The 41,011-nt window shown below is 55.8% G+C and carries 39 protein-coding genes, 1 rRNA gene, 1 pseudogene and 1 riboswitch; of the genes and pseudogenes, 7 read left to right on the forward strand and 34 right to left on the reverse strand.

Translation table 11 applies throughout. The annotated features are described in order from the left end of the window. Positions 1 to 174: 174 nt before the first annotated feature. The 3 genes from FHS19_RS29970 to FHS19_RS29980 form a co-directional block, all read right to left on the reverse strand. Positions 175 to 1,164, reverse strand: coding sequence for an inorganic phosphate transporter (locus FHS19_RS29970; RefSeq protein WP_183586176.1), 990 nt, complete (start codon positions 1,162 to 1,164; stop codon positions 175 to 177). Between the two features lie 16 nt (positions 1,165 to 1,180). After that, complete coding sequence (locus FHS19_RS29975) at positions 1,181 to 1,795, reverse strand: DUF47 domain-containing protein (protein ID WP_183586179.1); 615 nt, start codon at positions 1,793 to 1,795, stop codon at positions 1,181 to 1,183. 229 nt (positions 1,796 to 2,024) lie between these two features. Then, a complete protein-coding gene (locus tag FHS19_RS29980; RefSeq protein WP_246426890.1) occupies positions 2,025 to 3,137 on the reverse strand; it encodes a DUF3048 domain-containing protein in 1,113 nt (370 codons plus the stop codon). Between the two features lie 439 nt (positions 3,138 to 3,576). On the opposite strand from FHS19_RS29980, the gene FHS19_RS29985 reads away from it, so the two are divergent. Then, on the forward strand, positions 3,577 to 4,122 hold the full coding sequence (locus FHS19_RS29985) for a DoxX family protein (protein ID WP_183586181.1): 546 nt from the start codon (positions 3,577 to 3,579) through the stop codon (positions 4,120 to 4,122). Between the two features lie 232 nt (positions 4,123 to 4,354). On the opposite strand, the gene FHS19_RS29990 is transcribed toward FHS19_RS29985, so the two are convergent. The 3 genes from FHS19_RS29990 to FHS19_RS30000 form a co-directional block, all read right to left on the reverse strand. Next, a complete protein-coding gene (locus tag FHS19_RS29990; protein ID WP_183586182.1) occupies positions 4,355 to 5,137 on the reverse strand; it encodes a DODA-type extradiol aromatic ring-opening family dioxygenase in 783 nt (260 codons plus the stop codon). Between the two features lie 187 nt (positions 5,138 to 5,324). Then, positions 5,325 to 6,155: an alpha/beta hydrolase gene (locus tag FHS19_RS29995; protein WP_105442485.1), complete on the reverse strand. Its 831-nt coding sequence runs from the start codon at positions 6,153 to 6,155 to the stop codon at positions 5,325 to 5,327. 121 nt (positions 6,156 to 6,276) lie between these two features. Beyond that, complete coding sequence (locus FHS19_RS30000; protein ID WP_183586184.1) at positions 6,277 to 6,753, reverse strand: hypothetical protein; 477 nt, start codon at positions 6,751 to 6,753, stop codon at positions 6,277 to 6,279. 245 nt (positions 6,754 to 6,998) lie between these two features. On the opposite strand from FHS19_RS30000, the gene FHS19_RS35415 reads away from it, so the two are divergent. Together FHS19_RS35415 and FHS19_RS30005 are read left to right on the forward strand one after the other, a co-directional pair. Next, complete coding sequence (locus tag FHS19_RS35415) at positions 6,999 to 7,121, forward strand: hypothetical protein (protein ID WP_256992987.1); 123 nt, start codon at positions 6,999 to 7,001, stop codon at positions 7,119 to 7,121. An 80-nt stretch (positions 7,122 to 7,201) separates the two neighbouring features. Continuing rightward, complete coding sequence (locus tag FHS19_RS30005) at positions 7,202 to 7,867, forward strand: DUF1129 family protein (protein ID WP_183586186.1); 666 nt, start codon at positions 7,202 to 7,204, stop codon at positions 7,865 to 7,867. Positions 7,868 to 8,031: 164 nt separating this feature from the next. On the opposite strand, the gene FHS19_RS30010 is transcribed toward FHS19_RS30005, so the two are convergent. Then, positions 8,032 to 9,243 carry a chromate transporter gene (locus FHS19_RS30010; RefSeq protein ID WP_183586188.1) on the reverse strand — a complete coding sequence of 404 codons (1,212 nt, stop codon included), beginning with the start codon at positions 9,241 to 9,243 and terminating at the stop codon, positions 8,032 to 8,034. Positions 9,244 to 9,455: 212 nt separating this feature from the next. Here FHS19_RS30010 and FHS19_RS30015 point away from each other — a divergent pair, with 212 nt between their 5' ends. Then, a complete protein-coding gene (locus tag FHS19_RS30015) occupies positions 9,456 to 10,397 on the forward strand; it encodes a hypothetical protein (RefSeq protein ID WP_183586190.1) in 942 nt (313 codons plus the stop codon). Between the two features lie 274 nt (positions 10,398 to 10,671). Here the strand turns inward: FHS19_RS30015 and ilvA are convergent, their stop codons facing one another. The 4 genes from ilvA to FHS19_RS30035 form a co-directional block, all read right to left on the reverse strand. Beyond that, a complete protein-coding gene (gene ilvA / locus FHS19_RS30020) occupies positions 10,672 to 11,952 on the reverse strand; it encodes a threonine ammonia-lyase IlvA (protein ID WP_183586344.1) in 1,281 nt (426 codons plus the stop codon). A gap of 427 nt (positions 11,953 to 12,379) precedes the next feature. Beyond that, positions 12,380 to 13,873, reverse strand: coding sequence for a PH domain-containing protein (locus tag FHS19_RS30025; RefSeq protein ID WP_183586198.1), 1,494 nt, complete (start codon positions 13,871 to 13,873; stop codon positions 12,380 to 12,382). Beyond that, positions 13,863 to 14,327 (reverse strand): PH domain-containing protein, encoded by a 465-nt coding sequence (locus FHS19_RS30030; RefSeq protein WP_183586206.1) that lies wholly within the window; start codon positions 14,325 to 14,327, stop codon positions 13,863 to 13,865. Before FHS19_RS30030 ends, FHS19_RS30025 begins: the two co-directional genes overlap by 11 nt. Then, the gene (locus FHS19_RS30035) at positions 14,324 to 14,956 is read right to left on the reverse strand and encodes a TetR/AcrR family transcriptional regulator (protein WP_183586208.1); all 633 of its coding nucleotides are present in this window, start codon (positions 14,954 to 14,956) and stop codon (positions 14,324 to 14,326) included. The genes FHS19_RS30030 and FHS19_RS30035 overlap by 4 nt, the downstream gene beginning before the upstream one ends. Before the next feature lie 345 nt (positions 14,957 to 15,301). Here FHS19_RS30035 and FHS19_RS30040 point away from each other — a divergent pair, with 345 nt between their 5' ends. After that, positions 15,302 to 15,727 (forward strand): VOC family protein, encoded by a 426-nt coding sequence (locus tag FHS19_RS30040; protein WP_183586210.1) that lies wholly within the window; start codon positions 15,302 to 15,304, stop codon positions 15,725 to 15,727. A gap of 76 nt (positions 15,728 to 15,803) precedes the next feature. On the opposite strand, the gene FHS19_RS30045 is transcribed toward FHS19_RS30040, so the two are convergent. The 20 genes from FHS19_RS30045 to FHS19_RS30140 all read right to left on the reverse strand — a co-directional run bounded on the left by FHS19_RS30045 (position 15,804) and on the right by FHS19_RS30140 (position 36,574). Continuing rightward, positions 15,804 to 16,430 carry an alpha/beta hydrolase gene (locus FHS19_RS30045; protein ID WP_183586346.1) on the reverse strand — a complete coding sequence of 209 codons (627 nt, stop codon included), beginning with the start codon at positions 16,428 to 16,430 and terminating at the stop codon, positions 15,804 to 15,806. Continuing rightward, entirely contained in the window at positions 16,430 to 17,374 is a 945-nt protein-coding gene (locus FHS19_RS30050) for a ring-cleaving dioxygenase (protein WP_183586212.1), read from the reverse strand. Before FHS19_RS30050 ends, FHS19_RS30045 begins: the two co-directional genes overlap by 1 nt. Positions 17,375 to 17,634: 260 nt before the next feature. Then, positions 17,635 to 18,918 (reverse strand): phosphoribosylamine--glycine ligase, encoded by a 1,284-nt coding sequence (gene purD / locus FHS19_RS30055; protein ID WP_183586214.1) that lies wholly within the window; start codon positions 18,916 to 18,918, stop codon positions 17,635 to 17,637. A 263-nt stretch (positions 18,919 to 19,181) separates the two neighbouring features. After that, complete coding sequence (purH, locus tag FHS19_RS30060; RefSeq protein ID WP_183586216.1) at positions 19,182 to 20,729, reverse strand: bifunctional phosphoribosylaminoimidazolecarboxamide formyltransferase/IMP cyclohydrolase; 1,548 nt, start codon at positions 20,727 to 20,729, stop codon at positions 19,182 to 19,184. A 320-nt stretch (positions 20,730 to 21,049) separates the two neighbouring features. Beyond that, entirely contained in the window at positions 21,050 to 21,667 is a 618-nt protein-coding gene (gene purN / locus FHS19_RS30065; protein WP_183586218.1) for a phosphoribosylglycinamide formyltransferase, read from the reverse strand. Continuing rightward, a complete protein-coding gene (gene purM / locus FHS19_RS30070) occupies positions 21,667 to 22,707 on the reverse strand; it encodes a phosphoribosylformylglycinamidine cyclo-ligase (protein ID WP_183586220.1) in 1,041 nt (346 codons plus the stop codon). The genes purN and purM overlap by 1 nt, the downstream gene beginning before the upstream one ends. A 143-nt stretch (positions 22,708 to 22,850) precedes the next feature. Continuing rightward, on the reverse strand, positions 22,851 to 24,332 hold the full coding sequence (purF, locus tag FHS19_RS30075; RefSeq protein ID WP_183586222.1) for an amidophosphoribosyltransferase: 1,482 nt from the start codon (positions 24,330 to 24,332) through the stop codon (positions 22,851 to 22,853). Continuing rightward, positions 24,317 to 26,560 (reverse strand): phosphoribosylformylglycinamidine synthase subunit PurL, encoded by a 2,244-nt coding sequence (gene purL, locus FHS19_RS30080; protein WP_183586224.1) that lies wholly within the window; start codon positions 26,558 to 26,560, stop codon positions 24,317 to 24,319. Before purL ends, purF begins: the two co-directional genes overlap by 16 nt. Then, complete coding sequence (gene purQ, locus FHS19_RS30085; RefSeq protein WP_183586226.1) at positions 26,538 to 27,227, reverse strand: phosphoribosylformylglycinamidine synthase subunit PurQ; 690 nt, start codon at positions 27,225 to 27,227, stop codon at positions 26,538 to 26,540. Before purQ ends, purL begins: the two co-directional genes overlap by 23 nt. Before the next feature lie 5 nt (positions 27,228 to 27,232). Further along, a complete protein-coding gene (gene purS / locus FHS19_RS30090) occupies positions 27,233 to 27,478 on the reverse strand; it encodes a phosphoribosylformylglycinamidine synthase subunit PurS (RefSeq protein ID WP_076176812.1) in 246 nt (81 codons plus the stop codon). Positions 27,479 to 27,592: 114 nt separating this feature from the next. Further along, positions 27,593 to 28,480 (reverse strand): phosphoribosylaminoimidazolesuccinocarboxamide synthase, encoded by an 888-nt coding sequence (locus FHS19_RS30095; protein WP_183586228.1) that lies wholly within the window; start codon positions 28,478 to 28,480, stop codon positions 27,593 to 27,595. Between the two features lie 95 nt (positions 28,481 to 28,575). Then, the gene (locus FHS19_RS30100; RefSeq protein ID WP_183586230.1) at positions 28,576 to 28,716 is read right to left on the reverse strand and encodes a hypothetical protein; all 141 of its coding nucleotides are present in this window, start codon (positions 28,714 to 28,716) and stop codon (positions 28,576 to 28,578) included. 53 nt (positions 28,717 to 28,769) lie between these two features. Further along, complete coding sequence (gene purB, locus FHS19_RS30105) at positions 28,770 to 30,065, reverse strand: adenylosuccinate lyase (RefSeq protein WP_145028302.1); 1,296 nt, start codon at positions 30,063 to 30,065, stop codon at positions 28,770 to 28,772. Positions 30,066 to 30,068: 3 nt separating this feature from the next. Continuing rightward, the gene (gene purK, locus FHS19_RS30110) at positions 30,069 to 31,241 is read right to left on the reverse strand and encodes a 5-(carboxyamino)imidazole ribonucleotide synthase (protein ID WP_183586232.1); all 1,173 of its coding nucleotides are present in this window, start codon (positions 31,239 to 31,241) and stop codon (positions 30,069 to 30,071) included. Then, on the reverse strand, positions 31,238 to 31,723 hold the full coding sequence (gene purE / locus FHS19_RS30115; RefSeq protein WP_183586234.1) for a 5-(carboxyamino)imidazole ribonucleotide mutase: 486 nt from the start codon (positions 31,721 to 31,723) through the stop codon (positions 31,238 to 31,240). The genes purK and purE overlap by 4 nt, the downstream gene beginning before the upstream one ends. Positions 31,724 to 31,888: 165 nt before the next feature. Beyond that, positions 31,889 to 31,990, reverse strand: a riboswitch (purine riboswitch). Between the two features lie 219 nt (positions 31,991 to 32,209). Beyond that, positions 32,210 to 32,644 (reverse strand): universal stress protein, encoded by a 435-nt coding sequence (locus tag FHS19_RS30120; protein ID WP_183586236.1) that lies wholly within the window; start codon positions 32,642 to 32,644, stop codon positions 32,210 to 32,212. A gap of 107 nt (positions 32,645 to 32,751) precedes the next feature. Then, positions 32,752 to 33,015, reverse strand: a complete 264-nt coding sequence (locus FHS19_RS30125; RefSeq protein ID WP_076176818.1) for a DUF1294 domain-containing protein — start codon at positions 33,013 to 33,015, stop codon at positions 32,752 to 32,754. 290 nt (positions 33,016 to 33,305) lie between these two features. Then, positions 33,306 to 35,444 (reverse strand): DNA topoisomerase III, encoded by a 2,139-nt coding sequence (locus FHS19_RS30130; RefSeq protein ID WP_183586238.1) that lies wholly within the window; start codon positions 35,442 to 35,444, stop codon positions 33,306 to 33,308. 169 nt (positions 35,445 to 35,613) lie between these two features. Beyond that, positions 35,614 to 35,754 (reverse strand): hypothetical protein, encoded by a 141-nt coding sequence (locus FHS19_RS30135; protein WP_183586240.1) that lies wholly within the window; start codon positions 35,752 to 35,754, stop codon positions 35,614 to 35,616. Positions 35,755 to 35,830: 76 nt separating this feature from the next. Continuing rightward, positions 35,831 to 36,574 (reverse strand): acyl-[acyl-carrier-protein] thioesterase, encoded by a 744-nt coding sequence (locus tag FHS19_RS30140; RefSeq protein ID WP_183586242.1) that lies wholly within the window; start codon positions 36,572 to 36,574, stop codon positions 35,831 to 35,833. A 265-nt stretch (positions 36,575 to 36,839) separates the two neighbouring features. On the opposite strand from FHS19_RS30140, the pseudogene FHS19_RS30145 reads away from it, so the two are divergent. Beyond that, positions 36,840 to 37,361, forward strand: a pseudogene (locus FHS19_RS30145) (response regulator transcription factor); the annotation flags it as partial. Positions 37,362 to 37,711: 350 nt separating this feature from the next. After that, entirely contained in the window at positions 37,712 to 37,879 is a 168-nt protein-coding gene (locus tag FHS19_RS30150; RefSeq protein ID WP_183586244.1) for a hypothetical protein, read from the forward strand. Between the two features lie 73 nt (positions 37,880 to 37,952). Here FHS19_RS30150 and FHS19_RS30155 read toward each other — a convergent pair whose 3' ends face one another. The 3 genes from FHS19_RS30155 to rrf all read right to left on the reverse strand — a co-directional run. Next, positions 37,953 to 39,149, reverse strand: a complete 1,197-nt coding sequence (locus FHS19_RS30155; protein WP_312887372.1) for an MFS transporter — start codon at positions 39,147 to 39,149, stop codon at positions 37,953 to 37,955. A gap of 309 nt (positions 39,150 to 39,458) precedes the next feature. After that, a complete protein-coding gene (locus tag FHS19_RS30160; protein WP_221224146.1) occupies positions 39,459 to 40,556 on the reverse strand; it encodes a DUF3626 domain-containing protein in 1,098 nt (365 codons plus the stop codon). Positions 40,557 to 40,918: 362 nt separating this feature from the next. After that, positions 40,919 to 41,011: ribosomal RNA gene (rrf, locus tag FHS19_RS30165) — 5S ribosomal RNA — on the reverse strand; the annotation flags it as partial.

Here is a 41,011-nt window from a genome sequence, read left to right on the forward strand (position 1 = left end):
CGGCAGAAGCGGAGCACCTCATATGTATGTTCTGATCTATCTTCGTATTGTACAGCATCCGTTCGAATGAAGTCACGCCGGCCTATTTTAACGTAACAAAAAAGCCAACCCTTTGACGATTGGCCCCCACTCTACTCCAAATGTGTACATCTATATATTGATATTTAAACAAGATTAGAAAAGGATTTTAAAGATAATACCCGCCAGCACCGCTGAAATCGGAATGGTAATGAACCAGGTGATGACGATTCTTCCGGCCAGCGACCATTTCACTTCGGAAAAGCGCTTCGCGCTGCCTACGCCTAAGATCGCGGACGTAATTGCGTGCGTCGTACTGACTGGCAGGTGCAGGAGCGTTGCCGTGAAGATGACGGAAGCGGACGAGAAGTCTGCCGCAAAGCCGTTGATCGGCTCGATTTTAAAAATTTTCGTGCCCATCGTCTTGATGATTTTCCAGCCGCCGATGGACGTGCCGAGCGCCATGGAGGTCGCCGCAGCGATTTTAACCCAGAGCGGAACTTCGAGCGTCTCCAGCCGGCCCGATGTCACCAGTGCAAGAGTGATGATCCCCATTGCCTTCTGCGCATCGTTGGTGCCGTGCGTGAACGACTGCAGCGCCGCCGTAATGATCTGCATGAACCGGAAGCCTTTATTAACCGTATGCGGGCTGCGTTTGGCAAAGATCCACTTCAGAATCGTCATGACAATATATCCGATCACAAATGCGATGAGTGGCGATAACAGCAAGCCTTCCACAATTTCCGTAAAACCGCTCCACTTGATATGGCTTGCGCCTGCTCCGACATAAACCGCTCCGGCCAGCGCACCGATGAGTGCGTGCGACGAGGAGGACGGAATGCCGAGCCACCAGGTGACGAGGTTCCAAATGATCGCCGCCAGCAGCGTGGCTATGACAACTTCGAGCCCGTTGTCCAGCGTGGAGGGGTCGGTGACACTGCCGCCGATCTTCTTCGCAACGCCCGTGAACATAATTGCGCCGACAAAGTTCATAACCGCCGCCAGAAGGATTGCTGTCCGCGGCTTCAGCGCCCGTGTCGATACGGACGTGGCGATCGCGTTCGCCGTGTCGTGGAAACCGTTGATAAAGTCAAACGCCAGCGCCAGAATGATGACTATGGTAAGTACAAATAATGATGTCTCCATGTGTCTCCAAAACCCCTTACGAGTTGCTCATAATGATCGATTCCAGCATGTTGGCCACGTCTTCGCAAGCGTCGGTGGTCGTCTCAAGGCGTTCGTAAATTTCCTTGCGCTTGATCAGCTCGATCGGATCGGTCACTTTCGCAAACAGCTCTTTAATACAGATGCGCAGCAGCTCGTCGCCCTGGTTCTCCAGGTCGTTCAGGCGGATCGTATATTCACGCATGGCCAGCAGCTTCTTCTGGGACAGCAGGTGGATCGCCTTCTGAATCTCGTATGCCGACTGGCGCAGAATTTCCGCGAATTGCACGATATACTCATCCGGATCCGGGAGATGGTACATGTCGAAACGGGAAGCGCAGGCTTCCAGCCCGTCCATCACATCATCCATGGTGGTTGTCAGGTCCATGATGTCGTCACGTTCGATGGGCGTAATGAATGTCTTGTTGAGTTCTGTAATAATCGTGTGCGTGTAATCGTCACATTGCGACTCGAATCTCTTCATTTCGTTGGCAAAAACAAGCACATCTTGCAGATTGGCCACATGCTGGGTGAAATAATCGGCAGCCTGAACAATCGTATCGGCCATATTCTCCAGGGTTTGGAAAAATATGTCCTTTTTCTTCAATCTCATACGATAACCCCTTTACATAAGTTTGCATAAACACCGCAAAAACATGAGAATGACAACCCTTGTTATCTTATCAATCCGTCCTACGGTTTGTAAAGATAAGCGGCTTTCAATTTTAATGCAATGTAAACTCGCTGCCGAATTTATATATTAAACTTACCCATTCCCTACCAAAATATCCGGAAGGTTGACAATTCCCGCAAGGATTCGCCATCCTTTTCCTCTTTTACCCTCATTTGAGAAGCTGCAGATGGCTGTCGAAAGATGGCGCATTCGGCACAATGTTAAAATACGTAGTCCCCGGGTACAGCGGCACCTCTTGGCCGTCTTTTACAAAGCGGATGACATCCCCTTTGGCGCGCACCCACTCGCCCTCCAGCACCTTGCCCCGCTGCAGCAGCACGGCCTTGCCGCCGGAAGATACGTCGATGTCGAGCCGGCCCACATCGTCCAGCACCTTCTGGTCGGCGCCCAGCACGATGACGTTCGCCGCGGTCAGCTGCTCGTTGTTGTTGAGGTCGATATGCGGCTTGCCGTTAATGAAGCGCTGATAGAGCTTGGTGGCAGTATCATATTTATAGGAAACTTTATAGCTCTGGAGCAAAAAGGTAACGTCGACGCCCGCAGCGTCCTCGCCCCCGGGAATGCTGTCGTCCGCCGGATCGTGATAAGGATAGGATTTCAGCTCCACATGCTCCGCGTATCCGCGCTTGTCCGCTCCCTCGCGCAGCTTGTCCGCACTCGAATACAGATTATGCGGCGCTTTGCGGCTCTTGTCGCGCCAGAAGTACGGACCGGCGTTGCTGATCTCATCCAGGTCCTCCTTGTGCTGGCGCTGGATGATCGCGTAGGCGTCGTTGCTGCCTCCGGCGTGCACCAGTACGCCGCCGTAGCTCTCGCCCAGATCGATCAAATACGGACGGATGCTGCGGATCGGCCCGATCGTCTCTTCGGCGCCCCGGCTCTGGAAGATGCCGATCAGCCGCGTGATGCCGCCCTCCGCCAGCACCTCATACACGATGTCGGCCTGGGTCAGGCCCGACTGCGGCCGCGCGGCCGGCGCGTTGTTGATCATCACCGCCAGCGGCCTCATGTCTGCCGGCTGCTCCACCGGCAGCCCCGTCAGCGGCGCCGTATAGGCGGCCGGCTCCTGCTCCGCCGCTTCCGGCGGCGCGGTCTCCTCCGGCGCCGGCTCGTCCTGCGCCGGCTGCTGTTCGCCGGCGGCGGGCGGCTGCGGCGCCTCCGCCGCTTTCTCGGTGCAGGCGGCCAAGAGCGCGCCGCTCAGCGTCAGGCACAGCAGCGTGCCTGCCATCCTCCTCCAGCCCGTATTCCACGTATCGTTCATTCGCCTTAAGCTCATCCCTTCCTCGTAAACTCCCGGTCATCCCCTGCTGTCTTGGTGCGGCTCTTCCGCACTTGCCTGTCCTTTCCATTTAATCACAAAAGGGCGGTATCTGTCTGTGTTTTCAGGCAGATTGACGCACGCATTGCAAGGGAGCATAGGCACAGCCAGAAGAGATCCCGTTACAGAGGAGGCATTTACACCGGACAACGTTACACTGAAGGTTATTCGGTTTTTCGTTCTCCCGGAACATCCCATATTTCGGAGAGTTCCAGCTTAGTGTTCGAAGCTTAAACATAACTGAAATCTTTTTTGTGATTTTGTTGGATCTGTGATGTATATCACAGTTATTGTGAAATTTTTCACTTATAATAAAGACATCAAAGATGATCATCTTCCAAAAGCAACATAACCTAAAGAAAATAAAGGAGTGGAGCAAATCATGTTCAACCATTGGCTTAGAAATCACAAAGTAGCAAGCTGGCTGCTGACCGTCGTCCGGATCTACCTGGGGTACAGCTGGATCAAGGGCGGTATCGAGAAACTGACCGGAGGCTTCGATGCAGGCGGATTCCTGCAGGGGGCCATTGCCAAGAGCACCGGTGATCACCCGGCCGTTCAAGGCTGGTGGGCCGCCTTCCTGGAGCACGCTGCCCTGCCGGGCGTCAAATTCTTCAACGTCCTGATCCCGCTCGGCGAAACGTTGGTTGGCCTGGGACTGATCCTTGGCACCTTCACCACCTTCGCCGCTCTGATGGGCATGGTGATGAATGCGGCGTTCCTCTTCTCGGGCACCGTAAGCACCAACGCGCAAATGCTGCTGCTTGAAATGTTCATCGTCGTCGCTGCCGCCAACGCCGGCCGTATCGGTCTCGACCGCTGGGTACTGCCTTACCTCCGCGGCCTGTTCCACCGGCATCATGACGGTATGGATCCCACTCCGGCACCCGCCCCAGGCATAAATGGCAAGAGCAAGGGCGCCGCTTAACTTCAGGAGCAAGCGGGCGGCCTGCAACCAGCACCGTCCACTCGGCTGAACGCGAATCCCGCGGACGGGCCGAGTGGACGGATGCGGACCGCACTGCTTTCCCCATATACTGCTTTTGAACGTTCCCCCGTTCAAACAAGAAACGAGCCGGCAAGGAAGCCGGCTCGTTTATATTTTACAGGACTATCGGCGTTTCGCCGGTCCACTTCAATATGCAATCTTGCTGCAAGGGTCAAGACCCGCCGAACATCCAGCAGTTCAGGCTGAGGCTTCCATATTGGTACGTCTGGATCAGCCGTTTGGCCTTCGCCTCGTCGCTCGCCGCACCCATCGCGTAGAACAGCGGAGCGAAATGCTCGGTCCCGTATGACGGAACAGCTTCGCGCGCATGCGGTGCTTTTTTGTCGTAGTTAAACAGCTCTTTCAGGTTCCAGGTCTCCAGATTCCGGGCAATCCATTCGTCGAATTCGACCGCCCAGTCTTCCGGTTCATCACTCTGGCTGATCAGCCGGAGGTTGTGAACGAGGCCGCCGCTGCCGATGATCAGAATGTTCTCCCGCCGCAGCTCCTTCAGCATCGCCCCAATAGCGTACTGCTCCTCAGGTGACCGCCGTGAATCCACGGACAGCTCAATGACCGGGATGTCCGCGTTCGGGTACATTTTGCTCAGGATGACCCAGGCGCCATGGTCCAGACCGCGTCCCAGAACCGGCTCGTAATGCAGGTTGCCCGCTTCGAACAGGCTGGCGATTCTCTGAGTGACGGCTGCCGACCCTTTAGCCGGGTAACGGAGCTCGTACATCGCTTCAGGAAATCCGTAAAAGTCATGCATCGTATCGTGAGATTCGTCCACTGTCATCGATTGCTCAGGACTGTCCCAATGTGCCGAGAAGACGACGATGGCTTCCGGGGCAGGCAGATCCCGTCCCAGAGACTCCAAAAACCGTGAGTACTCGTGATCCTCCAAAGCGAGCATGGGTGAACCGTGGGCTACAAATAGTGCTGGTAATGTCATCGATGTCAACCTCCACACGCCAGTATACGTTGCTGATTCTATTGTAACGTGTATGCAGAGAGATTTCCAATTTCCGCCCGAACATAAGGTCCGTCTTCCGTCCGCCCGCCTTGGATCGCAGCCCCGCCTCGTTATCCACGCCTTTCATCCCTGGGCTCTGCCTCGGATGACCGAACCCCGTATCGTTCTAGATCATCCAGTGCTGCCATTCCTGCTGGACGGCTTCCTGGTCGTTCAGCCACTCCTTCGTGCAGTGGATCACCTGTCTGCGGTGGGGTCCCGAGGAATACGTATGGTCCGCCTGGAAAATGATCTCCTTGTCGCAGCGCCCCTCGTTGCGCATCCAGAACACCTTTTGATACAAGAACGCGTAGTCCACCGGAATGGTGTCGTCTGACGTTCCATGGATGATGAGCACGTCGCCGCCGAATTTCACCGCTTCCTGCAGCGGCTGATACTGGCCGAGCGAGTCGAAGAATCCTGGAGTGAAGTCATAGCCCAGGTAATCCGAGTACCCGGATTTCACCGCGGTGTCGTACACGTCTCTGCCGGTGATTTTCAAAATATCGCTGAGCGGATATCCGACCGAAGACCACAGCACCAGGCTCTTGACGCGGCGGTCGCGGACGGCCGTCAGAATAGCCACCACGCCCCCGAGGCTGTGCCCGATCAAGGTTACGCGCGTCGGATCGACATCCACGCAGCTCATGCCGTAGTCGAGCACCGTCCGGGTCTGGGCGATCATCGACTCCAGCCCTTCCATCCCGTAGCTCCCGCTGCTCTCGCCGCATCCGGCATAGTCGAAGCGCAGCACCATGTATCCTTCCCGCGCCAGCTCGCGCGCGGTCTTCACGAACAGCCGGTCCACACCGATCCGGCTCCCGACGAACCCGTGGCAGATGATCACCAGCGGAACGCGGTCCTTGCACCGGCCTTCCTTGCCTTCCTGTTTCACCGGATAATGCAGGCTCGCCGCCAGCTCCTCCTGCCCGTGCCGGATCGTAATATTCCGCTCCATCATAACTCCCCCGTCCCCCGAAAAATTATATCATGATAATTCCGATAAGTTTAATGTGATATTGGAATTATCTTATCACCACGGGGTGGAGAGTGTCAATTGAAAAAGCATCTGATGCCCTTTATTCGTAACTGCGGCGGAACATCGAATGGGTTTCCTCCCGGCCTTCCCAACCGGTCAGCAGGCTGTTCTCCGGATTGGCTTCCAGCACGTTCTGCGGATGCCAGCCGCCACGCTCCTCTTTGGACTCCGGCTCATTAAGCCATCCGAAAGCTTCGATCGGTTCCTCGGCCATTTCGCTCGTGAATTCACCCGCTGTCCGGGGCCCGATTCCGTTATCTTCAGCCGCCGGGCCTACGCCCCGCATGCCGTTACCGACATCGACCGGACCTACGCCCCGAAGCTCGTGATCGCTGGGACGATTCATTTGCCCTGCTTGCTGCCCGGGTACAGACGGCTCACTGCCGTCTTTTCCCTTCGTCAATGCCTGTTCGGCGGCTGCTTCGGATCCGTTCAGTGACCCCAGCGCGGCCATTTCCACGATCCATCCTCTGCTCTTGCTGTCCCACACATATTTCTGCTTAAAGTTGTCGCTCACGACAAGGTCACCCCCTGGTCAGATTAAAAAATTTGGTGCATATTGACCTATTGTCACGCGCAGCCGCGCGGATTATTCGAAGGTCTCTAAATGTTCACAATTGAGGAGACGGAAGCGTAACTGCCGGGCTGCGGGACATTGCTGCAGACCATCGCTGCGCCTCATATGAGGCCCTGCCTGCATGGAAACCAGACGCGTGGCAGAAACTAAGCCAACTTATTATTTTACGAGGGGATGGATCATTCATGTGGGACCATGTCATGACGTTTGCCCAGGAAAAACCGCTGTCGATCGTCCTGATCGTCTGCGTCATTATCGCCATCATCTATGTGGCAGTGCACTATGAAATGCTCTTTTTCAAGGAATAGAGGGGCGGCGTCCCTGCGGGGCTGCCTTGCAAACGGCCGGGGCTGTTCCTATACTTGTTGTATATGGAGGAGCGTGCAGAATGACGATCAAGCAAATGATTCAAGAAAATAACCGGCTGCGCGAACGCATGACTCCGGCGAACCGGGATTACGTGGAGGACGTCATCATCGCGGTGCGCAGCACTCGGGCCAACCGGCAGCAGGCCGAGAAGAAGCTGCTCGAAGTGGCTTCGGACGTGCTGAAGGCTCAGGAGACCGGCCGTACGGCGTCCCAGCTGTATGGCGAAGATCCGGCGGAGTATGCCCGCAGCATCACGGATGGGCTGCCGAAGCGCAAAGCCATCGAGGGAGCCGCTTATTACATCCTGATTCCTTGGGCAGCGTTCACGTTTCTGTTTTTGGTTGAGGCGGTGTTCGGATTGATCGCCGAGTGGAGCGGCTATGCAGGGGAACCGATCAATCGGATCAGCCTGCTGGCACTGATCGTGTTGGCTGTAGGCTCGATTCTGCTGACCGAGCTTGTCACCAAGACCCTGAATAAACCAGGCAGCGATGACGGCTCCGGCAAGCCCAAGATCGATTTGAAAGCGATCGGGGTGTACTTGATCATCCTGATCATCGTCATGATCATCGGGTTCTCGATGCGGACCATGCTGCCGGTCTTTACCGTCAACCCATGGGTCAGCCTGGTGATCGGATTGGTTGGCCTGGCCGGGCTGCGGTTTATTTTTCTAAGGAGAGGCTGATTCGGTAAACGAGGCTGACTGGATAAAGATGCCTTGTCCCAACGTTTGGAGTTAGCCTGAATAGCGGAAATCCCCTTTAAGCAGGCAGGTGCTGAATGGCAGCGCTGCGCTTGCTTGAAGGGGATTTTTCGTTTTTATAATATGCGGCAGTCTCTATGACCCACTCATATCCATCCGATAACCATTCCGGCCAAAGCACCGGCAAGAACGACAACCCAAGGCGGCAGCTTCCAGAAGACAAGCAGGATAAACAGCACCAGGGCCAAGGCAAAATCAACCGGCGCCGTAATGGCCGTCGTCCAGATCGGAACATAGAATGCCGCTAACAAGATGCCGACCACCGCAGCGTTGATCCCGATCAGCGCACCTTGCACCCTGGGGCTGTTACGGAGGCTGTTCCAGAACGGCAGCGCTCCGGCAACCAGCAGAAAAGCGGGCAGGAAGATCGCGGTGGTTGCAATCACCGCACCGGTTATGCCGCCGGACATGGCACCGAGATACGCTGCAAAAGTAAACAGCGGGCCGGGAACGGCCTGCGCCGCTCCATAGCCGGCAAGGAAGTCCTCCGGACTCACCCACCCCGTCGGCACGACCTCGCGCTCCAGCAATGGCAAGACCACATGTCCGCCGCCAAACACCAATGACCCCGAGCGGTAGAAGCTGTCGAACATGGCCACCGATTCGATGTCAAACATTTGTCTTAGGAGCGGCAGCGCAACGAGCAGGCCGAAAAACAAAACAAGGCAGCCGATCGCGAAAGGTTTGCCCACCGGCATCCGCAGGCTCGGGCTGCCAGGATCCGGACTCTTCTTGTACAGCCACAGCCCGAGTATGCCTGCGGCGGCAATAATGAGCACTTGAGTATAGGCCGTCGGCCATAATAACACAAGCGCAGCAGAGCCGACGGCGATCGTGACCCGGTACCGGTCGGGGGTCAGTTTTTGACCCATGCCCAGCACTGCCTGAGCTACAATAGCGACAGCCACGATTTTAAGCCCATGAATCCAGCCTGCATTCGCGATATCGAAACCTTGAAGCAATAAGGCGAACAGAACCAGGACGATCACGGAGGGCAGCGTAAAGCCTAACCAGGCCATTACTCCGCCCCATAAGCCCGCCCGGAGGATTCCGATCCCGATTCCGACCTGGCTGCTTGCCGGACCGGGCAAGAACTGGCAGAGGGCTACAAGATCCGCATAGGTTTTTTCGTCCATCCACTTTCTGCGCCGAACGTATTCGTCATGGAAGTAACCTAAATGGGCAATCGGCCCGCCAAAGGAGGTCAGGCCTAATTTGGTGGAGACACGAAGCACCTCCCAGAGTGAGGCTGATTTTGCATTCGTAACCTCGAAGGGTTGTTGTGGTTCAGGGTTCAAGCCAATCGCTCCCTAACGTTATTTTTGTGGTGCTTGCTGCCGGTAAATCAAATTCATCATAATCGTTGTATGTTGTAGGTGGATTAAATGAGCATTAACCATCTGTCTCCAAATCAATCGCTAAAAGTTTACAAGTCGGAAACAAGTTGAGATCAAAGCGAAACAACCTTCGGGTAATATGATCATATACCAAAAAGGAGGTTGAACACATCATGAAAAAAACAGTTACCGCGGCCACAGCCGCTGCCCTTATGATTGCCCTTACCCTGCAAACCGGAGCCGGAGCGGTGCATGCCGCCACCGCGCAGCCTGCCGCTTCCAAAACGGCCGTCACGGCCGCCGTCTCGGCCAAAACGAAGCATGCCAACGCCATTTACAACCACATGATGGAGCTGCTGAAAAAACCTGCGAAGCAGGCAGAGGCACTGGCCTATATGGAGAAAAACATTTATCAGGTGACGCCGTATCAGGCGATGCTCATGGCCCTTAAGATGGAGAATGCTGAAAACGCCAATCTGGAAGCGTGGAACCAGAAATTTTACAAAGACAATGTACAGCGCAGCCTCATGAAGCTGATGAAGCAAGGCGACGACCTGACTTCCCTGATCAATAAGACGAGCGACAAAAACCTGAAGGCCCTCTTCAAAGGCGCCCGCGACAGCGGCTACCGTCTGGAGACGGCGGAAGGCATGTTCTATCTGGTGTTGGATTACCCGCGCTTCCAGAAGGTTCGCCCTTACGTGACCAACGATATCAAGCGCTATATCGATATCATGACGGCGGAGACGAAAGAGCGCTTTGCCAGTGATGCGGCGCTGTCGATCAGCTGGCAGGAAGTCATTAAGCGTGCCCAGACCCAGGAAGCGTTCGTGAAGTCGTATCCGAAATCCAACCGGGTGACCCAGGTCAAAGCGCTGTACCAGCTGTATTTGTCCATCAGCATGAACGGCCTCAACAACACGCCGATGTTCGACTATGTCAGCAAAAAAATCGATCCGAAGGCCAAAGCCGCGCTGGAAGCTGCCGTCAGCAAAGGAAACCCGGCCACGAGCGGTTACCTGAAACGCATCAAGGGATTCCTGGACGTCGTGAACAAAAACAACAACACCCTGACGCCGGAAGTCCGGAACTATATCAACTCCGCGCTGAAATAAAACCCTTCATCGGACGAAACATTTATCGGCTGAAACATCAACCGGATAAAAAATCGCCTATCGGCGTACATTCAAGAAGCCAGGCCTCTTTTAGCGGAAGTTCTAATTTGCGATATGAGGAAGCCATATCTAAATATGAAAAGGGAGACCGCTGCGATGGTTGCAGGGTCTCCCTTTGTTTGTGGTTATGTCAGCCGGAAGCGGAGTGCTCCCACATTACACGGTGTACCAATGGGGCGAGCATATCACCCACCGCTAGGTATCATCCGCTCTTTTAGATCAGCATGTTATACAGGCTGGAATCCTTGTTCAGCTCGGTATATTTGAGCCCTTTCCGGTTCATGCGCTCAATGAGCGGCTCATAATCCTCGCGGCTGTTCAGCTCGATGCCAACGAGCGCTGGTCCGTTCTCTTTGTTGTGCTTTTTCGTATACTCGAAGTTGGTGATGTCGTCTCCCGGCCCGAGCACATCTTCCAAAAACTCGCGGAGCGCGCCGGATCGCTGCGGGAAATTGATCATAAAATAGTGCTTGATGCCTTCGTACATGAGCGAGCGCTCCTTGATCTCCTGCATCCGGTCGATGTCGTTGTTGCCGCCGCTGATGATGCAGACGACCGTCTTGCCGCGGATTTCATCCCGGTACAGGTCCAGCGCCGCGACCGGCAGCGAGCCTGCGGGCTCGACGACGATCGCATTTTCGTTGTACAGCTCCAGGATGGCCGTGCAGGCTTTGCCTTCCGGCACTTTGACGACGTCGTCGAGCAGGCGGGAGCAGATATCGTACGGGGTGTCGCCCACCCTTTTTACGGCAGCTCCGTCGACGAACTTGTCGATCTCGTCCAAGGTAACGACGCCCTGCTGAGCCAGCGCCTCGCTCATCGATGCCGCGCCTTCCGGTTCGACGCCGATCACCTTGGTCGCCGGGCTGACCGTCTTGATGTATGTCGCCACGCCAGCCGCCAGTCCGCCGCCGCCGATCGTGACAAATACATGGTCTGCGGCCGAATCCAGGCTTTCCATCACTTCCATCGCAATCGTACCATTACCCGCAATGATCTTCGGCTCATCAAACGGATGGATAAACGTCATGCCCTCGCGGTCGCAGGCCTTGATCGCCTCTGCGTAGGCGTCGTCGAACGTGTCTCCGGTCAGAATGACTTCCACGTTACTGCCGCCAAAGCGCTTAACCTGCTTCACCTTCTGATTCGGGGTCGTGCTCGGCATGTAGATTTTCCCGTGAATATTCAGCGCATGGCAGGAAAAGGCCACCCCCTGCGCATGGTTGCCCGCACTCGCGCACACGATGCCCTTCGCCAGCTCCTCCGGCGACAGGCTGCGGATCATATTGTAGGCCCCACGGATCTTGAAGGAACGCACAACCTGCAGATCCTCCCTTTTCAAAAACACGTTGCAATCGTATCTCGCCGACAGGACCGGATCCCGCTGCAGCGGCGTCCGCACGATAACTTCCCGCAGGACGTGATGCGCCCGGACGATATCTTCCATGCTGACGGTCCGGGGCTTGTCTGCCGCGCTTCCTCTCTCAACGTTCATGACGGTGACTCCTTCGGCCCCAGCTGAAGGCTGAGCCTGCGTTTTCTTACCGGTATCTTTCATCTCTTGTTCTCTCCTCACTCCGCTAACCCTCTTTTTAAACGGAAGACTTCTTGGGGCTGATCTGCGGTGATAACGCCTCGCATCCATCTGTCGTTCTGGTGCGGCAATATCCCGCTTTTGGTATAAAAAAAGACCCTGCCCGCTGAAAAAAGCTTTCCCTAATATACGGCCTGTCTATTTGTAGCATGAAAGGATTGACGTTTTTTATTACTCAGTAACTTAACGCTTTTGCGGTTTTTTTTCAAGAGGCTCTCTCCCGGCGGGCGCCTATTTTTGATGGCGGTTTTCCCTATTTGCGCCAACCACCGGTTTGACAGCAAATAAAAAAGCCCTTCCACTCGCTCCGCGGTGGAAAGGCCATCAGCTACTGTTTTCCGGAAAGCCAATCGGTAAGCATGTCGACATCGGAGGCCGAGGCATGCCGCAGCGAAATTTTGTCTCCGGATTTACCGGACGCTACCGCCACTTTCAGCGTGGCCAGCTCTTTTCCCGCCTGGAATGGAGTCTGCGAGGTTTTGTGCCACTGTACCTTGGAAATCGGGATCAGTACGGTTTTCTCGGAAAAGCTCCCATAGCGGATGTGAAGCTGGTTCTCCTCCCGGCTCCAGGCCGCCTTCCGGTATTCCAAGGATGACGCTCCCCAGGCAAAGAGGGGAAGAACCCATGCAAGCCACCGCCAAATGCCGGGCGCGAGCAACCATGCGGCTGCCGCCAGCAGGATACAGATGAGGACGGGTAACACGGTATAGGAACGATAAGATTTACGGCCGACCGGGTTCCAGGTCTGCGGCAGGCGGAAGCCGGGCAGAAACGCTGCCATCCGCATCGGAAGCTCGTCATAACGGACAAGCGGGAACAAATCGACGGCCTTTTTCTCCTCATCCGAGCTGCCTGCGATGACCATTCGAACCGAAGCCCGGCGAAACAGCTTGTGCAGCGGGTTTTGGGTGATGCGGATCGCCTGAATCCGGTGCGGCTTGATGACGGTTCTTTTCCTTTCCAAAATCCCCCGCTCGATGGTTAGCGTGCGGCCCTCGGCCTCAACCCGAAAGCCGAACTCCAACAGGAAGGCGCCTGCAAACGCGAGCAGCCAGGAAAGGACCACCAGGATGACGATGAGCCCCGGGATTCCGAGGACCATCAGCCGCGGGGACAGCTGATCCCATATCGGCGTATCCCTCACCCATTCATCCCACAGCTTCAAGCCTCCCCCCACGATCACCATCCAGAGGATCGCGAATTTGCCGCTCGTTGTGCTTAGAATCAGCGTTTGGCCCAGTGACAGCCGCATGCTGTTCAGGGGAGCGGTGTTCGGCCGTTCAGCCTGAACAAGGGAATCACCGGACGACGACGTTTCCGACTTCGCCTCCTCCGGGTCCGCCATGCCGATCTCTCGCTGAATCCGGGCAGCTTCCGCTGCAGATATCGAACTGAGCACGGCCTCCGGCTCTTCTTTTCCCCCGGACGTCTCCATTTCCAAGCGAACGAGCCCGAACATTCGATCATACAGGCTGACCGTGATATCCAGGGATTGGATGCGTTCCTTGGTGATCCATATTTTTCGGCGGACCCACAGCCCTTGTTCCATATAAAGGACGCCGTCCTCCACCCGGTACACAAAACGGCGCCAGCGCAGCCAAGCGAAGACAATCAGCATGATCGCAGCCGCGGCAATGACGCAAACCGTCAGCACGATGCGGTCGATCTCTTTTCCAAATACGCGATGGATCAGAAAAATACAGAACGGGATCAAAGGCAGCAACCCTGCCAGTTCCTTCCCGGAATGAATCAGAAAGTACAGAATGGATACAGGATGCAGCCGCCTGTTGATCGTCAGGGGTCCTGGGTTAGAGCTCACCGTCCGTCCCTCCTGCCCAATCCGAAATCTGCTTGCGTATGTTCTCAGCTTCGTGCTCTGACAATGCAGGAATGCGATGGCTGCCGGCTGCGGTGGAGAACGTGACGGTGGATAGACCATAGATCTTCTGGATCGGCCCTTGCTTGGAGTCCACATGCTGAATACGTACCATCGGGATCAACGTTTTCCTACGCACCCAGACGCCGTGATTCAGCTCCACGTTCTTTTCCGTAATCTCATATCGCCAGAACCGGTATAGCAAACCGGGCAGCACCGCCAGCTCAAGCACGATGAACAACAGGACGGCGGCCGCACTCCATCCCGCAATCCATACAGGCCAGCCGTAAGCCATCGTCAGCCATAGAAGCCCAATGATCAGCACAACACTGATCGCGCTGGCGATCCACCCTTCCATTCTTCGCGCTTGTACAGCCCTCGGATCGATCCGTTTCATGACTTCCTTCCTCCTTCCGCAGACGAATCCGCTGGATGAGAGGGACGGTGGACGGCCGACAGAAACAGGTCGACAAGCTCCGCCGCGTATTCCGAAAGGTCCAGACCGGGGTTGACGAGCAGCTGGTTCGCGACGCCGTCAATGGCGCTGCGGATGGCCGCTGCAGCCACACGTTCGGAGCGTTTGGTAAACGCCTTGAACTCCCCGGTCTCCTGCCCCCATCGCAATATTTCGATAAGAGGCTCCAGGATCAAGTCATCGGAGGCGCCTCCGAACTTAAGCTTTCCGTCCGTCGTACGCGCATTCGTGACGACCTCCGTTAAAGCAACGATATAATCGCGGTGCGCACCCATAAATTCCAGGTTCGACTCGATATAAGCCTTCAGCATACCGCTTGGTGTCGTTTGCCCCTCGACTCGCGGAGACATGAAGCGCGCTCCGGCATCAAAGACCTCATGGACGATTTGCTCCATTAACTCATCCTTGCTGGCAAAATGGTAGGTGAACACGCCCTTGCTTACATTGGCACGCTTGACGATTTGTCCCACCGAGGCTTGGGCGTAACCAAGCTCAGCAATCGCATGGATCGCGACCTCCACGATCTGCTGCCTTCTCTTTGATTGTTCCATGGATTCCCCTGCCCCTCTTGGAAATCACCTGCTTCGTAGATTCCAACCGAATCGTACGACTGTACTAATTAGTTTAGTACGTGTGTACTAAACTGTCAATATCAAGGCGATTGATGCAGCATGGAACGGCTAGAAAGTTGGTAACTGGGGCAACTGAGGTCCTATACACCTTGAAGATCTCATCTATCATGATTCATGAATGTGTGGATTTATTGTGATGGTTAAACATAAAAAAAAGGCCCACGAAATAATGATGACAGTCAAGCTGTCACCAATTCATTGCTATAATCAAAGTACAAGCAGATGGATTTTACAATTTAGTAAGAAAAAGGAGGATGATTCATCATGAAGCCAAGCATATCCGTCTTGACCCTGGGTGTAGACGATTTGGAAAGAGCCTTGACCTTTTACCGGGATGGCCTGGGGCTGCCCACGGAAGGCATTATCGGAACAGAGTTCGAGCACGGCGCCGTCGCGTTCTTTGACCTTCAGGCCGGGGTGAAGCTGGCTGTCTGGAAAAGGGAGGACCTCGTCCACGACGCCAACATCAAACGTACGGCCCCCAGCAGTGCGGAGTTTTCGATCGGCCACAACGTCTCCAGCAAGGAAGAGGTCGATCAAGTGATGGAACAGGCGCGTCAGGCGGGAGCTACCATCACCTCACCCGCGCATGATACGTTCTGGGGAGGATACTCCGGTTATTTTCAGGACCCCGACGGGCACCTGTGGGAAGTCGTCTGGAATCCCGCCTGGGAGTTTCCAGTGGAGTAAAGAGAACGGAATTCCAACGCAACAGAAAAGGCTGCCGGGTGAGTCCCTAGCAGCCTTTTCCCCAATTTAAAACGAATCATTCAGTTTTGCTGATAAAATGGCGCTCAAACCAGGCGGTCGCCGCATCAATCTCCAGCTTGCTCAGCTGGTGTCCGTAATTTGCCCAATGCAGCTCTGAATCCGCACCGGCGTCAGACAGCAGCGAATGGAGCTCTTCGGTTTCGCTGATAGAGCATATTGGGTCATTCGTCCCTGCCCCGATAAATACCGGAACGCCGGTTAGGTCAGGCAGCTCCTTCCCGCGCAGCGGAACCATCGGATGCAGCAGAACCGCGCCCTGCAGGGCGTCGCTGTAATGGAACAGCAGGCTTGCGGCAATGTTGGCGCCGTTGGAGAAGCCGACCGCCACCATCCGGTTCCGATCGATAGAATATTGCGCTGCCGCCTCATCCAAAAAGGCCTTCAGCTCATGCGTGCGCGCAACCAAATCTTCCTCGTCGAATACCCCTTCAGCCAGTCTCCGGAAGAAACGCGGCATACCATGCTCCAGGACATTGCCCCGCACACCAAGCACTGAGGCTCCAGGCGCTATCATTTCCGCGATCGGGAGCAAATCCCGCTCATTTCCACCCGTTCCGTGAAGAAGAACCAAAACGGGTGCCTCCGGCCGACTTCCCTGCTGAAAAATATGCTTCATACTCATCATTGTACGCCTCCCAACGCACGGACCTGAATGTCCGGCAAAATATGTTCAATCACTTCACGCTTCGGCTCATACCACTCGGGCAGCATGAGATGTGTACCCAATTCCGCTTCCGGCTCGTCTCGCGCAAACCCTGGCGGATCTGTGGCGATCTCAAACAAAATGCCACCCGGTTCGCGGAAATACACCGCGTTAAAATACTGACGGTCGATGATCTGTGTCGGACGAAGTCCCGCTTCCTCCACCAGACTTCTCCACGCCTCATGCTCGGCAAAGTCCTTGGCACGCCAGGCGATATGATGCACCGTACCGGCACCGCCGGTCCCCCACTCTTCCTGACCGATATTCACGTCGATGATGTTGCCGATGTCGCCGGTGCTGCGGTAACGCATCAAACCTTGGTCTTCGCCGATTTTGGCCAGTCCGAGGATTTCTTCCAGAACCAGCATCGTCTGCTTAGGGTTATTGCTTCCCAAAACAGCTCCGCCAAATCCCTTAATGGCATGCTCTACCGAGACCCCGCTGAAGGACCAACGGCTTGGTGCCCCCCCGGCCCGCTCCACCAATTCAATCTGCAGACCGGAAGGGTCTTTGAATTGAAGGTACGTTTCTCCGAATCTTTCCGTCGTGCCGAACGCCAAACCCAGAGAGCTCAGACGCTGCATCCAGAAATCCAGGCTTCCCGGAGGAACGGCGTACACTGTCGTTTTCACCTGTCCGCTGCCAATGGTGCCTGTCCGGCTACTGTCCCTCGGAAAAAACGTTATAATCGTCCCCGGATTGCCGTGCTCGTTGCCAAAGTACAGATGGTACACGTTTGGCGCATCGAAGTTAATCGTCTTCTTCACCAGTCGAAGTCCGAGCACCCCGGCGTAAAAATCAACGTTCTCCTGGGCGTTGTTCACGAATGCGGTAATGTGGTGGATCCCTGTCGTCTGCAGCATGGTTTGAAACCTCCTCTGTGCTCTCTGAATTTTAAAACTTTTTCTTCGGCGTTTACTACTTCCAAAGCTCATCTGAATTTATTTTAATATTAAGATTTATAAATACATAATATATGATGTTGAGACTTTTGGCAAGGGGGTATTTAAAAAGTGATGGGATGAACAACAAAAGGCGCCCCTTCGGTCGTGAATCGGCCTCGGAACGCCTTGTATCTCAGACCCGGCAAAATGAACCGGGCAACCTCTCTAGCGAAACATCTTTATTTCCCGCTCTTCCCTAACGCCTTGGCGGCGATGTCCGTGCGGTTCTGCTTGCCCTCGAAGGTAATCTTCTCGGCCTGCGCATACGCCTTGGCGCGGGCTTCGGCGATGTCGGCCCCCAGGCCGACGACGCCCAGCACGCGGCCGCCGCTTGTGACGAACTCGCCCTGCTCGTTCTTTGCGGTTCCCGCATGGAACACGAGGGCATCGGCCGCGTCGACCTGATCCAGCCCCTGAATTGGCAGTCCCTTCGGATACGAAGCGGGATAGCCGCCCGAAGCGAGCACGACGCACACGGCGGCCTCATCGCTCCACTCGATGTCGATATCGGCCAGTGTGCCGTTCACGGCCGCCAGAAAAATGTCGAGCAGATCCGTCTTCAGCCGCGGCAGCACGACCTGGGTCTCCGGGTCGCCGAAGCGGGCGTTGAACTCGATCGTGGTCGGGGTGCCGTCCGGCTGGATCATCAGCCCGGCGAAGAGCACGCCGCGGAACGGCCGGCCTTCGGCCACCATCGCTTTGGCGGTCGGCTTGATGATGTTTTCGACAGCGGCCTCAATGATGGCCGGATCCACATGCGGCAGCGGCGAATAGGTGCCCATGCCGCCCGTGTTCGGACCCTTGTCTCCGTCAAACACCGGCTTATGGTCCTGCGCAGCCGCCATCGGCCGCACCGTCTCACCGTCGACAAAGGACAAAATCGACATTTCCTGCCCCTGCAGAAACTGCTCGATGACGACCTGAGCGCCGGATTCGCCGAATACTTTGGCGACCATGATGTCGTGGAGCGCTTTTTCCGCTTCCTCCATCGTAAACGCCACGGTGACGCCCTTCCCTGCGGCAAGCCCGTCCGCCTTAATGACGATCGGTGCCTGCTGTGACTGCAAATAAGCGGATGCTTCCTCGTAATTGTCGAATTTGCGGTAAGCCGCCGTAGGAATGTTGTATTTATGCAGCAGGTCCTTCATGAACGTTTTGCTGCCCTCAATTTCAGCCGCCTTGCGGTTGGGCCCGAATACCGGAATATTTTTCGCCTCAAAAGCATCCACAATGCCGTCTGCGAGCGGATCGTCCGGTCCGACGACGACCAATCCCACTTCTTTCGTCAAAGCAAAGTCCGTCAGCTTGTCGAATTCATTGACCTGAATCGGCACGCATTCGGCGATCTGCCCGATCCCCGCATTTCCCGGGGCACAGTAGATCCGTCCCGCCTTCGGGCTCTTATGCAGCGCCCATACGATGGCATGCTCGCGGCCCCCGCCGCCAATCACCAAAATATCCATGTCCGCCTCCCGTTTCTTCGTTTATGCGTATTAATTTATCATCAGAAACCTATAACATTAGCGTCATCCTACCGCCAAAATACGATGTCGACACCCTTTATAGCAGACAGCCGCGTTCAGCGGAGATTTTGAAGACGGGAAGTCTTACCCCAAACCTCTGAAACGCGGCTATCTCAGCCCTTTTCACTTTTCAATGCATGACGGCAGTTAATTTACAAATGACGGTAGTGACTTTACCCCAGCCGGGAATGCGAAATCCTGGCTTAGTGTTTAAAATGTCTCACGCCCGTAAACACCATCGCAATGCCGTGTTCGTTCGCGACTTTGATAGATTCCTCGTCTCTGACGGAACCGCCTGGCTGAATGACCGCCGTGATCCCGGCTTTGGCCGCCAGCTCCAGTGTATCGCCCATCGGGAAAAATGCATCGGAAGCGAGCACCGCTCCCTTGGCTTTGCCGCCGGCCTGCTCGATGGCGATTTTGGCGGAGCCGACGCGGTTCATCTGGCCCGCACCCACGCCAACGGTCATGTTGTCCGCGGCCAGCACGATCGCGTTGGACTTCACATGCTTCACAACCTTCCAGCCGAACAACAGCTGCTTCAGCTCCTCTTCCGACGGCGCACGGTCCGTTACCACTTTCAGATCGGCTTCGTCCAGCGAATGCACATCGCTTTCCTGCACGATCATGCCGCCGTCGATCGACGTGACGACAAATTGGCTGGTCCGTTCCTTGGCGGAGCCGAATTCGCCCATTTTCAGCAGACGGATGTTCTTCTTCTTCGTCAAAATTTCGAGTGCCTCATCGGTGAAGCCCGGTGCCAGCACGATTTCCAGGAAAATTTCGCTGAGCAGCTCCGCGGTATCGCTGTCGATGATGCGGTTAGCCGCGACGATGCCGCCGAAAATGGAAGTCGGGTCCGCGCTGTAAGCTTTTTTATAAGCTTCCAAAACGCTTTCGCCCGTGCCTACGCCGCAAGGATTCATATGCTTGACCGCTACGACAGCCGGCTCGTCGAATTCTTTGACGATCTGCAGCGCCGCGTTGGCGTCGTTGATGTTGTTGTACGACAATTCCTTGCCGTGCAGCTGCTCGGCAGTCGTGATGGTTCCGGATGGAGCGAGCGGTTTGCGGTAGAACGCCGCCTTCTGGTGCGGATTTTCGCCATAGCGAAGGTCCTGGATCTTCTCGTAAGTGACCGTCAAACGCTCAGGAAGAGGATCGCCTGTGACGTTCGACAAATAATCGGAAATGAGAGCATCGTATGCGCCGGTGTGGCGGAAAACTTTGGCTGCAAGCCGTTTGCGCGTCTCCAAGGTCGTATCTCCGTTCTCGCGGATTTCCGCAAGCACGGTGCCGTAGTCTGCCGAATCGACAACCACGCTGACAAACGCATGATTTTTGGCTGCCGAACGAAGCATGGTCGGACCGCCGATGTCGATATTTTCGATCGCATCTTCATAAGTGACGTCCGGTTTGGCAATCGTCTCCTGGAACGGATACAGGTTTACGACCACCAAATCGATGTAGTCCAGGCCCAGCTCTTTCATCTGCTGCTGATGCTCTTCGCTGTCACGGACAGCCAGAAGGCCGCTGTGTACCGCCGGATGAAGCGTCTTAACGCGTCCATCCAAAATTTCCGGAAACCCGGTTACTTCGGAAATGCCGATGACCGGCACGCCTTCCTGTGCCAGCAGGCTTTTGGTGCCCCCTGTCGAAATAATTTCCACGCCCAATGCAGACAGCTCGCGGCAAAAATCCACGATGCCCTTCTTATCCGATACGCTGACCAGCGCTCTTTTAATACTCACGATATGCTCCTCCTTTATGTGTAAAAACGATAACTTTCGCTCGAAGCTCATTTATTTCCCGAGAAATATCGAAAAGATTCCCCGGCATCCGCCGGAAGCGGGCCGAGCCGACAAAACCGTCAAATCCCTCCACAAAGCGCACTTTTTGCCCGATAACGGCCGAGGACCTTGCGGAAACTCCGAAATTTATCATTTAAAACGAAAAAGCCGCTGACAGCCGCCGCCATTCGTGTCGGAACCGCGGCAGTTGTCCTTTATCCCCTTACCCTATCTCTATATCTTTTTGTGTTGTCACCACTCCAACCAATCACGTCAAGGCATTATCCCTTAAGCAGCGTGGCTTTCCTGCCCTCCAGCTTCACTCTACCCTGGGCAAAAAGAGCAACGACCTGCGGGTACAGCTCCTGTTCCACGGCATGCACCGCCTGCGCAAAGGACTCCTCCGTCTCATGCTCGGCCACCTCGATCGCCCGCTGGGCGATAATCGGCCCGGTATCCATGCCCCCGTCCACAAAATGCACGGTCACGCCGCTCAGCTTGACGCCGTAGTCCAGCGCTTGCCCGATCGCGTTCGTCCCGGGAAATGCCGGGAGCAGCGACGGATGAATGTTAATCAGGCGTCCCGCATATTTGTCGACGATCACGGAAGTCAGCAGACGCATGTAACCTGCCAGCACGACCAGATCGATCTCCAGCTCCTCGAGCTTGGCGACGATTTCCGCCTCATATTCCTCGCGCGATCCGTACTGTTTGGGAACAAACAGATGCGCGGGAATGCCAAGGCGCTCCGCCCGGCCGACGACAGGGGCCGCCGGTTTGTCGCATACGAGCAGCTCCACCGTCGCGCCGCCGAGCCTTCCCTCAGCGGACGCTTCGGCCAATGCCTGAAAATTGCTTCCCGTTCCGGAAGCAAACACAGCAATCCGGTAGCCGCTCATTAAACATCGGCTCCCGTAAAGGTCACAACCGACTCGCCCGGCGTTACCGACCCGATGATATATGCTTCCTCGCCGCTCGCCTTGAGCAGCTCCAGCGCCTGCTGCGCATCGCCTTCGCTGACGACAAGGACAAGCCCGATGCCCATGTTGAATGTGGTGAACATATCGCGGTTGGCAATGCTGCCCTTGCTCTGCATCAGCTCAAAGATCGGCAGGATCGGCCAGGAACCGTAACGGATGTCCACGTTAACGTTCGCAGGCAGCATGCGCGGAATGTTCTCGATGAATCCGCCGCCGGTGATGTGCGCCATCCCTTTCACGTTGACCTTTTCCAGCAGAGCCAGCAGAGGCTTCACATAGATCTTGGTCGGTGTCAGCAGGACGTCGCCCAGCTTGCCGCCCAGTTCAGGGATTTCATCGTGCAGGCTGTAGCCGGACTGTTCAAGCAGCAGCCTGCGCACCAAGGAGAAGCCGTTGCTGTGCACACCGCTCGCCGCAATGCCGATGACTGTATCTCCAGGAGCGATGGACGCACCGTTGATAATTTTGCTCTTATCGACAACGCCGACTGTAAAGCCCGCGATATCGTATTCGCCTTCGGCGTACATGCCGGGCATCTCGGCGGTTTCTCCGCCGATCAGCGCGCAGCCGGACTGATGGCAGCCTTCGGCGATGCCGGCCACGATCGCTTCGATCTTCTCCGGCACGACCTTGTCGCATGCCAAGTAGTCTAGGAAAAACAGCGGCTCTGCCCCCTGCACCACGATGTCGTTGACGCACATGGCCACCGCATCGATCCCGATCGTGTCATGGCGGTCCATGGCGAAGGCGATTTTCAGCTTGGTGCCGACCCCGTCCGTTCCGGAAACGAGCACGGGCTCCTCATATTTGTCCTTGTTCAGGCCGAACAGCGCCCCGAAACCGCCAAGATCCGTCATCACTTCCGGACGGAACGTCCGCTTCACGTGCTTCTTCATCCGTTCTACCGCTTCATTCCCTGCCGCGATATCCACACCGGCATTTTTATAAGCCTCAGACACTCCCACGACACTCCTTTATCGTATGCTCCGCCTGTATTTTAAGCGGGTAAAGTATTCATAGCCTGAATTCATCCACGGGAAAATCAAACTTTCGGCCCGGCAATGCCATCGGCGATCAGTAATCGCACAGCATTCCAAGACCATTAGCAGCTGCAGCCAAACTTCTCTTCACCGTTAAAATCCAGATTCGTCGGATAATCGTTGTCGAAACAAGCCAGGCACAGCCCGCCCTTGTAATCATCCGCATTGTTGCCGGCGATCGCGGTGATCAGACCCTCCGGGCTAAGAAACGCCAGTGAATCGGCGTTAATTTCCCGGCAGATTTCTTCCACCGACTTGCTTGAGGCGATCAATTCGCGCCGGTCCGGCGTGTCGATGCCGTAAAAGCACGGATTTTTAAAAGGCGGCGACGTAATCCGCACATGCACTTCGAGCGCCCCGGCGTCGCGAAGCAGGTTCACGATCCGGCGGGAGGTCGTGCCGCGGACGATCGAATCGTCGATCATGACGACACGCTGTCCCTCGACCACGCGCCGCACGGCGCTGAGCTTCATCTTGACGCCCTGCTCGCGCAGCTCCTGGCTCGGCTGGATAAAGGTGCGGCCCGTATATTTGTTTTTGATAAGTCCCATCTCGTACGGGATTCCCGTCTGCTCCGCGTAACCAATCGCCGCGGAAATACTGGAATCCGGTACCCCGGTTACGATGTCGGCGTCGACAAACGATTCGATCGCCATCCGGCTGCCCATCCGCTTGCGGGCGGCGTGCTGGTTCGAGCCGTTCATGTCGCTGTCCGGGCGGGCAAAATAGATGTACTCCATCGCGCACAGCGATTTGCGGTGCTTTTTCTCCTCGAACCGGTCTTCATGAAGCCCGTCTTTGTCGAGAATAAGCAGCTCGCCCGGCTCGATGTCGCGGATCAGCTCCGCTCCGATCGTCTCGAGCGCGCAGGTCTCGGAGGCGAAAATATATGCATCCCCGAGCTTGCCCATGGTTAGCGGCCGCAGCCCGTGCGGATCCGACGCGACCAGCAATCGGTCATTCGTCATGATCAGAAACGCGTAGCCGCCGACGATGCGGTTGAACGCGTCTTTGGCCGCAGAGACGAAATCTTTGGGTGAACGCGCGATCAGATGCGCGATAACCTCCGTGTCGCTCGTCGTCTGGAAGATCGACCCGCCTTCCTCCAGCTCGCGCCGGATTTGCGGGGCGTTCACGATGTTGCCGTTGGTCGCCACGGCCAGGTCGCCGTCGCGGTACTTGAACACCAGCGGCTGCGCGTTCGTCAGCTTGCTGTCGCCGCTCGTCGAATAGCGCACGTGGCCGATGGAGATGTCCCCGGTCAGGGAAGCCATCATGTCTTTGTCGAATACCTCTTTGACGAGACCCATGCCGCGGTGGTAGTGAAACTCTTTGCGGTCACTGACACACATTCCCGCGCTTTCCTCCCCGCGGTGCTGCAGGGCATGCAGCCCGTAGTAGGACAAAGAAGCGGCGTCCGGGTGTCCATAGACCCCGAACACGCCGCATTCTTCTTTTAATTTGTCGAACAGCCCATCTTTGCCCGAGCCTTCGTTATAGTAGTCTCCCGTCCACAGCGTTTGCGGTGTTACTTCATGAGACATGGAATCGCATCCTCCCAGACCTGCTTCAAGCCTCCTACACTTTCGTTCACGGCCGAAGCACCGTTGATGTCAACCACCAGACTGCCGCCTTCCACGATGCCGATTTCGGTAACCGGCACGCCTTGACCTTCAATATAAGCTTTCAGCTGCTCTGCCTTGTCCCGGGATGCCGAGAGCAGGATGCGGGATTGGGATTCGCTGAACAGAGCCAGGTCCGGACGCAGGTCCGTTTCGACATGCACCTGTGCGCCCAGCGAACCGCTGATGCAGGACTCGGCCAGCGCCACCGCGAGGCCGCCCTCGGACAGGTCGTGCGCCGACTGTACGAGTCCTTGCTGGATCGCACCCAGCACGGAAGACAGCAGTTTTTTCTCCGTGTCCAGGTCGAGCACCGGAGGACGTCCTTCCGTTGCCCCATGAACGACGTATTGGAACTCGCTGCCGCCCAGCTCCGCTTTCGTGTCGCCGAGCAGGAAGATGACGTCGCCTTCTTGTTTGAAGCCTTGTGTCGTAATATGATCCGTATCATGCACCAGACCGACCATGCCGACGACCGGCGTCGGGTAGATCGCTCCGCTGGCGTTTTCATTGTACAAGCTGACGTTACCGCCGATAACCGGCGTATCCAGCACGCGGCAGGCTTCGGCCATGCCGTCCACCGCACGCTCCATCTGCCAGAAAATATCCGGCTTCTCCGGACTGCCGAAGTTCAGGTTGTCCGTGATCGCCAGCGGCTCGGCGCCGGAGCAAACGATGTTCCGCGCGGCTTCGCTGACTGCGATGCGGCCGCCGACTTCCGGATCGAGATACACGTAGCGCCCGTTGCAGTCGGTCGTCATCGCGAGGCCTTTGCGCGTGCCTTGGATCGTAACCACTGCCGCGTCGGACCCTGGACGGACCGCCGTGCTCGTGCGGACCATGTAATCGTACTGATTGTATACCCAGGCTTTGCTGGCGACCGTCGGGGAAGCCAAAACCTGCTTCAGAGCGCCGCCCAGGTCTTTCACTTCTTCGTAGCGAAGCGTATCGACGCCGGCGTTTGCTTCATAATAAGCAGGCACGCTCGACGGCTTGTTGTATACCGGGCACTCGTCGACGAGTGCAGTCACCGGCATGTCGCCGACCACTTCGCCGTGGTGGAACAGCTTCAGGCGGCCGTCGTCGGTCACTTTGCCGACCTTTGCGCAGATCACGCCCCAGCGCTCGAAAATTTCCATCGCCTGCGCTTCGTCCTTCGGCTCGACAACGAACAGCATGCGTTCCTGAGATTCGGAGAGCATCATTTCGTACGGCGTCATGCCTTCTTCACGCTGCGGCACCTGGTCGAGGTACAGCTCCAGGCCGTTGCCCGCCTTGCTCGCCATCTCCGCGCTGGAACAGGTCAAGCCGGCTGCGCCCATGTCCTGAATGCCAAGCACGATCCCGGAATCGATCAGTTCCAGGGTCGACTCCATCACCAGCTTCTCCATGAACGGGTCGCCGACCTGAACGGCCGTCTTCTTCGCTTCCGACTCTTCACTGAGCTCAACCGAAGCAAATGTCGCGCCATGAATGCCGTCGCGGCCGGTCGGAGGACCTACATAAAAGACCGGATTGCCTACACCTTTTGCCACGCCGCGCTGAATTTTGTCGTGGTCGATCAGACCAACGCACATGGCGTTGACCAGCGGATTGCCGTCGTAGCTGTTGTCGAACATCACTTCGCCGGCCACCGTCGGAATGCCGATGCAGTTGCCGTATCCGGCGATGCCGGCCACGACATGCTCGAACAGATACTTCACGCGGTCGCTTTCAAGCTTGCCGAAGCGCAGCGAGTTGAGCAGCGCCACAGGTCTTGCGCCCATCGAGAAAATGTCGCGGATGATGCCGCCCACGCCGGTCGCGGCGCCTTGGTAAGGCTCCACCGCGGAAGGATGGTTATGGCTTTCGATTTTGAACACGACCGCCTGGTTGTCGCCGATGTCGACAATGCCCGCGCCTTCGCCCGGTCCCATCAGGACCCGCGGACCGCTGGTCGGGAAGCGGCGCAGCAGCGGCTTCGAATTTTTGTATGCACAGTGCTCAGACCACATGACGCTGAACACGCCGATTTCGGTATAGTTCGGCTGACGTCCCATAAAGGAGCAGATCAGCTCGTATTCACTGTCCGATACCCCAAACTGCTGATAGATTTTCTGTTCCGCAATCTGTGCTGCGGTCGGTTCCTTAGCGGACACTTGCTGCGCCATGGGTATCCCTCCAAGCCTTCAAAATGGATGTAAACATACGCTTGCCGTCCTCAGAGCCGAGCAGGGAGTTCACTGCGCGTTCCGGGTGCGGCATCATGCCGACGACGTTGCCGCGCTCATTGCAGATGCCGGCGATATCCAGAACGGAGCCGTTTGGATTGCTGCTGTAAGTGAAGACGATTTGGTTATTTTCCTGAAGACGCGCGAGCGTCTCTTCATCACAATAGTAATTCCCTTCGCCGTGGGCGATCGGAATGACAATTTCTTCATTTTCGCTAAAGTCGGTCGTAAACGGCGTGCGGTTGTTCGCCACCTTCAGCACCGTGTCATGACAGAGGAACTTCATGGACGTGTTGCGCAGCAGCGCGCCAGGCAGCAGCCCCGCTTCCGTCAAGATTTGGAATCCATTGCAAATGCCGAGAATGTATTTGCCTTGCTCTGCGGCCTTGGCCACTTCACTCATGACTGGAGCAAACCGCGAGATGGCCCCGCAGCGAAGGTAGTCGCCGTAAGAGAAACCGCCGGGAACCAGAATGCAGTCGTAAGCGGACAGGTCCGTTGCCGTATGCCAGACGTAGTCGACAGGCTCCCCGAGTGTTTCCTCTACCGCCTTGTAGCAGTCGATATCACAGTTGGAGCCGGGAAAGACGAGAACTGCAAATTTCATGGATGTTAGCCCTCCAATTCGTATCGGTAATCCTCGACCACCGTATTCGCCAGAAGCTTTTCACACATGGCCTTGACGCGTTGTTCCGCCTCAGCACGGTCATTCGTGTCCAGCTGAAGCTCCATGTATTTCCCGATGCGAAGGCTCGACACTTCCTCGAATCCCATCGAATGAAGCGCTCCCTGCACCGCAACCCCCTGCGGATCGAGTACGCCCTGCTTAATAGTGACATAGACCGTAGCTTTCATCATGTTCTTCTAGTTCCTCCTCTAGGAATGAGTGAATAAGTGAATGAATCCTTTCAGGCCTGCATTTTTGGCTAAAATCGTCTAAAGCCCAAGTTCTTTACTATAGCGGAATCTATCTTAAACGCGCTTCGTCAGCCGTTCGTAAATATCCACGTATCTGCGGGTCGTTTCGATCACTACCGACTGCGGCAGCGGATCCGGCTGGCTGTTCTTATCCCATGGAGTTGAGGCCAGGTAGGATCGCACCGGCTCCTTATCCATGCTGTCGATCTCGATGTCCAGCGCGTAGTTTTCCTTCGCCCAGAAGCGGGAGGAGTCCGGCGTGAAAATCTCGTCGATCAGAATCACCTTGCCGTCCAGTACGCCGAATTCGAACTTGCAATCCGCCAAAATGATGCCGCGCTCATCGCAGTATCGCCGCGCAAAGTCGTACAGCTTCAGGCTTTTCTCCTGCAGCTCCAGCGCCAGCTCCGCGCCGATCAGCTCCTTCATGCGCTCCATGGAGATGTCCTCGTCATGGCCGACATCGTTCTTGGCCGCCGGCGTGAAGATCGGCTCCGGAAACGCCTCGTTCTTGCGGATGCCTTCCGGCAGCTTGATGCCGTTCACTTCGCCGCTGGCCTGGTACTGTCTCCAGCCGCCGCCGGTAATATAACCGCGCACGACGCACTCCATGTCGATTCGCTCGGCTTTGCGAACGACCATAATCCGGTCCTTCAAGAGCTCTTTGTTCTTCGCCACGGCGCCCAGGCGATCGACGTCGGTATGGACAACATGGTTGTCCATGAAGTCCTTCGTCTCTTCGAACCAGAACGCGCTCAGCTTGTTCAGCACGTTGCCCTTCTCGGGCACCGGCGGCTCCAGCACATAGTCAAAAGCGGATATGCGGTCGGTGACCACGATCAGCACATGCTCCCCCAAATCGTAAAGCTCCCGCACCTTGCCCTTGTACAGCAGCGGCGCGTCTACCAGTTCCACCGCGGTCGATACAGCCGGTGATGTCATGCGAATCCTCCCCATTTTCTGGGCTCAACACTCGAAAATCCCCTCGCCGTCAGCGAGGCAGCCGCTGCAGTTACGGATCGTTCCGCCGATCGTTATTATCTCCAAATTTCTTGTTCGGTCGCTCTTAAATAACGGTTGAAATTCGGAGACAAAGGCGAACGCTGCCGCTTCTTGCGGATCGATTCCGCCCCTTTCGCTGCAATCGCTGAAGATGTGCCTGATGTTGAGTCCATCATTCTCTTAAGCCTCTAATACGGGTTACTCACGATTAACTTCAAACCGAACGCTCTTATATCAAGCCAAGCTTCTTGAAAATCGTATCCACGTGCTTCAAATGCCACGACGGATTAAACGCATCTTCGATCTCTTCCGGGCTGAGCGCCTCCGTAATTTCCGGCGTCGCTTCCACAATGTCGCGGAACTGGCGCTGCTCTTCCCACGCCTGCATCGCCCGCGGCTGCACGGTATCGTAAGCCTGCTCGCGGCTGAAGCCTTTGTCGATCAGCTTCGTCATGACGCGGCCGGAGAATGGCACGCCATAGGTACGGGCCATGTTGCGCTTCATATTTTCCGGGAACACGGTCAGGTTCTTCACGATGTTGCCGAAGCGATTCAGCATATAGTTCAGCAGCATGGTCGCATCCGGCAGGATGATCCGCTCCACGGAGGAGTGCGAAATATCGCGCTCGTGCCAGAGTGCCACGTCCTCATAAGCGGTCACCATGTGGCCGCGGATGACGCGCGAGAGGCCCGAGATGTTCTCGCAGCCGATCGGGTTGCGCTTGTGCGGCATTGCCGACGAGCCCTTCTGGCCTTTGGCGAAGGCTTCTTCAACCTCGCGCACTTCGCTCTTCTGGAGCGCGCGGATTTCCGTCGCGAACTTGTCGAGCGACGTCGCGATCAGCGCCAGCGTTGCCATGTATTCGGCATGGCGGTCACGCTGCAGCGTCTGCGTGGAGATCGGGGCCGGGCTCGTGCCGAGCTTCTTGCAGACGAACTCTTCCACGAACGGGTCAATGTTGGCATAGGTGCCGACCGCGCCGGAAATTTTACCGAACTGGACGCCGTTCGCCGCATGGCGGAAACGCTCCAGGTTACGCTTCATTTCCTCATACCAGAGGGCCATCTTCAGGCCGAAGGTCGTCGGCTCGGCATGAACGCCATGCGTACGTCCCATCATCGGCGTGTCTTTGTAAGCCACAGCCTTATCTTTCAGAATCTCGATGAAGTTCAAGATATCCTTCTCCAAAATCTCGTTTGCTTGGCGGAGCAGGTATCCGAGCGCCGTATCCACCACGTCGGTGGAAGTGAGTCCGTAATGCACCCATTTACGCTCCTGTCCAAGACTCTCCGAAACGGCGCGGGTAAAGGCGATGACGTCATGGCGAGTTTCCTGCTCAATTTCGTAGATCCGGTCGATGTCGAACTTGGCGTTCTCACGAAGCAGCTTCGTGTCTTCCTTCGGGATGACGCCCAGCTCAGCCCAAGCCTCGCATGCGCACAGCTCTACTTCCAGCCATGCCTTGAATTTATTTTCTTCGGTCCAGATGGCCCGCATTTCCGGTCTGCTGTAACGTTCGATCATAAATTATCCTTGCCTCCAGATGTTAGTTTGTTCAACCCAGTCGAGACCATCCTGCACGTCTTTGCACAGCAGGTTGATATGTCCCATTTTACGGTCTTTCTTCACTTCGCTCTTGCCGTATAAATGAAGCTTCGGCACCACGCCGTATTCGGTGACGGCGATGCTCGGTCTGCCGCTGGCGCGGATCACCTGATCCAGATGCTGGCCGAGCACGTTGACCATGACGACCGGGGTCAGCAGCGTCGTATCGCCAAGCGGCATGTTGCACACAGCACGGACATGCTGCTCGAACTGCGAGGTGGCGCAGGCCTCCATCGTGTAGTGGCCGGAGTTGTGCGGACGCGGCGCCAGCTCGTTCACGTACAGCTGACCGTCCTTCGTCACGAACATCTCCACGGCCAGCAGGCCGACCGCACCCAAGTGCTCCACGAGCTGCTCCGCCAGCTTGCGTGCTTCCCGCTGAACCTGCTCCTCGACTCTCGCCGGGACGATCGACAGGTGCAAAATATTGTTCACATGAATATTTTCTGCCACCGGGAAGCTTTTTACTTCTCCTTTTGGACTTCGGGCGGCAATAACTGAAATTTCGCATTGAAAATCAACGAATTTCTCCAGTACCAGCTCGCGGCCGGTGGCTGCCAGTTCTTCGTATGCCGCCTCGAGCTGATCTTCCGAACGGAGAACGATCTGGCCTTTGCCGTCGTAACCTCCGGTGGCGGTCTTCATCACGCCGGGAAGACCAAGCTCGGCAGCTGCCTCTCTGAGGCTCTCCAGGCTCGTAATTTCGCGGTACGGCGCCACGGGTACGCCCGCAGCTTCGATCGCCCGCTTCTCCCGGAGGCGGTGCTGCGTCGTATAGAGCAGCGAGCTTCCTTGGGGCACGCTGGATTCCTTCTCCAGCAGCGCGGCCACTTCCGCGTCGACATTTTCGAATTCGTACGTGATGACATCCGACGCCGCCGCTAACCGGCGGGCCGCGTCAACGTCGTCGTAAGCCGCTTCAATCTGTCCCGCGACCTGCCCACAGGGCGAATCCTGCGTCGGATCGAGTGTGATGAAGCGGTACCCCATGGCGGTTCCGGCCAGCGCCATCATCCGTCCCAGCTGGCCGCCGCCCAGAACACCGATCGTGGAACCAGGGAGCCATGTCTGCTGCGATGCCTGATTGCTGCTCATAGCGAATCACTGCTTTCCAGCACTTCGTCGCGGATTGCATCTCTTCGTAATTGCACCCGTGCTTGAACCTCGCTGTCATAGGCCCCGATGATTTGCGCGGCCAGGAGGCCCGCATTCGTGGCGCCCGCCTTGCCGATGGCTACCGTCGCGACCGGAATGCCACCCGGCATCTGGACGATCGACAGAAGCGAATCCAGGCCGTTCAGCGCCTTGGACTGCACAGGCACGCCGATGACCGGCAGCGTCGTCTTGGACGCTACCATGCCCGGCAAATGCGCGGCACCGCCGGCTCCGGCGATGATGACCTTGAGTCCGCGCTCCGCCGCCTGCTCCGCAAAGGCGAACATCAGGTCCGGCGTCCGGTGTGCGGACACAACCTTTTTCTCATACGGAATTTGCAGTTCGTCCAGGACGAGACATGCATGCTGCATCGTTTCCCAATCCGATTTGCTGCCCATAATGACAGCGACCGCTGCTGACATGTTTCAACCCACTTTCCAAAAGTTTTTTATTCATTCGGGGAAAGACCTAAAAAGGCCCGGTGCCCGAGAAATACGTTGACTTTCAGGATACCGGACCGGGTAAGGAATACCGCTGCCGCAAACGCAGCAAGGAGGGAAGCCTTTCCGTCCATCGGAACCGGCGACTCCTCGGCAGTACTCCTTCGTAGTCCGGACATTTACGGTATCCGGGTAGAAACTTCCGGGCCATATCCCCGGCTTTATACGAGATCAATTCATTCAATTATTGGTTCATTCCCTTAACCATCCAGCGATGGTTCTTTGCCTCTTCCAAATCCCTTAAGGCTTTACACCTAACAGTTTAACAATCCCCTACACAACATGTCAACTAAAACACGAACAATTAAAAGAGTGTAAAATCGAATGTTCGGATTTTGCCATCGATCATTCCTAAAACAAAACCAGTGCACCCCATATTCGGGGCACACTGGCTTATAATCCCATCATTTATTTGACGACTAGCACCGGAATGGTCGCATGCTGCACGACGTTGTGGCTGACGCTGCCGAGGACGAATTCGCGGATTCCGCCCAGGCCGCGGCTGCCGATGACGATCAGGTCGTTGCCTTTTTCCTTGGCGTATTCCAGAATGACTTCCGCAGGTCCGCCCTGGATCATCTCCGCATTGCAGGCGACGCCTTCGCCGTCGAGGCGCGTCTTCACTTCAGCGACCGTCTGTTCAGCGAGTTCATAGAAGTCCTGGTTGACGGACGCCGGAATCGGAGCCATGCCTTCACCGATGTATACGCGCGGGAAATCAAAGACGTGTACGACGTCGATCACCGCGTCAGGGGCCGCTTTCGCCAGTTCGATGGCACGTTCAAGAGCCTTATTGGAAGCTTTGGAACCATCATAAGCTAAAAGAATTTTGGAAAATAACATGATGACGCACCTGCGCTTTCTCTGTATGAAGTGTGAATTGAGATGTTATTAAACCGAATTAGCAAGAAATGAAACCATTTTGTACCATCAAGCCGTAAAACGGGAAATCAACTCATGAAAAAAGCGTACAAAACCGCATTAACGAACAGCAGCAGCGGTATCCCGACCCGAAAGCTCAGATGCCTGGTCTTGTGGCGTTTGCGGTACATGGCGATCAGTACGCCCAGCGCACCGCCGATGGCGGCAAGCAGAAAGAGCGTTCTTTCCGGCACACGGTCGCGCCTGTTCCTTGCCCTTCTTTTATCCTCGGACATGATCAGGTAACCTACCGCGTTGATAAAAATAAACCAGATCAAGAGCGCCGTCCTCACTTACGCTACCACCCCCGTTCTACTGCATACTTCTATTATAAAACTTTACTAGCCAAGAGACAAACAGCCAGGCATCCGTCTTCCAGCATTCCCAGCAAAAACGCCTTCCTGGCGGAGTTTTCCTAAGCAATGATAGAACAAGATCCGTGTCTCCGGCGTAAATGACGGCCTCCTCTCGTTTAAGAGAATCCAGTGAATTAGCTAGATTTCTCTTCGTCGGCGAGAGGAGACAGGTTTAATGCATGCTCTGGCCGATCATCCAGAACATGCCACCTGGGTCTATCAGTCCGTTAACCGTTCTTCTTCTCCATCGCCGCTTTGAGCAGTTCCCCGAGGTTCGAGCCGATCGGCTCCTGCTTCTTGGCGTACTGCTGAACCAGCTTACGCTCCTCGCGCTTGTTCACATGCTTGCTGTCCTTGTTGACCGTCTCCGTAATGCCGCAGGACAGGCACTGCACATACAGGCCGGCTTTGCCTTCCTTCATCTCCATCTTCTTGTGGCACTGCGGGCAGCGGCGGTTCGACAGACGCTTCTCGTCCGAACGGCGGTAGCCGCAGTCCTCGCTCGGGCAGACGAGCATCTTGCCGCGCTTGCCCTTCTTCTCCAGCAGTCGGGTCCCGCAGTCCGGACAGTGGCTGTTCGAGACGTTATGCGGCTTGTAATCCGCCGAACTGTTCTTCACGCCGGCCACCAGATCCTTGGACATGCCGCGGATTCCCTTCAGGAACGGCTCCGGCTGCCCCTGGCCGCGGGCGATCTTCTCCAGCTCGGCTTCCCACTTGGCCGTCAGCTGCGGCGTCCGCAGCTCCGGCGCGACGAGTCCGATCAGCTGCTTGCCTTTGCCCGTCGGATGCAGCGCGTTCCCCTGGCGCTCAATCGTATCAGAGTTTACCAGCTTCTCGATAATGTCCGCGCGCGTCGCCGGGGTACCGAGGCCATGCTTCTCCATCTGGGACAGCAGCGCTGCTTCGGTATAGCGCTTCGGCGGCAAAGTCCGGCCGCCCTGCATAATGACCCGCTGCACCCTGACGGCTTCGCCCTCGTTCAGCACCGGAAGCTGGGCTCCGCTCTCTTCGGCGTCGCCGTCAGCCGACGAATCCTCGTCCGATTCGTCCGACACGTCGCCGCCGTATACCTCGCGCCAGCCGCTCTCCTTGATCGTCGTTCCTTTCACATGAAGGGCCTCGCCTTCCACGTCGATCGTCACCGCAACCGCGTCGTACCGTGCCGGCGGGTAGAACAGGCTGATGAAGCGCCGGACGATCAAGTCGTACAGCTTGCGTTCTTCAGTGTTCAGTTGGTTCAATAGCACGGTCTCTTCCGTCGGGATGATCGCGTGGTGATCGCTGACTTTCGAATCGTCCACGACGCGTTTGGTTATATTCAAATTTTTCCGCAGCAGCGGACGCGCCAGGGAAGCATACGGCCCGATGGCAACGCTCTCCAGGCGTTCCTTCAGCGTGCCGGTCATATCCGACGTCAGATAGCGGCTGTCGGTCCGGGGATAGGTGACGAGCTTGTGCTGCTCATACAAGCGCTGAAGCACGTTGGACGTCTGCTTCGCGGAGAAGCCGAACCGGCGGTTCGCATCGCGCTGCAGCTCGGTCAGGTCGTAAGCGAGCGGATGAGGCTCGACCTTCTCCGTCTTCTTCACCTTGACGATCCGGCCGGACGATCCGTCCAGCTTGCGCTTCAAGGCTTCGGCCGCGCTCTTGTCGAAAATGCGGGCATCACCGTTGTTCCCACGCCACACCGCGGCAAATCCGCCGAAGTCGGCCTTGATGGTGTCGTATTCCTCCGACCGGAAATTCACGATTTCATTTTCCCGGTCCATGATCATGCCCAGTGTCGGGGTCTGCACCCGTCCTGCGGAGAGCTGCGCCCCGAATTTGACGGTGAGCGCCCGCGTCACGTTCAGGCCGATCATCCAGTCGGCTTCAGCCCGGCAGCGCGCGGATTCGTACAGCCGGTCGAACTGGTTCCCCGGCTTCAGCGAAGCAAAGCCTTCCTTGATCGCCTTGTCCGTCTGCGAGGAAATCCAGAGCCGCTTGAACGGCTTGTTCCATTTTCCCATCTTCATGATCCACCGGGCGAGAAGCTCCCCTTCCCGCGCGGCGTCCGTCGCCACAATCAACTCACCGACGTCCTGGCGGCGGAGCTGCTGCTGCACGACCTTGAACTGCTGGGCGGATTCACGCAGCACCTTCAGCTTCATCGATTCCGGCAGGATCGGCAGATCCTCCAGGTTCCAGGTTGCGTACTTATTGTCGTAATCCTCGGGCTCTGCGAGTCCGACCAAATGGCCCAGCGCCCACGTGACAATATATTTCGGACCTTCGATATATCCTTTATGCTTGTCGCGGCTTCCCATGACGCGCGCAATTTCGCGGGCCACGGAAGGCTTTTCGGCTAATATCAATGATTTCATGACGTACCACCCTTTCTTTCCGTCCTATTATAACATTGAATCCGGCAGCGGATGCAAAAGGCGGGTAACCCCGTTTTATCCTATCGCCTATGCAAAAGAAAATCCCCCAGCGGAACCTCGGCGAAAGCCGAAGATGCCACTGAAGGACCTGGGGTGGTGCGGTGATTGCCTAATCCTGTTCCTGTTTCGGAATTTGGTTCAGGCTCGGCGGAAATTTAGTAGCTTTATCCGGATGCAGTGCGGTGTACTCCTGTTTCCGGCTCGCTCTGTTTGGCAGGTTGCTGTCCTTGACCGGTTTACGATGCGGCATGCTTATCCCCCCTTATCTTTAACAATCCCCCGTTCGAGACGGAATTATCCATGGGACCATGGGATGCCTTCTTCGTTTAGTTCGTTTCTTTCAATAGAAGATACGCGTCAAAATAATGCGACCCGTCTTCCGCTTGTCCGCTCACGTATATCCGGCCGCCGGACGGCTCAGACCTTTTTATCACCATTTCATCCCCGAGCCGGGCCTCGTGATGATACGTGATCCGAAAACCCGCATACGAATAACCCATAAGCTCTTCCTTGGTCAGCGTATCCATACACAGATCGGCATAACGGGAATTGTTCAGATGCAGATTGGCATCAATCCCGCTGTAACGGACCACAGAGCGGTACGAATCATGAAGCGGCATGTCCTCAGGTATGGTTACTTTGTCCGGTGCTTCGCCGGCCGAATCCTCTTCATTAATGTAGACGTCAAAAGGAAATTTGGACGGCCGCAGCATTCTTCGTTTCTGGATGTCCACAAGCGCCCAAATGCTGCAGGCTTCGCCGAGAATCTCCCCGCCGCTGCCATAAATCATGAAGTCCCGCTGCCACAAGGCCCCTCTCGGGCCTTTGTTCCAGGTCTCGATGTGGATTGTCTCCAGCGCCTGCGGCATCCGGTTGATGCGCAGATCCATTGTGATCAGCATCCAGCCCATGCCTGCTTCGATCATCTGGTCCCTCGTCGCCCCAAGCTGCTCCAGATCGGCGTCGGCCGTTCTCTGTGCCAAAGACAGCAGCACCGACAGCCGCGCTTCGGATTTAAAATCGATATCGTTGGAATGGATTAAGTAGGTTTCAGTCCACTTGTTGCCCATGCTATGCGCTCTCTCCTCTTTTTCCGTTAAAAATATCATCTCGCCCATTCATCCGCTGCAAAAAAGCCCTATCTTTCATCGGCTGCGCCCTTTTCCCTGTATGTATAAGAAGCAGCGTAACGTTCATCCTAAGGCCACAACATCGCCGGAATTTAAGTGAATGTTAAGAAATTCGTGACCATAATGTTAAGGGTTTCGGTTTATAATGCTATACATCAAGCATACTCCTAGTTTCCACAATATTCAAAGAGGTGTGAATACCGTAATGTCCAGAGAAGCGATCCTGCTCGTCGATGACGAGAAAGAAATTATCGAACTGATTGAAATTTATTTAAAAAATGAAGGATACACCTTATATAAAGCATCCAACGGCCTGGAGGCGCTCGAAGCGCTGCGCAGCCATCCGATCGACCTCATCATCCTTGATGTCATGATGCCCCAAATGGACGGGATCCAAGCCTGCATGAAAATCCGGGAAAAGAACAACACCCCCATCATCATGCTGTCAGCCAAAAGCCAGGATATCGATAAAATTTCCGGCCTGAGCATCGGCGCCGACGATTACGTCACCAAGCCGTTCAATCCACTGGAGCTGGTCGCCCGCGTCAAATCGCAGCTGCGCCGGTACAAGCTGTTAAATTACCGCGATACCACGGCGGAAGACGAGATCGTGATCGACGACTTGGTGATCAATACCGCCACGCATACGGTGACCGTCGGGGAGCAGGAAGTGAAGCTGACGCCCCGCGAGTTCGACATTTTGAAGCTGTTGGCCGTCAATCAGGGCAATGCACCTGTCGAGTACACCATGCTGATGGTACAGGCCGATCACGATCCGATCGCGGCCCTGCCGTCCCTGCCTGATTTAAATCCGATCGAGTCCATCATCCGCGGTACCTTTGCCGATTCGACGCGCGTGTCCGAATACGACGGCACGGTCGGAACGGAAGCGGAGTGCCTGCCGCTCACCGACAACACCACAGATCCTTTTCAGCAGGGGATGGACGGGATGCAGGACAGCGTTGCCATCAACTCCGGCAATTACGGCGTCCTGTATAAAATCATTCTGAACCACGTCGGCCGGACACACTCATCGCCTTCAATCCGCGCGGCGGAAGGTATTTCGGCTCGGCGAGGGTGAACGACCGGGTTATCGAGATCAAGCACGGCGACGGTTCGCAGGATAGCGCCACTGTGCTGTACCGGACACAGGACCGGGAGGAGAAGGTGGAACTCTGGCTGTCCCCGGCCGCCGGCAGCAACCTGCCGTTTTCCCTGCTATTTCTCCCCGTGTCGGAGAAATAAAAAAGACCCGCAAAGCGTTTGGAGCGCTTTCCGGGTCTTTTTCGGCGGATCAGGCTGTAGTTCGGGTCGCAAACTACATATTTTTGTGAATAGTCCCCGTATCCGGCGGCCCGCCTGAAGCTGCACTTACCACAGCTTTCGTATCCGTCCGAATCCACCAAAAAGCCAGCGCCCCTGCAGCTAAAGCCGCATACGCCGCCAAGCGGAATCCGCCTGCGAGCCCCCAAGCCGAGCTAATCCAACCGGCGATAAACGGGCCCATAAACATGCCGACCGCGTAGACCGCCTGGTAAAACCCCATCGCCGTTGCCCGTTTGGACGGCTCAATGTGGGCCACCGACTTGCCCAAAAGAAGCGGAAAGACCAGTCCTTGAGCCAGCCCATTAAATATTTGGGTTACGCACAGCCAGCCAAAATTCGGCGCCACCGGGATGCAAAACGTAAAAACGGCCGTTCCCACATACCCTACAGTTAACACAGCCCTTTCTCCAAAACGGTTAACGAGCGTCCGTCCGGCAAACAGCGTTGCCGCCGCATGCGGCAGCATGAAAGACAGCGTCAGCCAGGCCAGGTCGTTTTTGCTTGCTCCTAAGTCCAATGCTTGATTCGGCGTATATCCAAACATCGTGATGAACAGAACGCAGTGCGCCAGGATCGACAGAAAAGAAACCCGAAACAGCGTCCGGTCACGCATAACCGGTGCCAAATCCTGAAGCGACATCGGAGTGCGCCCCGGATCCGGCTCCTTTTCCCGCAAAAACAAAGCAAGTACAAGAGCGGCCACCGCGACGATACCTCCAAGCCAAAATGGCAGCTGCCAGTTCCAGCGCTCCACTAAATACCCGCTGACGAGCATACTCGTCAATTGGGCGGCCACAGTGGTGAACTGCATCATGCTCATTGCCCGGGTTACCTCATGTTTCGGGAAAAAGCCTGAGAACGCGACGGTGAACACCACCCAGGTCGACGCGGCGATCCCTGCCATCGCTCTCGCCGCCAGCGCCCAGCCCAACTGTCCGAACGCAGCAAACATCAGCCCACTAAGCGCGCTGGCGGCCAACCCCAGCCAAATAAATGGACGGCGCTTTTCCATAAAGTCCGATAAAATACCGAGCGGCAGCCTGAACAGAATCTGCATCAAACCGTAGGAACCGAGAACGATGCCCAGATATGTATAGGATGCCCCCAAATGCTCGATATAAGGCGACAAAATCGGAACATAAATATAAGACGAGAACCAGTACAGGAAAACAACGGAGATAAACAGCACGACCTGCCTCCGGGAAAAGGAATCGTCCTTAGTTTGAGGTTGCTCTATTTCGTCCAAAGGTTCCGATGCACCAGGGGCAACAGTTCCATTAGAAACCAGAGGTTCGGTTGAACCCATTTCGTCAAGTCGCCGGGGTTCCTCTTTTTGAGTGTTCAATCCGTCACCAGCCTTTCGTTCTTAGGAGTTTCTCCAAGCATAGGAGTTTCTACGAGCTTTGGAAGTCTGGAAAATATAGATAGTCATCAATTAACTAGAAAGCCATATAGGTCTGATTTTTTTATATGTTCACCCCTTCGGTATTGCGTGACATTACGTAACACAACTATTAGGAGCACCAAATCGGACAAGGACATGCCATAATTGCTTAATGTGCTGTAAAGTTTCATCGTATGATCCCCAATCCTGCCACGCTTCGGGTTGATTATGCAGCGATGCCGCTGCCAAACCCAATACTGCCGCGTCAATCCGCCCTTTTTCGTTCCCAAACCTTTGGTCGATCCTGCGTGCAAGCGGCTGCATCGCAGGTCCCCGAAAATCACTTGGTACCGATTCGGCCTCCAGCTGGTAACCAGCATGCCAACCAAGCCGCAAACCATATTTATAGCAGGTCTCTTCCAACAGGTTGCCCGTTGGCGTGCCTCTGAAAGAGGGATCAGCAATCAGGGCCTCGGCGTCATTCGCCAAATCCACCACAGCATGAACCTGAGCTTCAATGTAGTCATCGAGTGATCGTCCCATAGCCTCCGGTATAAACTCCTTGGATCTGGAGTTCAGCTTTTGAAGCAGCTCTACCAGCAGCGCTGCGCTGATGTGATCCGAACCAAGAACCTCCTGTGTGCTGACAGCCGTCTCAAATAAGGATGCCAACAGTGGAGAAAAAACGTCGATCGTTCCTTTTCGCTCCGGACCCGTAAAGCTATCCCCAAACGTAAAGGTGCAGCGTTCCGACACATGCGGGCGAAGGACCAGGTGGCACGAACCGAACCGGGGTGACGCACCGTCCGCATAATTCATCAGGTTAAGCCCACCATACTTCGGCCGTTCCTCCTTGGTTACACCGGGCGCCTGGTACGATTTCCCAAATAAATGCTCTTCCCAGCGGTCCCGATCGCCACCGGCAAATGCCGTTCGGCTCCCGTTGGAGATCGAGGTCTCAAACTGTCCCCGGTACACCCCATCCTGAAACAGTCCCTCAACCACCGAACGGCCGGTAACGAGCAGACGATCGGGATGAAAATTGAGCGTAACCCGTGCAAAACGGCGAATGTGATCAATGAGCAAGTCAACATCAATAGCGCTAAGTCCTTCTCCAGCCAAAATCCGGTCAATTACACTGTGGGAAAGGCACTGCACTTCCAAAGCTTCCGTACGTACATACTGTACAGCTCGAGCTTGTGCTTCGGTCAAACTTACTCCTCCTTTATCGATCCCGGAGCTATCATACGAAGAGCCCTCGGCATGAATTTATCAACTTATGTACATGTGAATAACATTTTGACAAACATCAACTCAATATCACCACATGAATCATTTATGCCATAAAGCACCCTCCAATTGTGAGTACTGGGGATGAAACTGTGAATATGGGAATATAATTTATGATTATAAAGCAAATGAGGCGGAGATGGTTCTCTTTTTTTGTGCATAACCTTTGGAAAATCGATCAGGGAATATGGATTTGTGGATGAACGGACAAAACGGAGGTGTTGTCCACAATGGGGATAAGAAACAAAAAAACCACCGTTGATATACATCAACAGTGGTCCTTCGCTTGGCAACGTCCTACTCTCCCAGGACCCTTCGGTCCAAGTACCATCGGCGCTGGAGGGCTTAACGGTCGTGTTCGGGATGGGTACGCGTGG

Origin of the sequence: Paenibacillus rhizosphaerae, assembly GCF_014192015.1 — a bacterium.
GTDB lineage: Bacteria > Bacillota > Bacilli > Paenibacillales > Paenibacillaceae > Paenibacillus_AQ > Paenibacillus_AQ rhizosphaerae.

Bases quoted from the DNA above. Each gene is read 5' to 3' on its own strand.
- FHS19_RS29970 (WP_183586176.1), bottom strand. From the start codon at position 1,164: ATGGAGACATCATTATTTGTACTTACCATAGTCATCATTCTGGCGCTG.
- FHS19_RS29975 (WP_183586179.1), bottom strand. From the start codon at position 1,795: ATGAGATTGAAGAAAAAGGACATATTTTTCCAAACCCTGGAGAATATG.
- FHS19_RS29980 (WP_246426890.1), bottom strand. From the start codon at position 3,137: ATGAACGATACGTGGAATACGGGCTGGAGGAGGATGGCAGGCACGCTG.
- FHS19_RS29985 (WP_183586181.1), top strand. From the start codon at position 3,577: ATGTTCAACCATTGGCTTAGAAATCACAAAGTAGCAAGCTGGCTGCTG.
- FHS19_RS29990 (WP_183586182.1), bottom strand. From the start codon at position 5,137: ATGACATTACCAGCACTATTTGTAGCCCACGGTTCACCCATGCTCGCT.
- FHS19_RS29995 (WP_105442485.1), bottom strand. From the start codon at position 6,155: ATGGAGCGGAATATTACGATCCGGCACGGGCAGGAGGAGCTGGCGGCG.
- FHS19_RS35415 (WP_256992987.1), top strand. From the start codon at position 6,999: ATGTGGGACCATGTCATGACGTTTGCCCAGGAAAAACCGCTGTCGATC.
- FHS19_RS30005 (WP_183586186.1), top strand. From the start codon at position 7,202: ATGACGATCAAGCAAATGATTCAAGAAAATAACCGGCTGCGCGAACGC.
- FHS19_RS30015 (WP_183586190.1), top strand. From the start codon at position 9,456: ATGAAAAAAACAGTTACCGCGGCCACAGCCGCTGCCCTTATGATTGCC.
- ilvA (WP_183586344.1), bottom strand. From the start codon at position 11,952: ATGAACGTTGAGAGAGGAAGCGCGGCAGACAAGCCCCGGACCGTCAGC.
- FHS19_RS30030 (WP_183586206.1), bottom strand. From the start codon at position 14,327: ATGAAACGGATCGATCCGAGGGCTGTACAAGCGCGAAGAATGGAAGGG.
- FHS19_RS30035 (WP_183586208.1), bottom strand. From the start codon at position 14,956: ATGGAACAATCAAAGAGAAGGCAGCAGATCGTGGAGGTCGCGATCCAT.
- FHS19_RS30040 (WP_183586210.1), top strand. From the start codon at position 15,302: ATGAAGCCAAGCATATCCGTCTTGACCCTGGGTGTAGACGATTTGGAA.
- FHS19_RS30045 (WP_183586346.1), bottom strand. From the start codon at position 16,430: ATGAGTATGAAGCATATTTTTCAGCAGGGAAGTCGGCCGGAGGCACCC.
- FHS19_RS30050 (WP_183586212.1), bottom strand. From the start codon at position 17,374: ATGCTGCAGACGACAGGGATCCACCACATTACCGCATTCGTGAACAAC.
- purD (WP_183586214.1), bottom strand. From the start codon at position 18,918: ATGGATATTTTGGTGATTGGCGGCGGGGGCCGCGAGCATGCCATCGTA.
- purN (WP_183586218.1), bottom strand. From the start codon at position 21,667: ATGAGCGGCTACCGGATTGCTGTGTTTGCTTCCGGAACGGGAAGCAAT.
- purF (WP_183586222.1), bottom strand. From the start codon at position 24,332: ATGTCTCATGAAGTAACACCGCAAACGCTGTGGACGGGAGACTACTAT.
- purL (WP_183586224.1), bottom strand. From the start codon at position 26,560: ATGGCGCAGCAAGTGTCCGCTAAGGAACCGACCGCAGCACAGATTGCG.
- purQ (WP_183586226.1), bottom strand. From the start codon at position 27,227: ATGAAATTTGCAGTTCTCGTCTTTCCCGGCTCCAACTGTGATATCGAC.
- purS (WP_076176812.1), bottom strand. From the start codon at position 27,478: ATGATGAAAGCTACGGTCTATGTCACTATTAAGCAGGGCGTACTCGAT.
- FHS19_RS30095 (WP_183586228.1), bottom strand. From the start codon at position 28,480: ATGACATCACCGGCTGTATCGACCGCGGTGGAACTGGTAGACGCGCCG.
- FHS19_RS30100 (WP_183586230.1), bottom strand. From the start codon at position 28,716: ATGATGGACTCAACATCAGGCACATCTTCAGCGATTGCAGCGAAAGGG.
- purB (WP_145028302.1), bottom strand. From the start codon at position 30,065: ATGATCGAACGTTACAGCAGACCGGAAATGCGGGCCATCTGGACCGAA.
- purK (WP_183586232.1), bottom strand. From the start codon at position 31,241: ATGAGCAGCAATCAGGCATCGCAGCAGACATGGCTCCCTGGTTCCACG.
- purE (WP_183586234.1), bottom strand. From the start codon at position 31,723: ATGTCAGCAGCGGTCGCTGTCATTATGGGCAGCAAATCGGATTGGGAA.
- FHS19_RS30120 (WP_183586236.1), bottom strand. From the start codon at position 32,644: ATGTTATTTTCCAAAATTCTTTTAGCTTATGATGGTTCCAAAGCTTCC.
- FHS19_RS30130 (WP_183586238.1), bottom strand. From the start codon at position 35,444: ATGAAATCATTGATATTAGCCGAAAAGCCTTCCGTGGCCCGCGAAATT.
- FHS19_RS30135 (WP_183586240.1), bottom strand. From the start codon at position 35,754: ATGCCGCATCGTAAACCGGTCAAGGACAGCAACCTGCCAAACAGAGCG.
- FHS19_RS30140 (WP_183586242.1), bottom strand. From the start codon at position 36,574: ATGGGCAACAAGTGGACTGAAACCTACTTAATCCATTCCAACGATATC.